Annotated in this window: 34 protein-coding genes; 18 read left to right on the top strand and 16 right to left on the bottom strand. The window is 71.5% G+C overall.

The genetic code is table 11. The features are described 5' to 3' along the window. Positions 1–181: 181 nt before the first annotated feature. The 5 genes from ACFXG1_RS22140 to ACFXG1_RS22120 are packed head-to-tail and all read right to left on the bottom strand — an operon-like array spanning position 182 to position 5,597. Positions 182–1,492, bottom strand: coding sequence for a DUF58 domain-containing protein (locus ACFXG1_RS22140; protein WP_384718393.1), 1,311 nt, complete (start codon positions 1,490–1,492; stop codon positions 182–184). Between the two features lie 11 nt (positions 1,493–1,503). Continuing rightward, entirely contained in the window at positions 1,504–2,487 is a 984-nt protein-coding gene (locus ACFXG1_RS22135) for an AAA family ATPase (RefSeq protein ID WP_384718391.1), read from the bottom strand. After that, positions 2,484–3,692 (bottom strand): DUF4350 domain-containing protein, encoded by a 1,209-nt coding sequence (locus tag ACFXG1_RS22130; protein ID WP_384718389.1) that lies wholly within the window; start codon positions 3,690–3,692, stop codon positions 2,484–2,486. Before ACFXG1_RS22130 ends, ACFXG1_RS22135 begins: the two co-directional genes overlap by 4 nt. Next, positions 3,689–4,366: a DUF4129 domain-containing protein gene (locus ACFXG1_RS22125; protein WP_384718387.1), complete on the bottom strand. Its 678-nt coding sequence runs from the start codon at positions 4,364–4,366 to the stop codon at positions 3,689–3,691. The genes ACFXG1_RS22130 and ACFXG1_RS22125 overlap by 4 nt, the downstream gene beginning before the upstream one ends. Position 4,367: 1 nt before the next feature. Next, complete coding sequence (locus ACFXG1_RS22120) at positions 4,368–5,597, bottom strand: glycerophosphoryl diester phosphodiesterase membrane domain-containing protein (RefSeq protein ID WP_384718385.1); 1,230 nt, start codon at positions 5,595–5,597, stop codon at positions 4,368–4,370. Positions 5,598–5,779: 182 nt separating this feature from the next. Between ACFXG1_RS22120 and mtnA the strand changes: the two genes are divergently transcribed. The 7 genes from mtnA to ACFXG1_RS22085 all read left to right on the top strand — a co-directional run bounded on the left by mtnA (position 5,780) and on the right by ACFXG1_RS22085 (position 14,444). After that, the gene (gene mtnA, locus ACFXG1_RS22115) at positions 5,780–6,886 is read left to right on the top strand and encodes an S-methyl-5-thioribose-1-phosphate isomerase (RefSeq protein ID WP_384718836.1); all 1,107 of its coding nucleotides are present in this window, start codon (positions 5,780–5,782) and stop codon (positions 6,884–6,886) included. A 118-nt stretch (positions 6,887–7,004) separates the two neighbouring features. Beyond that, positions 7,005–7,694 carry a two-component system response regulator MtrA gene (gene mtrA, locus ACFXG1_RS22110; protein WP_007448372.1) on the top strand — a complete coding sequence of 230 codons (690 nt, stop codon included), beginning with the start codon at positions 7,005–7,007 and terminating at the stop codon, positions 7,692–7,694. Position 7,695: 1 nt separating this feature from the next. After that, positions 7,696–9,753 carry an MtrAB system histidine kinase MtrB gene (gene mtrB, locus ACFXG1_RS22105; RefSeq protein WP_384718833.1) on the top strand — a complete coding sequence of 686 codons (2,058 nt, stop codon included), beginning with the start codon at positions 7,696–7,698 and terminating at the stop codon, positions 9,751–9,753. Next, positions 9,743–11,590 (top strand): LpqB family beta-propeller domain-containing protein, encoded by a 1,848-nt coding sequence (locus ACFXG1_RS22100; protein WP_384744225.1) that lies wholly within the window; start codon positions 9,743–9,745, stop codon positions 11,588–11,590. Before mtrB ends, ACFXG1_RS22100 begins: the two co-directional genes overlap by 11 nt. 114 nt (positions 11,591–11,704) lie before the next feature. Beyond that, the gene (locus tag ACFXG1_RS22095; protein ID WP_384720686.1) at positions 11,705–12,493 is read left to right on the top strand and encodes a ComF family protein; all 789 of its coding nucleotides are present in this window, start codon (positions 11,705–11,707) and stop codon (positions 12,491–12,493) included. Positions 12,494–12,803: 310 nt separating this feature from the next. Then, entirely contained in the window at positions 12,804–13,493 is a 690-nt protein-coding gene (gene hpf, locus ACFXG1_RS22090) for a ribosome hibernation-promoting factor, HPF/YfiA family (RefSeq protein WP_384720683.1), read from the top strand. A 204-nt stretch (positions 13,494–13,697) separates the two neighbouring features. Further along, positions 13,698–14,444, top strand: coding sequence for a response regulator (locus ACFXG1_RS22085; protein WP_384720680.1), 747 nt, complete (start codon positions 13,698–13,700; stop codon positions 14,442–14,444). 137 nt (positions 14,445–14,581) lie between these two features. Here ACFXG1_RS22085 and ACFXG1_RS22080 read toward each other — a convergent pair whose 3' ends face one another. Together ACFXG1_RS22080 and ACFXG1_RS22075 are read right to left on the bottom strand one after the other, a co-directional pair. Next, a complete protein-coding gene (locus ACFXG1_RS22080; RefSeq protein WP_384744222.1) occupies positions 14,582–15,745 on the bottom strand; it encodes a winged helix-turn-helix domain-containing protein in 1,164 nt (387 codons plus the stop codon). Positions 15,746–15,786: 41 nt separating this feature from the next. Then, complete coding sequence (locus tag ACFXG1_RS22075) at positions 15,787–16,398, bottom strand: GNAT family N-acetyltransferase (protein ID WP_384715037.1); 612 nt, start codon at positions 16,396–16,398, stop codon at positions 15,787–15,789. Between the two features lie 248 nt (positions 16,399–16,646). Here ACFXG1_RS22075 and secA point away from each other — a divergent pair, with 248 nt between their 5' ends. Continuing rightward, the gene (gene secA, locus ACFXG1_RS22070) at positions 16,647–19,466 is read left to right on the top strand and encodes a preprotein translocase subunit SecA (RefSeq protein ID WP_384715035.1); all 2,820 of its coding nucleotides are present in this window, start codon (positions 16,647–16,649) and stop codon (positions 19,464–19,466) included. A 117-nt stretch (positions 19,467–19,583) separates the two neighbouring features. Here secA and ACFXG1_RS22065 read toward each other — a convergent pair whose 3' ends face one another. After that, entirely contained in the window at positions 19,584–20,231 is a 648-nt protein-coding gene (locus ACFXG1_RS22065) for an Rv3235 family protein (protein ID WP_384744219.1), read from the bottom strand. Positions 20,232–20,524: 293 nt separating this feature from the next. On the opposite strand from ACFXG1_RS22065, the gene ACFXG1_RS22060 reads away from it, so the two are divergent. Further along, positions 20,525–21,049 (top strand): DUF6912 family protein, encoded by a 525-nt coding sequence (locus ACFXG1_RS22060; protein WP_384715029.1) that lies wholly within the window; start codon positions 20,525–20,527, stop codon positions 21,047–21,049. 67 nt (positions 21,050–21,116) lie between these two features. Then, positions 21,117–21,821 carry an HAD family hydrolase gene (locus tag ACFXG1_RS22055; protein ID WP_384715026.1) on the top strand — a complete coding sequence of 235 codons (705 nt, stop codon included), beginning with the start codon at positions 21,117–21,119 and terminating at the stop codon, positions 21,819–21,821. Between the two features lie 600 nt (positions 21,822–22,421). Here ACFXG1_RS22055 and ACFXG1_RS22050 read toward each other — a convergent pair. After that, positions 22,422–22,979, bottom strand: coding sequence for a DJ-1/PfpI family protein (locus ACFXG1_RS22050; RefSeq protein WP_384744217.1), 558 nt, complete (start codon positions 22,977–22,979; stop codon positions 22,422–22,424). A 439-nt stretch (positions 22,980–23,418) separates the two neighbouring features. On the opposite strand from ACFXG1_RS22050, the gene ACFXG1_RS22045 reads away from it, so the two are divergent. After that, positions 23,419–28,389, top strand: coding sequence for an NAD-glutamate dehydrogenase (locus ACFXG1_RS22045; protein WP_384744215.1), 4,971 nt, complete (start codon positions 23,419–23,421; stop codon positions 28,387–28,389). A gap of 140 nt (positions 28,390–28,529) precedes the next feature. Here ACFXG1_RS22045 and ACFXG1_RS22040 read toward each other — a convergent pair whose 3' ends face one another. From ACFXG1_RS22040 to ACFXG1_RS22030, 3 genes are all read right to left on the bottom strand, one after another. Next, positions 28,530–29,804: a glycosyltransferase 87 family protein gene (locus tag ACFXG1_RS22040; protein WP_384744213.1), complete on the bottom strand. Its 1,275-nt coding sequence runs from the start codon at positions 29,802–29,804 to the stop codon at positions 28,530–28,532. Between the two features lie 136 nt (positions 29,805–29,940). Continuing rightward, the gene (locus ACFXG1_RS22035; protein WP_384744230.1) at positions 29,941–30,753 is read right to left on the bottom strand and encodes an ABC transporter ATP-binding protein; all 813 of its coding nucleotides are present in this window, start codon (positions 30,751–30,753) and stop codon (positions 29,941–29,943) included. A gap of 25 nt (positions 30,754–30,778) precedes the next feature. Beyond that, positions 30,779–31,750: an ABC transporter permease gene (locus ACFXG1_RS22030; protein ID WP_384715914.1), complete on the bottom strand. Its 972-nt coding sequence runs from the start codon at positions 31,748–31,750 to the stop codon at positions 30,779–30,781. A 90-nt stretch (positions 31,751–31,840) separates the two neighbouring features. On the opposite strand from ACFXG1_RS22030, the gene ACFXG1_RS22025 reads away from it, so the two are divergent. Then, the gene (locus tag ACFXG1_RS22025; protein WP_384715917.1) at positions 31,841–32,464 is read left to right on the top strand and encodes a TetR/AcrR family transcriptional regulator; all 624 of its coding nucleotides are present in this window, start codon (positions 31,841–31,843) and stop codon (positions 32,462–32,464) included. A gap of 86 nt (positions 32,465–32,550) precedes the next feature. On the opposite strand, the gene ACFXG1_RS22020 is transcribed toward ACFXG1_RS22025, so the two are convergent. From ACFXG1_RS22020 to ACFXG1_RS22005, 4 genes are all read right to left on the bottom strand, one after another. Continuing rightward, positions 32,551–33,501, bottom strand: coding sequence for a carbohydrate ABC transporter permease (locus ACFXG1_RS22020; protein ID WP_384715920.1), 951 nt, complete (start codon positions 33,499–33,501; stop codon positions 32,551–32,553). Beyond that, a complete protein-coding gene (locus tag ACFXG1_RS22015; RefSeq protein WP_384744210.1) occupies positions 33,498–34,784 on the bottom strand; it encodes a carbohydrate ABC transporter permease in 1,287 nt (428 codons plus the stop codon). The genes ACFXG1_RS22020 and ACFXG1_RS22015 overlap by 4 nt, the downstream gene beginning before the upstream one ends. Before the next feature lie 76 nt (positions 34,785–34,860). Beyond that, entirely contained in the window at positions 34,861–36,231 is a 1,371-nt protein-coding gene (locus ACFXG1_RS22010; RefSeq protein WP_384722404.1) for an ABC transporter substrate-binding protein, read from the bottom strand. 235 nt (positions 36,232–36,466) lie between these two features. Next, the gene (locus ACFXG1_RS22005; RefSeq protein WP_384744207.1) at positions 36,467–39,886 is read right to left on the bottom strand and encodes an FHA domain-containing protein; all 3,420 of its coding nucleotides are present in this window, start codon (positions 39,884–39,886) and stop codon (positions 36,467–36,469) included. A gap of 559 nt (positions 39,887–40,445) precedes the next feature. On the opposite strand from ACFXG1_RS22005, the gene ACFXG1_RS22000 reads away from it, so the two are divergent. The 6 genes from ACFXG1_RS22000 (at position 40,446) to ACFXG1_RS21975 (ending at position 56,101) form a co-directional block, all read left to right on the top strand. Continuing rightward, positions 40,446–42,197: a protein kinase gene (locus ACFXG1_RS22000; RefSeq protein WP_384718901.1), complete on the top strand. Its 1,752-nt coding sequence runs from the start codon at positions 40,446–40,448 to the stop codon at positions 42,195–42,197. Between the two features lie 322 nt (positions 42,198–42,519). Then, the gene (locus ACFXG1_RS21995) at positions 42,520–43,779 is read left to right on the top strand and encodes a protein kinase (RefSeq protein WP_384718903.1); all 1,260 of its coding nucleotides are present in this window, start codon (positions 42,520–42,522) and stop codon (positions 43,777–43,779) included. A 181-nt stretch (positions 43,780–43,960) separates the two neighbouring features. Further along, a complete protein-coding gene (gene prfB / locus ACFXG1_RS21990) occupies positions 43,961–45,073 on the top strand; it encodes a peptide chain release factor 2 (RefSeq protein ID WP_384718905.1) in 1,113 nt (370 codons plus the stop codon). 311 nt (positions 45,074–45,384) lie between these two features. Then, positions 45,385–49,056, top strand: a complete 3,672-nt coding sequence (locus ACFXG1_RS21985) for a LamG domain-containing protein (protein ID WP_384710304.1) — start codon at positions 45,385–45,387, stop codon at positions 49,054–49,056. A gap of 341 nt (positions 49,057–49,397) precedes the next feature. After that, positions 49,398–55,727 carry an RHS repeat-associated core domain-containing protein gene (locus ACFXG1_RS21980; protein WP_384744204.1) on the top strand — a complete coding sequence of 2,110 codons (6,330 nt, stop codon included), beginning with the start codon at positions 49,398–49,400 and terminating at the stop codon, positions 55,725–55,727. Next, positions 55,724–56,101, top strand: coding sequence for a hypothetical protein (locus tag ACFXG1_RS21975; RefSeq protein WP_384710298.1), 378 nt, complete (start codon positions 55,724–55,726; stop codon positions 56,099–56,101). Before ACFXG1_RS21980 ends, ACFXG1_RS21975 begins: the two co-directional genes overlap by 4 nt. Positions 56,102–56,823 lie beyond the last annotated feature (722 nt).

The raw sequence follows: 56,823 nt of genomic DNA, 5'->3' as shown, positions 1-56,823 counted from the left end.
GTACTGCAGGGGGGACCCTGTGGGAGAGTAGGACGCCGCCGAACAATCATTAGAGAAGAGGGCTCTGGCCCCTTGAGACACAGTCTCGGGGCCAGAGCCCTTTTCGCATTTCCGGGCCGCCCAGGAAAGCCCGGGGAGGTTCTCGTTCCCACAGGCCTCCTGGGAGGGGGTTCGGAATTCCTCAGAGCCGTCCTGCGGCCTTCAGTGCGAGATACGCATCCGCCAGGGCCGGCGCCAAGACGTCGGGAGCCGCGTCCACGACAGTGACACCGGCACGCTGCAACTGTTCCGCCGTACGGTGCCGCTGAGCCTGGGTACGGGCACCCGCGGCGGCCTTGTAAACAGCCTCGACGCTGCCCCGGGCCTTGGTCATCTCCGTCACCGCGGGATCGGCGACGGACGCCAGCAGAACCGTGTGCCGCCGGGTGAGCTGCGGGAGTACCGGGAGCAGCCCCTCTTCGACAGGGGCGGCGTCCAGGCTCGTGAGGATGACGATCAAAGAGCGCCGCGGGGCGTTCTTGAGGGCGGCGGAGCTGAGGCCGCGGGCGTCGGTTTCGATCAGCTCCGGTTCGAGAAGAGCCATCGTGTCCACCATGGCCGGAAGCAACTCGCTCGCGGAGCGGTTCGTCACCCGGGCCCGGACCCGGCGGTCGTAGGCCAGCAGATCGACACGGTCACCGGCGCGTGAGGCCAGGGCCGTCAACAACAGAGCGGCGTCCATCGCCGCGTCGAGACGCGGAACATCGCCGACCCGGCCCGCGGATGTGCGGCCGGTATCGAGGACCACCAGGATGTGGCGGTCGCGCTCCGGACGCCAGGTGCGGACGGCGACGACGTTCCGCCGGGCCGTTGCCCGCCAGTCGATGGAACGGGTGTCGTCACCGGGGATGTACTCGCGCAGACTGTCGAACTCGGTGCCCTGACCGCGGACGAGGACGCTGGTGCGTCCGTCTAGCTCCCGCAACCGGGCCAGCCGGGACGGCAGATGCCTACGGCTGGTGAACGGCGGCAGGGCGCGTACGGTCCAGGGCACCCGATGGCTGCCCTGGCGGGCGGCGAGGCCCAGAGGCCCGTACGAGCGGACGGTGACGCGGTCGGCCCGGTGGTCGCCGCGGCGGGTGGGACGGAGGAACGTGGTCACCCGGCGACGCTCGCCCGGAGGTACGGAGACGGAGTGCCGGGAAGCCGCCTGCTCGATGCCGGCGGCCCGGGAACTGGGCGGCCAGGCGTCGCGGAGCTGGGCACGCAGACGCCGCTTCGACGGATTGCCGATGGTCAGCAGGGTCTCGGCCCTCTCGCCGAGTCGAACAGATGTGTCACCACTTCGAGTGAATCGGAGCGATCGCACTGGCGCGGCGAGGGCGTAGTCGCACAGGATTGCTAGTGACAGGGGAGCGTTCACGGCAAGCATTCCCGTCCAGCTCGGCGCGAGGACGCCTACGGGGAGTGAGCCGAGAGCGGCGAGGAGCGCGGTTCTTCCGGTGAGGGCCATGGGCTCGGACCTCAGCGGGGAACGGGGACGTGGCTGAGGATCGCGGTGATGACGGAGTCGGCGGTGACGCCCTCCATCTCCGCCTCCGGCCGGAGCTGGATCCGATGGCGCAGGGTCGGCAGTGCGAGGGCCTTCACATCGTCCGGAGTGACGTAGTCGCGACCGGTCAGCCAGGCCCACGCACGGGCCGTGGAGAGCAGTGCGGTGGCTCCGCGAGGTGAGACACCGAGAGTGAGTGAGGGGGATTCCCGGGTGGCACGGCAGATATCGACGACATAGCCGGCGATCTCGGCGGAGACGGTGACCGCGGCGACGGCGGTCCTGGCCGCTTCGAGTTCGTCGGGCCCGGCGACGGGGCTCACACCGGCGGCATCGAGATCCCGGGGGTTGAAGCCCTCGGCATGGCGGGTGAGCACATCGATCTCGTCCTGGCGGGACGGCAACGGGACCGTCAGCTTCAGGAGGAAGCGGTCCAGCTGGGCCTCGGGCAGGGGATAGGTGCCCTCGTACTCCACGGGGTTCTGGGTGGCGGCCACCAGGAACGGATCCGGGAGCGGACGGGGGGTTCCGTCCACGGTGACCTGACGCTCCTCCATGGCCTCCAGAAGAGCCGACTGGGTCTTCGGGGGCGTGCGGTTGATCTCGTCGGCGAGCAGGAGGTTGGTGAAGACGGGGCCCGGCTGGAAGGAGAACTCGGAGCTGCGGGCGTCGTAGACGAGGGAGCCGGTGATATCGCCCGGCATCAGATCGGGGGTGAACTGGACGCGCTTGGTGTCGAGCCGGAGGGAGGCGGCGAGAGCCCGGACGAGGAGGGTCTTGGCGACGCCGGGGACTCCTTCGAGGAGGACGTGCCCGCGGCACAGCAGGGCGACGACGAGTCCGGTGACGGCTGGGTCCTGGCCGACGACGGCCTTGGCGATCTCCGTGCGGAGTGCCTCCAGGGAGGCACGGGCGCCGTCCGAGGTCGTGAGGGTCTCGGGGGTGGGGGCGCTCATGAGGTGCGGACCTCTCTTTCGAGGGCGTCGAGTTGATCTGCCAGGTGGACGAGTGCCGTGTCGTCGGCGGGTGCCGGGCCGAAGAGGAGATGCGGAAGGTCCCGGTCGCCGGTGGTCGGACGGGAGGAGACCGCGGGGAGGAGAACGCCGGGGCTGTGGGCGTCGGAAGGAGACACACCGACGAGGGGGGCGATACGGGCGCGGGCGGCGGCGCGCAGGACGCCGGCCGTGTGGTCGCGGGCCTGTGCTCGGTGGTAGAGGCGGGCGCGGCCCTCGGTGGCCTCCGAGGCCCGGATGGCGACGGGAAGCCGTTCGGTGACGAGCGGGCCCAGGCGGTGAGCACGCCAGGCCGCGGCGAGTGCGGCGGCGAGGAAGAGCTGGAGCGTGCCCCATACCCAGCCCGAGGGGATCAGTTCGACGAAGGACTTCTCGCCCTGGTCGGGGGCGGAGGAGCCATCACTGACGGAGGGGAGGTACCAGACGAGATGAGGCCGGGAGCCGAGGAGTTGCAGGGCGAGGGACGCGTTGCCGTCCTGGGCCAGGTGCTCGTTGTACAGGATGCCGGGGGAGCCGAGCAGGACGGTGTCGCCGTCGCCCCCGCCGGTGTCCGTTCTGACGAGGGTCGGCAGGTCGCCGACGGGGTAGCAGGCGTCGGCCGCTTGGTCTCCCGCTCCGTCTCCGGCCCGCAGGGTGTAGCGCTCGCCGCCGAGCCGGGCGTCGCCCGCCCGGTTTGCTGCGGGCAGGTCGCATTCCGGGGTGACGGTCTCGACCGGGGTGGTGCCCGCCGAGTGGATGCCGGGGGCCAGGGTGTCGAGGGACGCGGGGCCGGGAGAGACGAGGACGGTACGGCCGCCGGAGGATTCCATCGCCGAGCGCAGAGCGTGCTGTTGCCCCGCTGTCAGAAGATCCGGAGTGGAGACGAGGAGGGTGGTGTCGGGGCCGGTCGCGGCGGTGGCGTCGGCGAGGGTGGTGACGACCCGGGTGGGGATGCCGTGGCCGCCGAGGAGTTCGGCGACGGCCCGGCTGCCGAAGCGGTCGGCGGAGCGGGGGTCGAGAGCACCGTGCCGGTCTCCGGAGCGGAGCGCGGCGATGGCCGTCCCGGCGACCACGAGGACGGTGAGCGCGAGGAGCAGTCCCCGGACGCGGCGCCAGACCTGATGACCGGTGGGGGACATGGAGGTGGTGGGCGGGGCGGCCTCCGTCATACGGGGGCTCCCCACTCGGTGCCGACCGTTTGCGGACGGGTGCGCGCCATGTCGAGGTCGAGATCGCGCAGGCGCTGGTACGCCCGCTGGTCGGCGGTGCGCCCGCCGTATGTGACCTCGTCGAAGTCCCGTGCCGCGGCCCGTAGTCCCGGACCGTGGGCGGGCAGGGAGCGGGCTCCTTCGGTGGCCGCCTCGTCGGCGGTGCGGCCGGGGCGGGGATCGAGGAGGGCGCGTTCCTCCAGGGAGCGGACGAGGGCCCGCATCCGTTCCTGGACGGCTTCGTTCCAGCGGAGGGCGGTGGCGTGGTCCTCGGCGGCGGCACGGTGTTCGGCCGCGCTGCGAGGAGCGTCGTCGAAGAGGGGCGCGTGCGACGAGGGCAGGCGGCGGGGGGTGCCGAGGCGCCACCACAGGGCGCCGATGAGTGCCACGGCGAGGAGGGTGACGACCACGAGCCCGAGCACGCCGCCCGGGGCGAACCCGGCCGCCGACGCCAGGACGTCGGAAACCCACTCCCAGAAGCTTTCGGAGGCCCGTTGGAGGAGGTTCGGGTCGTTCTCGTGGTATCTCGGCTCGGTGAGCTCCCGCTCCGCCGCCTCGCGTGCGGCTTCGCGGGAGATGTCCACCGGTATGTCACCGTCGGCGTGTGCCTGCGGTGTTCCCCCCGTCACCGGCACCTCATCCGTTCCCGGGGGCGTCGGTGGGAGGGGTGCCGCCGTAGCCGGGGAGACCCGCGGCGCGGCCCAGTTCGATGTCGAGGCCCTCGCGGCGGATCCGCTGGTCGACGTAGAGGAGGGCGTTGACCCCGGCGGAGATCGGGAAGGTGATCGCCGAGGCGATCACGGCACCGATACCGGTGACGATCAGGTACGGCCAGCTGAAATCGGGGAGTTCATTGGAGAGGAGCCCGTTGAATCCATTGCCGTCGACGGCAATGGCGGCGAAGGCGAACGGTATCTGGAGGATCATCTGGACGATCGTCGTCAGAAGGGCCGTCAGCACGATGACGCCGAAGACACGCCACCAGGAGCCCGTGACGAGCTTCGCGGAGCGGCGCATGGCCTCGACGACGCCCTGGCGCTCCAGCATCAGCGCCGGGGGCGCGAGGGCGAACCGGATCATCAGCCAGACCGCGACGGGTGTGGCCGCGACGGCCCCCACGAGGGCCAGGGCCAAGCCCGCACCGCCGCCGATCAGGAGGCCGGGCACGATCGCCGCGCCGATGATGCCCGCGAAGATCAGGGGCACCAGGAAGGTCAGCCCCAGCAGTTGGGGCAGGCGGGGGCGGGCCTCGCGCCAAGCCTCGGCGAGCGATACGGAATCGCCGAGCACCGAACGGCTGATGACGACCGTCAGCAGCGCCGTGGTGAACAACGTGACGAGCAGCGCGATCAGGAACATCGGGACCAGGGACGCCATCGTCGTCTGCAACGCGTCGACGCTCTGCCTCAGAGCCTCGTCGGGGTCGGCGTTCGGATCGATCTCCACCGCGTCCGACAGCACATAGCGCGTGATGAGGATGTTGCCGATCTCCGCGACGACGGAGACGCCGATCGTGATGGCCAGCACGGTGCGCCAGTGGGCGCGCAGCGTCGACACCGCACCGTCGAGGATCTCGCCGATGCTCAACGGGCGCAGCGGGATCACTCCGGGCTTGGCGGCCTGGGGCCTGCCCCAGCCGGAGAACTGCGGGCCGCCCCAGCCGGGGCCGGGGGGCGGCGGCACCTGGCCGCCGCCGTACGGACCGGGGGCGGACGGCGCGGACCACTGACCGGCGGGGGGCTGCTGGCTGGACCACTTCGAGGCGGAGCCTGCCTGGTCGGCGGGCTCTGTGGGGCGGGGCACCTGGGCGTCCTGTCCCTCGGGGGAAGCGGATCCGGGCGAGACCCAGCCCGGAGTGTCGTTCACGGTCGTCCACCTCGTGAGTCGGTTGTGGCACCGGCTCTCCGAGCCGGCGCCTGCTGGAAGCCCGGGCCGTCGGGAGAACGGCAGGCCGTCAGCCATCGTGTCACGCACATCCCGTCCGCGGACGGGGGGCCGGGCCTCCGCCGTACCTTCTTTCCCGGCCGGGGAGGCGGCAGACTGTGCGGATGGCTGATCAGTACGCGCGACAGCACGGCGGTGACGGGCCGCGACTCCCGGTCCTGCGGTGGGACGAGTCGGCGGAAGGGCCCCGGTTGGTCCTCCTCGACCAGACCCGGCTGCCGGGTGAGGAGACCGAGGCCGTCTGTGCCGATGTCCCGGCCGTGGTGGCGGCCATCCGGAGCCTGGCCGTGCGCGGGGCGCCGCTGCTGGGGATCGCCGGGGCCTACGGGGTGGCACTCGCCGCCGCGCGGGGGGACGACGTGGAGGAGGCCGCGGCCGTCCTGGCGGGGGCGCGGCCCACCGCGGTGAACCTGGGGTACGGGGCGCGGCTGGCGCTGGAGGCGTACCGGGCGGGTACGGCGCGGGGCGGGGAGCGGGCGGCCCGGGCCGCGCTGGAGGCGGCCCGGGAGCTGCACCGCCGGGACGCCGAGGCCAGTGACGGGATGGCCGCCCATGGGCTGGCGCTCCTCGACGAGCTGGTGCCCGGTGACTGGTACCGGATCCTCACCCACTGCAATACGGGGGCGCTGGTGTCGGGCGGGGAGGGCACCGCGTTCGCCGTTGCCCTCGCCGCGCACCGGGCGGGGCGGCTGCGGCGGTTGTGGGTGGACGAGACCCGTCCCCTGCTTCAGGGCGCCCGGCTCACGGCGTGGGAGGCCGCCCGGTCGGGGATGCCGTACACCCTGCTGACCGACAACGCGGCGGGATCCCTCTTCGCGGCGGGGAAGGTGGACGCCGTCCTCATCGGCGCCGACCGGATCGCCGCGAACGGCGCGGTGGCCAACAAGGTGGGCAGCTATCCCCTGGCCGTACTGGCGCGCTACCACCATGTGCCGTTCGTCGTCGTCGCCCCCACCACCACGGTCGATCCGGACACCGCCGACGGGGCGGCGATCGAGGTGGAGCAGCGGAGCGCCGACGAGGTCACCCGTGGGACGGGGGGCGGGCGGCCGGTGGCGCCGGAGGGGACGGAGGCGTACAACCCCGCGTTCGATGTGACACCGCCGGAGCTGGTCACCGCGATCGTCACCGAGCGGGGGGCGCTGTCACCGGTCACCGGGGGCGGTATGGCGGAGCTGTGGGGCGGATCCCGGCCGCCGGGCGCGGGCTGACGCTCTGTGCGGCGGACCCGGACCCGCTGTGACCAGGGGAGTCGTCGCGGCGCGGTGGCGTGTGTCACAGGTCAGTGACCTATCTCACCGGGGCGTATGCGAGCCGTGGGGTAATGGGATGATGTCGATTATGAAGGGACGAGTCCTGGTCGTCGACGACGACACCGCACTGGCCGAGATGCTCGGGATTGTGCTGCGTGGTGAGGGTTTCGAACCGTCGTTCGTGGCGGATGGCGACAAGGCGCTCGCGGCGTTCAGGGAGGCCAAGCCGGATCTGGTGCTGCTGGACCTGATGCTGCCCGGAAGGGATGGAATCGAGGTATGCCGGCTGATCCGGGCCGAGTCCGGTGTGCCGATCGTGATGCTCACGGCGAAGAGCGACACCGTGGACGTCGTCGTCGGACTGGAGTCCGGGGCCGACGACTACATCGTGAAGCCGTTCAAGCCGAAGGAACTGGTCGCGCGTATCCGGGCCCGGCTGCGGCGCTCCGAGGAGCCCGCGCCCGAGCAGCTCACCATCGGCGATCTGGTGATCGACGTGGCCGGGCATTCGGTGAAGCGTGAAGGGCAGTCGATCGCGCTGACGCCGCTGGAGTTCGATCTCCTGGTGGCGCTGGCCCGGAAGCCGTGGCAGGTGTTCACCCGGGAGGTGCTGCTGGAACAGGTGTGGGGGTACCGGCACGCCGCGGACACCAGGCTGGTCAATGTGCATGTCCAGCGGCTCCGTTCCAAGGTCGAGAAGGACCCTGAGCGGCCCGAGATCGTAGTGACCGTCCGCGGCGTCGGTTACAAGGCGGGACCGAGCTGACATGCCCGGCGGCAGTGCTGCTCCGCAGCCCGGGAAGCCGGGGGGCCGTGGGGGGCGGGCTGTCGTGCCCGGACAGGGGCCGGTCCGGCCCCGTTGGCTGGGACGTCTGCTGCGCGGCGGACGGTCCGGCGGTGTCGGGGAGCCCAGCAGGCTCCTTCTGAGAATCGTGATGCGCTGGGTGCGCCGTCCGCTGCTGCCCGCGGTCCGGCTCTACCGGCGCAATATCCAGCTGCGGATCGTCGTCACCACCCTGCTGATGTCCGTCGGTGTCGTCGTCCTCCTGGGCTTCGTCGTCATCGGCCAGGTCCGCAACGGGCTTCTCGACGCCAAGGGCAGGGCGGCTGAGAGCCAGGCCGCCGGTGGCTTCCAGGTGGCGCGCGAGGCCGTCAGCGCGCCGCTGACACCCGGTGTCCCCGAGGGCGCGGGGCAGGACGGCCCGACGGCCACCAGCTCCTGGCGTACCGACCTGGTCGAACGGCTGGCCAGCGGCGGACAGGGCGCCTTCCACGTCGTCGCGCTCAGCTCCGACGACGCCGGCGCGGGCTCCCGTGCGCCCCGGAGCTCCGGCGAGGTCGACCCCGCGTCCATCCCGGAGAAGCTCCGCAACGCCGTCCAGCAGGACACCCGTACCAAACGGGCCTTCATGTCGATCGGCTACAGCAACGACGCCCGGTCCGCCGAACCCGGGCTCGCCGTCGGCATCCAGCTGAACGACGCGGACGACGAACCGTACGAGCTGTACTACGTGTTCCCCCTCGCCCAGGAGGAGCAGTCGCTGAACCTGGTCCGCGGCACCCTGGCCACCGCCGGACTGTTCCTGGTCGTCCTGCTCGGCGCGATCGCCTGGCTGGTGGTCCGGCAGATCGTCACCCCCGTCCGGATGGCCGCCGGAATCGCCGAACGGCTCTCCGCGGGCCGTCTGCAGGAACGGATGAAGGTCACCGGCGAGGACGACATCGCCCGGCTCGGCGAAGCCTTCAACAAGATGGCGCAGAACCTCCAGCTCAAGATCCAGCAGCTGGAGGAGCTGTCGCGGATGCAGCGGCGCTTCGTCTCCGACGTCTCGCACGAACTGCGCACCCCGCTGACCACCGTCCGGATGGCCGCCGACGTCATCCACGAGGCCCGTATCGACTTCGATCCCGTGACCGCCCGCTCCGCCGAACTCCTCGGGGACCAGCTGGACCGGTTCGAGTCGCTCCTCTCCGACCTGTTGGAGATCAGCCGGTTCGACGCGGGCGCGGCCGCCCTGGAGGCCGAACCGATAGACCTGCGGGAAGTCGTCCGGCGGGTCATCGGCGGCGCCGAACCGCTCGCCGAGCGCAAGGGCAGCCGGATACGTGTCCTGGGCGACGACCAGCCCGTCGTGGCCGAGGCCGACGCCCGTCGCGTCGAGCGCGTCCTGCGCAACCTCGTCGTCAACGCCGTCGAGCACGGCGAGGGCCGGGACGTCGTCGTACGCCTCGCGGCCGCCGGCGGTGCCGTGGCCGTCGCCGTACGGGACTACGGCGTCGGCCTCAAGCCCGGCGAGGCCACCCGCGTCTTCAACCGCTTCTGGCGCGCCGACCCGGCCCGGGCCCGCACCACCGGGGGCACCGGCCTCGGGCTCTCCATCGCCGTCGAGGACGCCCGGCTGCACGGCGGCTGGCTCCAGGCGTGGGGCGAGCCCGGCGGGGGCTCCCAGTTCCGGCTCACCCTGCCCCGGACCGCCGACGAGCCCCTGCGCGGGTCCCCGATACCCCTCGAACCCGAGGACTCCCGGCAGAACCGCGAACGCGACGGGGCCCGGCGGCCCGATCCGGGCCAGGGCGCCGCTGCCGCGCGGCGGCCTGCCTCCGTACCCGTACAGCATCCGCAGGGGAGCCGGGTGCCGCTGCCGGTGTCGCCGCGGCCGTCCGCCGCGCCCGTCGCAGCCCCGCGCGGCGTGGACCCGGCGGCGCTCCCCGGCAGCGGTGCGCGGGTGGTGGCCAGGGCTCCCGGAGAACGGCCGGACGATTCCCCGGCGGCGGGGCCCGCCCCCGTCACCCCGGACCAGGAGGACACGACTCGTGGGCGCTGATCCCCGTGGGGCCCGCCGTAGCGGTGCCCGCCGTCTGGGCGCCCTGCTGGGCGGGAGCGGGATACTGCTGGCCGGGTGCGCCGCGATGCCCGACAGCGGCGACGTACAGGCCGTGAAGGCGTCGCCGCGGGCCGACGCCCAGGTACGGGTCCACCCCGTGGCCCCGCGCAAGGGCGCCGGGCCGCAGGAGATCATCAACGGCTTTCTGGAAGCCATGACCAGCGACGACGCCGACTACGCGACGGCGCGCGCCTATCTGTCGCCCAAGACGTCGCGCGACTGGCGGCCGCAGGACCGTACGACCGTGCTCGCCGTCGCCCCCACCCCCCGGCCGCAGCCGCAGCGCGACACCTGGGACCGGCAGGGCGTGGACTTCCCGATGACCGGGACCCGGATCGCGGAGGTCGACGAGGAGCAGGCCTATCAGGCGCTCACGCCCGACGACTACCAGTTCACCGTCCATGTGTCGCGGCACGACGGCGACGGTGAATGGCGGATCGACGCCCTGCCGCACGGACTGGTCCTCGGCCAGTCCGACTTCCAGCGGAACTACCGTTCCGTGAACAAGTACTACTTCGCCAGCGGACAGAACCGGGTCGTCGCCGACCCGGTCTTCATCCGGCAGCGGATGGATCCGGTCACCAAGATGGACCCGGTCACCCAGTCCGTGAAGGCGGTCCTGGACGGGCCGACGAACTGGCTGGCGCCGGTCGTCGAGTCCCGTTTCCCCACCGGTACGGCCCTGGCGAAGGGCGTCACGTCCCTCACCACCGACGACCGGGACGTGCTGGAGGTGCCGCTCAACGAGAAGGCATCCAACGTCGGGCAGGCCCAGTGCCGCAAGATGGCCGCCCAGATCATGTTCACCCTGAAGGACCTGTCGGTGGTCCGGGTCGAGCAGATCGAGCTCCAGCGGTCGGACGGCTCGAAGCTCTGCGGGCTCTCCAGCGGCCAGGAGAAGGAGTACGCCTCCGATCAGGGGGCCGCGGGCCGCCCGGCCCGGCAGTACTTCCTCAACGAGAAGAAGCAGCTCGCGGCCCTCACCGGAGACGGCAAGGACGCCGTGGCCGAACCGGTGCCCGGGCCGCTGGGCACCGGACAGATACCGATGGGCACGGTCGCCGTCTCCCGGGACGAGCGGCAGGCCGCCGCGGTCTCCGCCGACGGCGGCCGGCTGTACATCGCGTCGATCGTCGGCAGCGGCGACCCCGTTCCGCCGATCCTCGTCAGCCAGGGCAAGACCCCGCGCGACCGGCTCACGGCGCCCAGCTGGGACGGTCGCGACGATCTGTGGATCGCCGACCGGGATCCGGCGAAGCCCGCCCTGCTGCGGCTGGCGGAGGGCGAGGAGAAGCCGCAGGTGGTGCCGATCGCGCCCGATCTCGACGGGGCGCGGATCGAGTCCGTGAAGGTGTCGGCGGACGGGACGCGGATCGCGTTGCTGCTGGAGAGGGACGGCAAAACGGCCCTGCACATCGGGCGGATCGAACGCACCGGGCCCCAGGACGACCCCCAGGTGTCCGTCACCGGGCTGCGGCCCACGGCCCCCCAGATGGAGGCGGTCACCGCGGTCTCCTGGGCCGGGCCCAGCAGGCTCGTCGTCGTCGGCCGCGAGTCCGGCGGGGTGCAGCAGCTGCGGTACATCCACACGGACGGCTTCACCTCGGCCGCGAGTGTGCTGCCGGGTCTCAACCAGGTGCGGTCCATCTCCGCCTCCAACGCCGAGGGCCATCCGCTGGTGGCGCACGCCAAGGAGGAGGGCATCGTGCAGTTGCCCGCGGGGGCGACCTGGCAGACGGTGGTACCGAAGGGTTCCTCACCGGTCTACCCCGGCTGACCCCGGCCCCGTCCCCGACTCCGTCCCCTTGCGGCCGGAGCGGCGATCGTCGGCGTTATCGGGGTTATCCACAGGCGGTGGCGGGCTTTCCCGCGCCCCGGCACAGTGATGGCCATGCGGGGATGGTGGCGCGAGATCTCCGGCCTGGTGCTGCCGGCCGCATGCGGAGGCTGCGGCGTTCCCCGGACGCCGCTGTGCGAGGAGTGCGCGGCGGAGCTGTACGGGGCCCCGGCGCGCCGGGTAAGCCCGGATCCCCGGCCCCCGGGGCTTCCGGTGGTGTACGCGGCCGCGCCGTACGCCGACGCCGTACGGGCGGTGCTGCTCGCCCACAAGGAGCGGGGTGACCTGGGGCTGGCCCGGCCCCTGGGGATCGCGCTCGCGGGGGCCGTGCGGACGGCCGCAGCGTCGTTGACGTTGACGGCGGCGGCGGACGGCCCGGCGAGGGCGCGGGGCGGGCCGCTGCTGCTGGTGCCGGTGCCCTCGGCCCGGACGGCGGTACGGGCCAGGGGCCACGACGCCGCGCGGCGGATCGCCCTGGCGGCCGCCGGTGAGCTGCGCCGTACGGGCACGGACGCGACCGTCCTGCCCGTGCTGCGGCAGCGGCGCCCGGTGGCCGACCAGGCGGGCCTCACGGCGCGTGAGCGGGCGGCCAACCTGACCGGGGCGCTCCGGGTGGCCGGGGGCGCCGGACGGCTGCCGACGGGCGGCACGGTGGTGGCGGTGGACGACCTGATGACGACGGGGGCGTCCCTGGCGGAGGCGGCGAGGGCCCTGCGGGAGGCGGGCGCGCGGGACGGAGTTCCCGGGGGCGCTCCGGTCGTCGCCGCGGTGGTGGCGGCCCCGGTGATCTCCTTTCCGACGGAAGAGGAACCTGTTGTGTGGGGTAAACGTTGCACTCAGTGAGAACCAAAACCACCGAACGGAGGTACGCGCTGGTAGCGGGTGCCGAGACCGGTGTTCTGGGGCTATGTTCGGTGGTGTGGATGTGAGGAATGACGAACCTCACCCCTGGCGAATGCGTGGCCGTGGCATACGGCCGGGGATCCGGGGCAGCAAATACCTCGGAAGGCGATGGGTGGGGACGTTGTCGACTGGGGAGGAGGAGGTGAAAGTCGCCTAGTCCGGGACTCCGGTTCATCACCGGGGTCTGGTGCAAGAGGGAGACGCTCCGCGGCCGAAGAGGGAGCGGGGCAATCCGGGAACGGAGTTCTGCGTGGACATCGTCGTCAAGGGCCGCAAGACCGAGGTGCCCGAGCGGTTCCGCAAGCACGTGGCCGACAAGCTGAAGCTGGACAAGATCCAGAAGCTCGACGCCAAGGTGATCAGCCTGGACGTCGAGGTGTCCAAGGAGCACAACCCGCGGCTGGCGGACCAGTCCGACCGCGTGGAGATCACGCTCCACTCCCGAGGCCCGGTGATCCGGGCGGAGGCATCGGCCAACGACCCGTACGCGGCGCTCGATCTGGCTACCGGGAAATTGGAAGCGCGGCTGCGGAAGCAGCACGACAAGCGCAGCACCCGACGTGGTAACGGCCGCCTGTCGGCGGCGGAAGTGGCGGACGTCGTCCCCGGCGTCGCCGAATTGAACGCCAATGGACATATCGTCGTCGACGACACACCGCAATCCATTCCCACCACGAAAATCGGGTCGCTGGAAGTACAGGGCGAAGGGCCGCTGGTGGTCCGCGAGAAGGTCCACACGGCCGCCCCGATGACCCTCGACCAGGCGCTCTATGAAATGGAGCTGGTCGGACACGACTTCTATCTCTTCGTCGACTCCGAGACGAAGCAGCCCAGTGTCGTCTACCGGCGCCACGCCTACGACTACGGCGTCATCCATCTGGAGACGGACCCCCTGGCCGGTTCCGGCGCGGGTGGCGCGGGCGGTGCGCTCGGCGGCTGATCCCGCCGCCCCGCAGGAGTCGTACGGCTGACCGACAGTGCCCCCGAAGCGCCCTGTGCGCCCTCGGGGGCACCACCGTGCGCCCGGAGGATCACCGCGGAGGCTGCCGGACGTGAAAGCATGGCGTCACACCAACAGGTGCCCCCGGCACCGGTGTTGGTGGAACGTATATGCCCTTCGGACCCTGTCTCAGGGGGAGGAACGATGGCGGACAGCTTCGGACCGGTTCATCAGGACACCGCCGACGCCCGGGACACGGCTGACGTGGCCGTGACGGGCGGCCCCCGCGCCGAGCCGATCCGGGTCCTGGTCGTGGACGACCACGCCCTCTTCCGCAGAGGGCTGGAGATCGTTCTCGCCCATGAGGAGGACATCCAGGTCGTCGGCGAGGCCGGGGACGGCGCGGAGGCCGTCGACAAGGCCGCCGACCTGCTGCCCGACATCGTGCTGATGGATGTGCGGATGCCGCGTCGGGGCGGGATCGAGGCCTGTACCTCCATCAAGGAGGTGGCGCCCAGCGCGAAGATCATCATGCTGACGATCAGCGACGAGGAGGCCGATCTCTACGACGCGATCAAGGCGGGGGCCACGGGCTATCTCCTCAAGGAGATCTCCACCGACGAGGTCGCCACCGCGATCCGCGCGGTGGCCGACGGCCAGTCGCAGATCAGCCCGTCGATGGCGTCCAAGCTGCTGACCGAGTTCAAGTCCATGATCCAGCGGACCGACGAGCGACGGCTGGTGCCCGCGCCCCGGCTCACCGACCGCGAGCTGGAGGTCCTCAAGCTGGTCGCCACCGGGATGAACAACCGGGATATCGCCAAGGAGTTGTTCATCTCGGAGAACACCGTGAAGAACCATGTCCGCAACATCCTGGAGAAGCTCCAGCTCCACTCCCGGATGGAGGCCGTGGTCTACGCGATGCGGGAGAAGATCCTGGAGATCCGCTGATCCGGACGGCCCGCCGGGTACCGTCCGGCGGACGGTACCCGGGCGCGCGTGAGGGCTCCGCGTACGGAGAGTCCGCGAACCCCGGCAGGATCCCGTAAGAGGCCCCGGGCCCCGGCGGCCGGGCGGGGCCGCCCGGGTCAGCCGAGGGCCGCCACCAGGGGCGCGGCGAGCCCGGGGCTGTCGACGCGCTCCACCCGGACCGAGTCGCAGCCGACCCACTCGGCGGCCTCGCGCAGCGCCCGTGCCATCGGCTCGACGGCCTTCGCCGACTCCAGCGACACCTGCTTGGCCACCAGGGTCCGTCCCTCGCGCGCCGGGTCGACGCGCCCCAGGAGCCGTCCGCCCGACAGCAGCGGCATCGCGAAATAGCCGTGGACCCGCTTCGGCTTGGGGACGTACGCCTCCAGCCGGTGGGTGAAGCCGAAGATCCGTTCGGTACGGGCCCGCTCCCAGATCAGGGAGTCGAACGGGGAGAGCAGTGTCGTACGGTGCCGGCCGCGGGGCACGGTCGCCAGCGCCGCGGGATCGGCCCAGGCGGGCTTGGACCAGCCCTCGACGCTCACGGGCACGAGCCCGGAGTCCGCTATCACCGAGTCGAAGTGCTCGCCCTTGAGCCGGTGATAGTCGGTGATATCCGCCCGGGTGCCGACGCCCAGCGCCTGCCCCGCGAGACCGACCAGCCGCCGCAGACACTCGGCGTCGTCCGGCTCGGCCGCCAGCAGCTCGGCCGGGATCGCGCGCTCCGCGAGGTCGTACACCCGCTTCCAGCCGCGCCGCTCGACGCAGACCACCTCGCCGTGCATCAGCGCCCGCTCGACGGCGATCTTGGAGGCGGACCAGTCCCACCACTCCCCGCCGTTCTTCGCGCCGCCCAGCTCGGTCGCCGTCAGCGGGCCCTCGGCGCGCAGCTGGGCGATCACCTTGTCGTAGGCGTCGTCGGGGAGGTCGTGGTGCCACTGGGGGCGGGCGCGGTAGGCCCGGCGGCGGAACGCGAAGTGCGGCCACTCCTCGACGGGCAGCACACACGCGGCGTGCGACCAGTACTCGAAGCTGTGGCCCTCCGTCCAGTACGCCGAGTCGACCGCGGGGCGGCCGACGGCGCCCAGGCGGGCGTACGGCACCAGTTCGTGGGAGCGGGCGAGCACCGAGATCGTGTCGAGCTGGACGGCTCCGAGGTGCCGCAGCACTCCCCGCACCCCGGCCCGCCGGTCCGGCGCGCCCAGGAACCCCTGGGCGCGCAGGGCTATGCGGCGGGCCTCGTCCGCGGAGAGTTCGGCGACGGGCGGTGGCTGCGTGGTCATGTACCGCACGATAGACGGCGCCACTGACAGCGCCGCCCCCGTCACGGGTGTCCCGGCCCGCCGGTCCCGGAGGAGGTGTCGGGGCGCGCCGGGAGATAGGCGTACGTCCCGGACAGCCCCAGGTCCGACGGGAGCAGGGAGCCGACCCAGGCGTCCCGGAGCGTGCCGTTGTTGTTGATCGCGGCCCTCAGGGTCCCCTCCGGGGTGAAGCCCGCCCGCAGGGCGACCGCGCGGGAGGCCGTGTTGCCGACCTCGGCCCGCCACTCCAGCCGGGTCGCGCCGAGCCGGCCGAAGGACCAGTGGGCGATCTCCGTGACCGCCTCCGTCATCAGGCCCCGGCCCCGGTACTCGGCGCCGAGCCAGTAGCCGACCTCCCAGGTGCCGGAGAGGGTGCGGAGCGTGACCGATACGGAGCCCATGAGCGGGCCGCCGTCCGGCGGGACCAGGGCGAAGGTCGGGGTCGTGGAGGTCCGCCAGCCCTCCGGGACGGTCTCCCCGGTGAATTCCCGCGCGTGCCGGCGCTCGTACGGCGAGGGCACGCAGGTCCACCGCTGGACCTGCGGATCCTGGCAGAGCCGGAAGACCTCGTCGGTGTCGTCCTCGGTGAAGGCGCGCAGCAGCAGACGGCCGGTGGTGAGTGTGATCGGCTCCATGTCCGGATTCTGAACGGGCGGGAAAGCGGATGCGAGCACTTTTCCCTCCGCACCGGCACCTTCCGCGTGTCCTGTGCGTTGACAGGACGGGTATCAGGCGGCCGGGCCCGGGGACAGGCGTAGTGCGGACCTCCCGACCGACGGGTGTCCTCGCTTACGATGGCCGTTGCGGTGGGGCCCACCTGCCGTGCCCGCGCCAGAGTCCATACGACCCAGCCAGGCCCGAATCGGCAAGGAGACCTCCCCCAGTGTCCGTCTTCAACAAGCTCATGCGTGCAGGCGAAGGCAAGATCCTGCGCAAACTGCACCGCATCGCGGACCAGGTCAAATCCATCGAAGAGGACTTCGTCGACCTCTCCGACGCCGAGTTGCGGGCGCTCACGGAAGAGTACAAGCAGCGCTACGAGAGCGGTGAGAACACGCTCGACGACCTGCTGCCCGAGGCCTTCGCCACCGTGCGCGAGGCAGCCAAGCGCGTGCTCGGCCAGCGGCACTACGACGTCCAGATGATGGGTGGCGCGGCGCTGCACCTCGGGTATGTGGCGGAGATGAAGACCGGTGAGGGCAAGACCCTCGTCGGTACCCTCCCCGCGTATCTGAACGCGCTCTCCGGCAAGGGCGTCCACCTGATCACGGTCAACGACTACCTGGCCGAGCGCGACTCCGAGATGATGGGCCGCGTCCACAAGTTCCTGGGGCTGAGCGTCGGCTGCATCCTGGCCAATATGACGCCCGCGCAGCGCCGTGAGCAGTACGCCTGCGACATCACCTACGGGACGAACAACGAGTTCGGCTTCGACTATCTGCGCGACAACATGGCCTGGTCGCAGGACGAGCTGGTCCAGCGCGGCCACAACTTCGCCATCGTGGACGAGGTCGACTCCATCCTCGTCGACGAGGCCCGTACGCCGCTGATCATCTCCGGCCCCGCCGACCAGGCCACGAAGTGGTACGGCGACTTCGCCAAGCTGGTCACGCGGCTCACCCGCGGCGAGCCCGGCAACCACCTCAAGGGTCTCGCGGAGACCGGCGACTACGAGGTCGACGAGAAGAAGCGCACCGTCGGTATCCATGAGGCGGGTGTGGCGAAGGTCGAGGACTGGCTCGGCATCGACAACCTCTACGAGTCCGTGAACACCCCCCTGGTCGGCTATCTCAACAACGCGATCAAGGCCAAGGAGCTGTTCAAGAAGGACAAGGACTACGTCGTCATCGACGGCGAGGTCATGATCGTCGACGAGCACACCGGCCGTATCCTGGCCGGCCGCCGCTACAACGAGGGCATGCACCAGGCGATCGAGGCGAAGGAAGGGGTGGACATCAAGGACGAGAACCAGACGCTCGCCACGATCACCCTCCAGAACTTCTTCCGTCTCTACGGCAAGCTCTCCGGCATGACCGGTACGGCGATGACCGAGGCCGCCGAGTTCCACCAGATCTACAAGCTCGGCGTGGTCCCCATCCCGACCAACAAGCCGATGGTCCGCATGGACCAGTCGGACCTGATCTACCGCACCGAGGTCGCCAAGTTCGACGCCGTCGTCGACGACATCGCGGAGAAGCACGAGAAGGGCCAGCCGATCCTCGTCGGCACCACCTCGGTCGAGAAGTCCGAGTATCTGTCGCAGCAGCTCAGCAAGCGCGGAGTGCAGCACGAGGTGCTCAACGCCAAGCAGCACGACCGGGAGGCGACGATCGTCGCCCAGGCCGGCCGCAGGGGCGCGGTGACCGTCGCGACGAACATGGCGGGCCGCGGTACCGACATCAAGCTCGGCGGCAACCCCGACGACCTCGCGGAGGCGGAGCTGCGCCAGCGCGGCCTCGACCCCGTCGAGCACGTCGAGGAGTGGGCGGCGGCGCTGCCCGCCGCGCTGCAGTCGGCGGAGGCGGCGGTTCGGGCCGAGTTCGAGGAGGTCCGGGAGCTGGGCGGGCTGTACGTCCTGGGCACCGAGCGCCACGAGTCGCGCCGTATCGACAACCAGCTCCGCGGTCGCTCCGGCCGTCAGGGCGACCCGGGCGAGTCCCGTTTCTACCTCTCCCTCGGCGACGATCTGATGCGGCTCTTCAAGGCGCAGATGGTCGAGCGGGTCATGGCGATGGCCAATGTGCCCGACGACGTACCGATCGAGAACAAGATGGTCACCCGGGCCATCGCCTCCGCGCAGTCGCAGGTCGAGCAGCAGAACTTCACCACCCGTAAGGAAGTGCTGAAGTACGACGAGGTGCTCAGCCGCCAGCGCGAGGTGATCTACGGCGAGCGCCGCCGGGTGCTGGAGGGCGAGGACCTGCAGGAGCAGATCGCGCACTTCATGGACGACACCATCGACGCCTACATCCGGGCGGAGACGGTCGAGGGCTTCGCCGAGGAGTGGGACCTCGACCGGCTGTGGGGCGCGTTCAAGCAGCTCTACCCGGTGAAGGTGACCATCGAGGAGCTGGAGGAGGCCGCGGGCGACCGGGTCGGTATTACCGCGGACTTCATCGCCGAGTCCGTCAAGGACGACATCCACGAGCAGTACGGCGCGCGGGAGAAGCAGCTCGGCTCGGAGATCATGCGCGAGCTGGAGCGCCGGGTGGTGCTCTCGGTGCTCGACCGCAAGTGGCGTGAGCACCTCTACGAGATGGACTACCTCCAGGACGGCATCGGGCTGCGCGCGATGGCCCAGAAGGACCCCCTGGTCGAGTACCAGCGCGAGGGCTTCGACATGTTCACCGCCATGATGGACAGCATCAAGGAGGAGTCCGTCGGCTATCTGTTCAACCTGGAGGTCCAGGTCGAGCAGCAGGTCGAGGAGGTCCCGGTGGCGGACGGCGCCGGCCCGTCCCTGGAGAAGCGGGACGCGGTGCCCGCGGCGCGCCCCGAGATCCGGGCGAAGGGCCTGGAGGCTCCGCAGCGCCCGGACCGGCTGCACTTCTCCGCGCCGACGGTGGACGGTGAGGGCGGCATCGTCGAGGGCGACTTCGAGACGGGCGGCAACCGTGAGACGGCCGCCGCGGCCGGTGACGGGACGACCCGCGCCGAGCGGCGCAAGGCGCAGAAGGGCGGCGGACGCCGCCGTAAGAAGTAGCCGTAGGACGACGACGGCGAAGGCCCCGTGAGGGCCGCCGGGTCGGTCCCCTTCGCGGGGGACCGGCCCGGTTTCGTGTTTCCGTACCCACGCGTCGCCCGGTGAGCCGTCGTCCGGTCAGCAGTCGCCCCTGGGGTCCGCTCCGTCGCCGAGGTCCACGGCCGAGCAGCGCCAGCGGCGGTCGTCGCGGCCCTGTTCGAGGCGGAAGGCCATGGCCCGGAGCCGGTCGCCCGTGGCGATCCGGGCGAACGCCTCGATGACTCCGGGGCGGGGCCGGAACTCCCCGCATTCCTGTACGACCGGTGTCACCCTGCTCTCCGCGCGCAAGGGTGCGTCGTCGGCGAGCCGGACCAGCCGGTCGTAGGCGTCGCCGACGGTATGGCCGAGCATCCAGTGCACCGGGCGGCGGCCGCTGAGGACGGCGAGCAGCCGTTCGGCGAACCAGAACGGCGGCTGATCCCGGCGCCGGGCCGCCAGGACGGCGGGCGCCGGGGCTCCGACCGCCGGTGCCGGTGCCGGTGCCGGTGCCGGTGCCGGTGCCGGAGCCCCGGTCCCGGCCCGTACCGTCGTCCGGGTCGGGCCGCGGGAGTCCCGGCGGCCCCCGGGGCGTGCCCCCGGCCGGCCCTTCGGGCGCGCGGCCCGTGGCGGGGCGGCCGGGGGACGGGGTGGTGTCCGCCCCGGTGCCCGGGTGGTGGCGTCCCGTTTCTCCGTCCGTGCCCCGTCGATCCGCGGCTGTGTCCCGCTGCCGGTCTGCGTACCGTCCATCCGTACCGCCCCCGTCGGTCGGGCCCGGCTCCTTCTGTACCGGGCGGTAACACCGTTGGGGGTTCTTCTACGGGGCGGCGCGCGCCGGTCGCAACGGGTGGGGCGGCCGGGCGCCGAACCGCCCCGGATTCACCTATCCGGGTGAGACCGGGGGTCTCGGCCGCTCGACCGCCGGGACACCGGGTGTCCGGAATGGACGCTTCCGACGGGCCGCCCGGCGGCCCGAAGGGGGACCTCGGCGGACCGGCACACGTATTCTGAGGTGCGTCTTCCGACTACGAAAGCGGCCTGCCATGCGCGTGTACGTCCCCCTGACCCTCGCCGGACTCGCGGAGGCGCACACGGCGGGCGAGCTGGGGCCCGGACCCCTGACCGCGTACGGCGTCACCCCGTCGCTGCGCGAGTGGTACGTCTCGGACGACATCGAGGAGCTGGAGTACGCGGCCCTCAGCCGGGCCGCCGCCGGATCGCTCCGGCTGATCGCCGGGGACCCGGGCGCGGCCCGCCGCCGGGTCGTCGTCGCCGTCGACGTCCCCGACCGCGAGGTGGCCGTCGACCCGGATCCGGCGCTGGACGGGACGTCCCTCGGTGAGCTGCGTATCGGGTCGCCGGTGCCGCTGCGGCTGGCCGCGGCCGTGCATGTGGACTCCGACGACGCCCTCGACGACGTCGCGGCGGCGGCCGGCGCGCTGGGCGCGGCCGACCACGGTGACGACGACGCCCGGTTCACCGTGGACGGGGCGGAGGATCACGAGCTGCTCTGGTATGGCGTCCAGGAGATTCCGGCGATCGTCGGCCGGGAAGGTTCCGGAGCGTAGCGGGGAATACGCGGTGCGCGACGTCGGCCGGGGGTCGTTGTCAGAGGGGGCGAGTACGGTTTTCGGCATGGGGACGAGCAAGGGGAACGGAGTGGCCGGGCAGGCGCGACGGGCGGGACATCTCGTCTGGGACTGGAACGGCACGCTTCTCGACGACATGACGGCGGTCGTCGGGGCGACGAACGCCGCGCTGGGGGTCGTCGGGTTCGATCCGATCACCGTCGAGCAGTACCGCTCCTGGTACTGCGTGCCGATACCCCGCTTCTACGAGCGGATGCTCGGCCGGGTGCCGTCGGACGCGGAGTGGGACGCGATGGACATCGCCTTCAACGCCGAGTATCTGGCCCAGCAGGCCGAGTGCGGGCTCACCCGGGGCGCGGCGGAGCTGCTGGCCGGGTGGGGGGTCGGAGGGCGCAGCCAGTCGCTGCTGAGCATGCACGGCCACGAGGAACTGCTCCCGGCGGTGCGCGTCCGGGGCATCGAGGCGCACTTCGTCCGGGTCGACGGCCGCCGGGGTCCTTCGGGCGTCTCCAAGGCCGAGTCCATGGTGCGCCATCTCGCGGCCCTGTCACTGGACGTGTCGCCCGAGCGCACCGTGGTGATCGGCGACGCCGCGGACGACGGGGTGGCGGCGGCGCATGTGGGCGCGCACGCGGTGCTCTACACCGGGGGCTCCCATACCCGGGCCAACCTCGAACGCGTGGGGGTGCCGGTGGTGGACTCCCTGGAGGAGGCGGTCGACCTGGCCACCCGCCTGGTCGGCTCCGCCTAGGTTTTTCGGCCGGTGAGGCCGCTCCGGGCCCGCCCGGGGCCGGCCGCCCCGGAGAGTCCCGTCGCCTCACGGTCACGGCTGCCCGGGGCCGGCCCATGGGTGGCCCGGGGCCGCGGGGACTCGGGGCCCGTAGTCGTACACCCTGCCGGGCGTCGTCACGGGGGTCCGGTGCCGTACGCCGGTGCCGTACGGCCACCCGCACGGCGCGTCGACCCAGGCGTTCCCGTGGCGCGTCCGCGCCATGCGTTCGTACGCCCCGCGGTGGCGGCGGAGGGGTGTCGGGTGCCGTAAGGCCACCGCGAGGTCGGGAAAGACCGCGGCAGCGCGAGTGCCCCCGTCGTATGCCAGGGCCGGGCCAGGCGCCCACGGCACCGCACGGGGGCCGGGCGAGCCCCCCCCCGTGCGGCCTGCCACGGGCCGCCCGCGCGTGCCGCCTGTACCGCCCGTACCGCTGGGCCCCACAGCGCCGGCCCGGGCCGGCCCGCCCCGTGTACGGCACGGGCAGACCCCGTGGGGCCCGCGCGGCCCCGGGGCGCGGGCGTCGCCTCCGGTCCCGTACAACCGCGCGGCTCCGGGGCGCGGGGCCGCGGCGGCGGCGGGTCAGGCCCTTGTGCGGAGGATCTTGAGGAATTCGCGCATCCAGGCCGGGTGGTCGGGCCAGGCGCGGGAGGAGACGAGGGTGCCGTCGACCACCGCCTCCGTGTCCTGGAACGTGGCGCCCGCCGTCTGCATGTCCGGTTCGAGGGCCGGGTACGCGGTGACCCGGCGGCCCGTGAGGCCGCCGACGGCCGCCGTCACGAGCGGGCCGTGGCAGATCTGGGCGACCGGCTTGTCGGCGTCGAAGAAGGATTTAAGGATCTTGCGGAGTTCCGGGTCGTTGCGCAGATACTCCGGGGCCCGGCCGCCGGGGACGACCACCGCCGCGTACTGGCCCGGGTCGACCTCGGAGAAGGCGAGGTCCGCCTCCCAGGTGTACCCCGGCTTCTCGGTGTAGGTGTCGTAGCCCGGTTCGAAGTCGTGGACGACGAACCGGAGCTTCTTACGGGCGGGCGCCGCGATATGGACCTCGTACCCCTCCTCCAGCAGCCGCTGATAGGGGTAGAGGACTTCCAGGGACTCCGCGGCGTCGCCCGTGACGATCAGGACCTTCGTCGTCATCTCTGCTGCTCCCGTCGTGGGGCGGGGGAGGCACCGGGCCCGGGGCCTCCCGGAGGGTCGTACCCATCGTGTGGGCGCCTGTGCCTGCCCTCTGTGCAGACTGTCAAACTTCCGGCCCCGGTTTTGTACACATACGGTCCATGACGGCGACGGGGGGAGGGGCGATAGCCTGGAGCCGTGATCAGTGCGATAGGCCCTGGGGGCAGAGCAGCCCCCGGTACTCGCCCGGAGCGCCACCGCGCCCGGGCGATCGCTGGTCCCCGCGTAACGGCCCGGCCGTCGACGGCGACAACGCCGAATTCTCTCGGATTTAACCGATCGGCGCCCGGAGGCCTCCCATCGCGACATAACGTCGACCCCGACCGGACACCCCGGCCGTGGCGTTGCGTCGCTTCTTCCCCCTACGTCACGCAACGGCGCGCGACAGGAGCCAGAGGACATGCAGACCAAGCTGGATGAAGCCAAGGCAGAACTGCTCGCACGGGCTGCCCGGGTAGCCGAGAACGGTCCGGGCGGTGGTCATCAGACGGCCGGGCCCGAGCAGGGCGGGCGTCCGGACCAGGACAACCTGCTCGCCTACCTCCAGCGCTACTACCTGCACACCGCGCCCGAGGACCTCGCCGACCGGGACCCGGTCGACGTCTTCGGTGCCGCGCTCTCCCACTACCGGCTGGCCGAGAACCGCCCGCAGGGCACGGCCAGTGTCCGGGTGCACACCCCGACGGTCGAGGAGAACGGCTGGACGTGCAGCCACTCCGTCGTCGAGGTCGTCACCGACGACATGCCCTTCCTCGTCGACTCGGTCACCAATGAGCTGTCCCGGCAGGGTCGCGGCATCCATGTCGTGATCCATCCGCAGGTCACCGTCCGCCGCGATGTCACAGGACGGCTCCTGGAGGTCCTCTCCACCGCCCCCCGCGGCGCCAAGGACCTCCCGCACGACGCCCTCGTCGAGTCGTGGATCCATGTCGAGATCGACCGCGAGACCGACCGCGCCGACCTCAAGCAGATCTCCGTCGACATGCTGCGCGTCCTGTCCGACGCCCGTGAGGCCGTCGAGGACTGGGAGAAGATGCGCGACGCGGCGCTCCGGATCGCCGAGGATCTGCCCGGTGAGCCGATCGCCGGGGACATCGCGGGCCAGGAAGTCGACGAGGCCCGCGAGTTGCTGCGCTGGCTCGCCGCCGACCACTTCACCTTCCTCGGCTACCGGGAGTACGAGCTCACCGGCACCGACGCGCTGACCGCCGTGCCCGGCACCGGCCTCGGGATCCTCCGCTCCGACCCGCGGCACGCCGAGGACGAGGCGCACCCCGTGAGCCCGTCCTTCAGCCGGCTCCCCGCCGACGCCCGCGCCAAGGCCCGGGAGCACAAGCTCCTCGTCCTCACCAAGGCGAACAGCCGCTCCACCGTCCACCGGCCCAGCTATCTCGACTACGTCGGGGTGAAGCGGTTCGACAAGGACGGCAATGTGATCGGGGAGCGCCGCTTCCTGGGCCTGTTCTCCTCGGCCGCGTACACCGAGTCCGTCCGCCGGGTCCCGGTGATCCGCCGCAAGGTCGCCGAGGTCCTCGACGGCGCCGGGTTCACGCCCAACAGCCACGACGGCCGCGATCTGCTCCAGATCCTGGAGACCTACCCGCGCGACGAGCTGTTCCAGACCCCGGTCGACCAGCTCCGCGCCATCGTCACCAGCGTCCTGTATCTGCAGGAGCGCCGCCGGCTCCGGCTCTATCTGCGCCAGGACGAGTACGGGCGCTACTACTCCGCCCTCGTCTATCTGCCCCGCGACCGCTACACCACCGGCGTCCGGCTGCGGCTGATCGACATCCTGAAGGAGGAGCTGGGCGGCACCAGCGTCGACTTCACCGCCTGGAACACCGAATCGATCCTCTCCCGGATCCACTTCGTCGTCCGCGTCCCCCCGGGCACCGAGCTGCCGCACCTCACCGACGCCGACACCGAGCGGATCGAGGCCCGTCTGGTGGAGGCCGCCCGCTCCTGGGCCGACGGCTTCGCCGAGGCCCTCACCGCCGAGCTGGGCGAGGAGCGCGCCGCGGAACTGCTCCGCAGCTACGGCTCCGCCTTCCCCGAGGGCTACAAGGCCGACCACTCGCCGCGTTCCGCCGTCGCCGACCTGGTCCACCTCGACGATCTGGCCCATGCGGGACGCGACTTCGCGCTCTCCCTCTACGAGCCCGTCGGCGCCGGACCCGGCGAGCGCCGCTTCAAGATCTACCGCACCGGGGAGCAGGTCTCCCTCTCCGCCGTACTGCCCGTGTTGCAGCGGCTGGGCTGCGAGGTCGTCGACGAGCGGCCGTACGAACTGCGCGGCACCGGCCGGACGACGGCGTGGATCTACGACTTCGGGCTGCGGATGCCCGTCGTCGGCGCCAACGGCAACGGCGGCGGCTATCTCGCCGACGACGCCAGGGAGCGGTTCCAGGAGGCCTTCGCGGCCGTCTGGACCGGCGAGGCCGAGAACGACGGCTTCAACGCCCTCGTCCTGGGCGCCGGGCTCAGCTGGCGGCAGGCGATGGTCCTGCGGGCCTACGCCAAGTATCTGCGGCAGGCCGGCGCCACGTTCTCCCAGGAGTACATGGAGGACACCCTCCGCACCAATGTCCACACCACCCGGCTGCTGATCTCCCTCTTCGAGGCGCGGATGTCGCCGGGCCGTCAGAACGCCGGCACCGAGCTGACCGACGGGCTGCTGGAGGAACTGGACGGCGCCCTCGACCAGGTCGCCAGCCTCGACGAGGACCGCATCCTGCGCTCCTTCCTCACCGTCATCAAGGCCACCCTGCGGACGAACTTCTTCCAGAAGGCCGGCGGCGGGGGCGGCGGACACCACGGCTATGTGTCGATGAAGTTCGACCCGCAGGCCATCCCCGACCTCCCGGCGCCGCGCCCGGCGTTCGAGATCTGGGTCTACTCGCCCCGTGTCGAGGGCGTCCATCTGCGGTTCGGCAAGGTCGCCCGGGGCGGGCTGCGCTGGTCCGACCGGCGGGAGGACTTCCGTACCGAGATCCTCGGACTGGTCAAGGCGCAGATGGTGAAGAACACCGTCATCGTGCCCGTCGGCGCCAAGGGCGGCTTCGTCGCCAAGCAGCTCCCGGACCCGGCAGCGGACCGCGACGCCTGGCTCGCCGAGGGCATCGCCAGCTACCGGACCTTCATCTCGGCCCTCCTCGACATCACCGACAACCTGGTCACGGGCGAGGTCGTCCCGCCCGCCGACGTGGTCCGGCACGACGAGGACGACACCTATCTCGTCGTCGCCGCCGACAAGGGCACCGCGTCCTTCTCCGACATCGCCAACGAGGTCGCCGTCGCCTACGACTTCTGGCTCGGCGACGCCTTCGCCTCCGGCGGTTCGGCGGGCTACGACCACAAGGGCATGGGCATCACCGCCCGCGGCGCCTGGGAGTCGGTGAAGCGGCACTTCCGCGAGCTGGGCCACGACACCCAGACGCAGGACTTCACCGTCGTCGGCGTCGGCGACATGTCCGGCGACGTCTTCGGCAACGGCATGCTGCTGAGCGAGCACATCCGGCTGGTCGCCGCCTTCGACCACCGGCATATCTTCATCGACCCCGACCCGGACGCGGCCGTCTCCTACGCCGAACGCCGCCGGCTCTTCGAGCTGCCCCGTTCCAGCTGGGCCGATTACGACACGAAGCTGCTCTCCGCGGGCGGCGGCATCCACCCCCGTACCGCCAAGTCCATCCCCGTCAACGCCCATGTCCGGTCGGCGCTCGGCATCGCCGACGGCATCACCAAGATGACCCCCGCCGAGCTGATGCGGGCCGTCCTCAAGGCGCAGGTCGACCTGTTGTGGAACGGCGGCATCGGGACCTATGTCAAGGCGTCCGCCGAGTCCGACGCGGACGTCGGCGACAAGGCCAACGACACCATCCGGGTCAACGGCGACGAACTGCGGGTCAAGGTCGTCGGCGAGGGCGGCAACCTCGGCCTCACCCAGCTCGGCCGGATCGAGTTCGCCCGCTCCGGCGGCCCCGAGGGCACCGGCGGCCGGATCAACACCGACGCCATCGACAACAGCGCCGGAGTGGACACCTCCGACCACGAGGTCAATATCAAGATCCTGCTCAACGGCCTGGTCGCCGACGGCGACCTCACCGTCAAGCAGCGCAACGCCCTGCTGGCGAAGATGACCGACGAGGTCGGCGTGCTGGTGCTGCGGAACAACTACGCGCAGAACGTGGCCCTGGCCAACGCGGTCGTCCAGGCGCCGTCGCTGCTCCAGGCCCATCAGCGGGTGATGCGCAGGCTCGGCCGGGAGGGCGCGCTCGACCGCGCGCTGGAGTTCCTCCCGCCGGACCGGCAGATCCGTGAGCTGCTGAACTCGGGCCGCGGCTTGAGCCAGCCCGAACTGGCGGTCCTGCTCGCCTACACCAAGATCACGGTGGCGGAGGAGCTGATCGGTACGGAGCTGCCGGACGACCCGTATCTCGCCAAGCTGCTGCACGCCTACTTCCCGCAGCCGCTGCGGAAGAAGTTCCGCGACGCGGTCGACGGACACGCGCTGCGCCGGGAGATCATCACCACCGTCCTGGTCAACGACACCGTCAACACCGGCGGCTCGACCTTCCTGCACCGGCTGCGGGAGGAGACCGGCGCCTCCACGGAGGAGGTCGTCCGCGCCCAGACGGCGGCCCGGGAGATCTTCGGCCTCAGCACCGTATGGGACGCCGTCGAGGCGCTGGACAACGAGGTCTCCGCCGATGTGCAGACCCGGATCCGGCTGCACTCGCGGCGGCTGGTGGAGCGCGGCACCCGCTGGCTGCTGGGGAACCGTCCGCAGCCGCTCCAGCTCGCGGAGACCGTGGAGTTCTTCGCCGAGCGGGTCGCCGAGGTCCGCGGCGAGCTGCCGAGCCTGCTGCGCGGCGCCGATCTGGAGTGGTACCAGGGCATCCTGGACGAGCTGGTGGACCAGGGTGTGCCGGAGGAGCTGGCGATGTGGGTGGCCGGGTTCTCCTCGGCGTTCCCGACGCTGGACGTGGTCGCGATCGCGGACCGTACGGGCCAGGCACCGCTGGAGGTCGCCGAGGTCTACTACGACCTCGCGGACCGGCTGCGGATCACCCAGCTGATGGACCGGATCATCGAACTGCCGCGGGCCGACCGCTGGCAGTCGATGGCGCGGGCGTCGATCCGGGAGGACCTGTACGCGGCGCACGCCATGCTCACGGCGGACGTCCTGTCGGTCGGCGACGGCGGGTCCACGCCCGAGGAGCGGTTCAAGGCGTGGGAGATGAAGAACGCCTCGATCCTGGGCCGGGCCCGGGCGACGCTCGACGAGATCCAGGGGTCGGACGCGTTCGACCTGGCGAATCTGTCGGTGGCGATGCGGACGATGCGTCAACTGCTCCGTACCCACAGCTGATCGCCGCCCTCTGGGAGAGGGCACAGATACGGCCGGGGGCCGCGTCCGGGAGTTCCGGGCGCGGCCCCTCGCCGTATCGCGGGCCGCCCCTCGTCCAGAGGGTGGCCCGTTCCTCGTTCAGACGGTGGCCCGTCCCTCGTTCAGACGGTGGCCCGCCACAGCCGGCGGCAGGCGAGGACCGCCGCGGTGAGCAGCAGGGCGTTGCGTACGACCATCAGCGCGCAGCCCAGCGGGGTCGCGGCGATCACGTCGTCGTAGTGCAGCGGATAGGCGAGCGCGCTGAGCGCCGCGGCGGGCACCATCAGCAGGGCCGCGGGCCGCAGGACGGTCTCCCGGGAGGTCAGGCAGACCGCGGCGAGTCCGATCAGCCACACCAGGTACTGGGGGCTGATGACCCGGCTGACGACCGTGAACAGCAGCACCGCGGCGAAGGCCGCGTCGAAGGGCGTCGCCGCGTTCCACCGCCGGGCCCGGACCCGCCAGAGCAGCAGCCAGCAGAACGCGGCGGCGGTCAGGGCCAGCGCGAGCCGGGCCACGGAGGAGACATAGGGGCCGGTGAACTCCATGGCCCCGTACTGGTAGACGACCCGGCCGTCCCAGCCGGCCCGCCGCGCGAGCTGGAGTACGGTCCCGCCGAGCGATTCGATCTGTACGCCGCGGGCGCCCTGCTGGCGGAGGAAGCCGAGGGTGTTGTCGAAGAGGACGACGAGGACGGCGAGCAGCCCGGTGGCGGCGGCGAGGGCCGCGGTCCACGCCTCTTTGGTGGTACGGCCCCGGGGCGTCCCCAGCAGGGTCAGTACCGGCCACACCTTGATCATCGCGCCGAGCCCGGCGAGGGCGCCGCCGGTCAGGGGCCGGTGGCGCAGGGCCAGGAGCGCGAGGACGGCGACGGCGGTGACGAGGACGTCGTACCGCGCGAGCGGCAGGTTCAGCAGCAGCGGCAGGGCGGCGACCCAGAGCCAGGCGCCCGCGGCGGAGCCCGTACCACCGCTTCCGGCGGCGGCCCCGCGGCCCGCCCGGGCCAGCGCCACAGTGATCACGGCGTCGGCGGCGAGGACGAGGGCCACGAAGGCGTGGAAGTACGACAGGAACGGCAGCGCGCCGGGGGAGAGCAGGACGAGCCCGGCGCCCGGCGGGTACTGCCAGGTGACATCGTCCGCCGGGAAGGCGCCCCGGGCCAGCCACTGCTCGTACCAGCCCCGGTAGAGCCCGTCGACCTCGCCGGCGACGCCCGTGTCGCCGAGGTGGTCGACGGCGAGCAGGACGAGCATCAGGGCCCGGGTGAGCACCCAGGCCGCGGCCAGTGCCGTCCCGGGCCGCCGCGGGCCGCCGGTCCGGCGGCCCGCGGTGCCCGCGGGCCCGGGGATCCGGACGCGGACGGGCGGCAGCGACGGGGTGATCCTGTGAGGGCTCATCGTCGGGTACGGTAACGCGCCGTACGGTGACCGTACGGTTACGCCTCGCGGTCGGGGTGTGCGCCGGGGAACGCGTCGGCCCCCGCCGCTGACGACGGGGGCCGACGGGGCCGGCGGTTGCCGGAGGGCGTGCGGGCTACTTCTTGGTGAACGCCTCGTACGCGGCGACGACCTCCTTGGCGGGGCCGTCCATCCGCAGGACGCCCGCCTCCAGCCACAGGGCCCGCTCGCAGGTCTCCAGGATCGTGCTGTTGCTGTGGCTGACCAGGAAGACCGTGCCGGCCTCCTTGCGCAGCTCGTTGATCCGGTCCTGGCTGCGGCGGCGGAACCTCGCGTCACCGGTGGCCAGGGCCTCGTCGATCAGCAGCACGTCATGGCTCTTCGCCGCCGCGATGGCGAACCGCAGCCGGGCGCCCATGCCCGAGGAGTACGTCCGCATCGGCAGGCTGATGAAGTCGCCCTTCTCGTTGATGCCGGAGAAGTCGACGATGTCGTTGTACGCCGCCTGGATCTCGGCCCGGGTCATCCCCATGGCGAGACCGCCGAGGATGACGTTCCGCTCCCCGGTCAGATCGCTCATCAGGGCCGCGTTCACCCCGAGGAGCGACGGCTGACCCTCGGTGAAGACCTTGCCGTCGGCGGTCGGCAGCAGCCCGGCGATCGCCTTCAGAAGGGTGGACTTGCCGGAGCCGTTCGACCCGATCAGGCCGATGGCCTCCCCCTTGTACGCGGTGAACGTGACGCCCTTCACCGCGTGGACCTCGCGGATGCCCGGCGCGGGCTTGCCCGACTTGCGGGCCTTGCGCTCCTTGCGGGAGATGAGCCGGCTCAGTGCGGCCGTGGCGCTGCCCTTCCCGCTGCGCCCGGCGTTCACCCGGTACTTGATGTGCACGCCGTCCGCGATGACCGTCGGCACCCGCTCCGGGACCGAACCGGCAGGCGCCGTCATTCGGTCCGCTGTTGTCATCAGATTCTCAGCCACGGCCGTACCGCTCCTCCGCCTTCCAGAAGTACATGAAACCGCCCACCCCCAAGAGCACGGCCCAGCCGAGGGCGACCGCCCAGACGTGCGGCGGCAGCTGGGACGCGGTGTAGCTGTCGATCAGTGCGAAGCGCACCAGGTCGATATAGACCGCCACCGGGTTGTACTGCAGCCCAAGCATGACCCACTGAGGCAGGTCGTGGTTCCTCAGGACGGTCGAGATGCTCCACATCACACCCGACGCGTACATCCAGGTACGGAGCACGAACGGCAGCAGCTGGGTGATGTCCGGGGTGCGCGCGGCGATCCGGGCCATCGTCATGGCCGCCCCCGTGTTGAACACGGTCTGCAGGGCCAGCGCCGGGATCGCCAACAGCCAGGACGGGCCCGGGACCTGGCCGAAGCCCAGCAGGATCACCGTCAGCGCGGCCATCGAGAAGAGCATCTGCTGGAACTGCTGGAGCGCCAGGGCGATCGGGAGGGACGCGCGGGGGAAATGGAGCGCGCGGACCAGCCCGATGTTGCCGGTGACGGACCGGGCCCCCGCCATGATCGAGTCCGAGGTGAAGGTCCAGATGAAGAGCCCGGTGATCAGGAAGAGGACGAAGTCGGGGACGCCGTTGCTGGTGCCCAGCAGTATGCCGAAGATCACGTAGTAGACCGCCGCGTTCAGCAGCGGGGTGGCCGGCTGCCAGATCCGGCCGAGCTGTGCCTGGCTGTACTGGGCGGCCGTCCGCGCGGTGGCGAACGCGGTGATGAAGTGGCGCCGCGCCCACAGCTGCCGGACATAGGCGGGCAGGGTGGGGCGCTCGCCGCTGACGGTGAGCCCGTGGCGCCGTGCCAGCTCGTACGGGGGCTCGTACGGGGGCCCGGTCCGGGCCCATGAGGGGTCCACCGGGCCCGTCGGTGCCGAGGGGGAGAGGGTCGGGCTGGTCACGCTGGTCGCTTTCGCCGGGGGGCGCATCCTGTGCGACGACGGGACGGACCCGTTTCGTCGCTACGGCGAGGGTAGGGCGTCGGTGCGTCGGGACGCAACCGTTTCGTCGTCACGGGTATGCTCCTCGCCATGAGCACCGACCCGGACCCGCGACCGCCTCGACGCGCGCCCGCGGGCGCCGCCGTGCTCCGTGAGGAGGTCACGGAGGCGATCCGCGCCGCGGTCTTCGAGGAGCTGGCCACGGTCGGCTTCGCCCGGATGTCGATCGAGGGCATCGCCCGCCGCGCCGGGGTCGGCAAGACCGCGGTCTACCGCCGCTGGAAGTCCAAGCTGTCCCTGGTCGTGGACCTGCTGTCGGCCTTCGCGGGACAGGGCCTGCCCGCACCCGCCACGGGGTCCCTGTACGGCGACGTACGGGCGCTGCTGGAAGTCGCGTCGCACGCCCTGCGCCACCCCGTGGCCTCGCAGATCATCCCGGACCTGATCGTGGAGTCCGCCCGCAGCCCGGAGATCGCGGACGCGATCAAGGCCGCGCTGGTGGACAGCCAGCGGGGCATGGCGTCGTCGATCGTGCGCGACGCGGTCGAGCGGGGCGAGCTGCCGCCGGGCACGGACGCGTACCGGCTGCTGGACGCGGCGGTCGGGCCGCTGTACTGGCGGGTCGTGGTGGTGCGCGAGAAGCTCCCCAAGGGGTACCTGGACGACTTGGCGCGCGGCGCGGTGGCGGCGCTCAAGGTCTGACCCCTCCGGGCGGCGCCTGACCGCGGGTGGAGTTCCCGGGGACTCCGCGTCCCCGGGCCTCCGTCCGGGAGGGGCCGTACCCCTCCTTACTTCACCGCACCCGCCATCACCCCCGAGACGAACTGGCGCTGGAAGGCGAAGAAGACCGCCAGCGGGATGACCATCGACAGGAACGCGCCCGACGCGAGGATGTCGACGTTGTTGCCGAACTGGCGGACCTGGCGTTGCAGCGCCACCGTGATCGGGGCGCTGTCGGTGTCGGCGAAGATCAGCGCGATCAGCATGTCGTTCCACACCCACAGGAACTGGAAGATCGCCAGCGACGCGACCGCCGGACCGGCCAGCGGGAGGACGACCCGGGCGAAGAGCCGCAGTTCGCCGGCCCCGTCCAGCCGGGCCGCCTCCAGCAGTTCGCGTGGGATCTCGGCGAAGAAGTTCCGTAGCAGGAAGATCGCGAACGGCAGGCCGAAAGCGACGTGGAAGAGCACCACGCCGAGGGTCGTCTCGAAGATCCCGATGGCGCCGAAGAGCTTGGAGACCGGGACCAGGGCGACCTGGACGGGCACCACCAGCAAGCCGACGACCAGCATGAACCACCAGTCGCGGCCGGGGAAGTCCATCCAGGCGAAGGCGTAGCCCGCCAGCGCCCCGATCATGACGACCAGCACGGTCGACGGGACGGTGATCATGACACTGCTGACGAGCGAGTCGGTGATCGCCTCGTTCGCCAGCAGCCGCTCGTAGTTCTCCGTGGTGAGCTGCGCCGGGGCGCTGAACACCTCCCACCAGCCGCTCGCGGCGATGTCCGACGGGCCGCGCAGCGACGACACCAGCAGCCCCACGGCGGGCATCAGCCAGAACAGGGCCACGAGGACGAGGACGGCCTGGACGGCGCCCGAGCCCGCCCGGGCCGCGATCCGGGACACCAGTGGTCGGCGGCCCGTACCACCGGGGGACGTTTCCGCCGGGTCGGTCTTCGCGGCGGTCGCGTCCGCCCGGGTCCTCCCCGACGGAACCGTTCGGTGTGCCGGTGTCATCGGCGGACCTCCCCTCGTATCCGCCGGATGTTGACCACCATCACCGGGATCACCAGCAACAGCAGCAGAACCGCGATCGCGCTGCCGATCCCCAGGTCGGCCGCGGGGCCGAAGGACGACTGGTAGAGCTGGAGCGCCAGGACGTTGGCGTCGTCCTGGGCCGAGCCCGGCGCGATGATGTACACCAGGTCGAAGATCTTCAGTACGTTGATCATCAGGGTGACCAGCACCACCACCAGGACCGGTGCGAGCAGCGGAACGGTGATCCGGCGGAAGACCTGCCATTCGCTCGCGCCGTCGACCCGGGCGGCCTCCAGCAGTTCCCGCGGCACGCTCGCCAGACCGGCCGCGATCAGCACCATCGCGAACCCCGCCCACATCCAGACATAGCTGCCGATGATCGCCGGGGTGACCAGGGACGGGCCGAGCCAGCTCACCCCGTTGTACGGTTCGCGGAAGTTGTCGGCGGGCAGCCGCAGTACGGCGCCGTCGGCGGCGGCGGGCAGGGTGAACGTACCGTCCGCCCCGGCCCGGACCGACGCCACCACCTTCCCGTCCCTGACCGCCTCGATCGCAATGCCCTTGAGGCCGAGCTCCCGGGGGTCGGTGACATTGGGCTTCCCGCCGCCGCCCCGGGTGAAGTCCAGCCAGGCCGTGCCGGCGATCCGCCCGTCCTCGGTGGCCGTCGGCGTCCCGGCGGGCTTCGCGTCCGACGGCATGCTCGCCGGGGGCACCCCGACCAGCGGCAGCAGGACCGGCACCCGGGCGGAGACCGGCTCCCGGGTGACGAACGACCCGCCGCCGCCCGGCTTCAGCGGATGGACCGGCAGCGGCCTGGCCCGGGGGAAGGCCGACGACTCGTTGAAGGTGTCGTGGACCCCGACCCAGACCGCGTTGGCCAGGCCGCGGTCCGGATCCTGTTCGTACACCAGCCGGAAGATGATGCCGGCGGCCAGCATGGAGATCGCCATCGGCATGAAGACGATCAGCTTGAACGCGGTGCCCCAGCGGATCCGTTCGGTGAGCACGGCGAAGATCAGACCGAGGGCGGTGGCGACGGTGGGGGCGAGCACCACCCAGATCGCGTTGTTCTTCACCGCGGTGAAGATCGCGTCGTCGGTGAAGATCTCCGTGTAGTTGTCGAGCCCGGCGAAGCCGGTGCCCGCCTGGTCGAAGAAGGAACGGTAGACCGAGTACCCGATCGGGTAGACCACGAGCGCGCCCAGCAGCACCAGCGCCGGCAGCAGAAAGCCGGCGACGAGGAGGGTACGGGTGCCGGTCACGCTCTTGCGCGGACCCGCGGGGGGCGACGGCCGCCGGGCCGGGCCCCCCGCCTGCGTCACGGAGGACACCGCGCCGTCAGTCCTTGTACGCCTTCGCGGCGTCCGCTTCCAGCTTCGTCTGGGTGCCCGCGATGTCCTTCGGGTTCTTCAGGAAGTCCTGGAGGAGCTTCCAGAAGCCCCGGCCCGGGGTCCCGCCGAACGCCTGCGGCATCTGGTCGGACATATCGAAGCGGACGTCGTCGCCCGCGGCGATCAGCGCCTTCGCGATGTCCCGCTGGACGTCATTGGGGTACGCCGCCGGGTCCAGCGCCTTGTTCGGCGACACGAAGCCGCCCGCGGCGGCCTGGATCCGGGCCGCGTCCGGGGAGGCGAGGAAGGTGAGCAGCGCCTGGGCGCCCTTGCTGTCCTTCAGGGCCACCGCCGCGTCGCCACCGGTCACCACCGGCGCCTCGGCGCCCACGGCCGGGAAGGGGAACACCTTGGCGTCCGTGCCGAGCTTCGCCTCGGTCTCACCGATGTTGACGCCGACGAAGTCGCCCTCGAAGACCATCGCGGCCTTGGGGGTGGTGCCGCCGGTGAAGGTCTGGGTCACCGACTGCGGGAACGGGGTCTGGAGCGCGCCGTCCGCGCCGCCCGCGATCAGCTCGGGCTTGCCGAACAGTTCGGCGAGGGTCGTCAGGGCCCGGGTGACCGAAGGGTCGGTCCACGGTATGGAGTGCTGGGCGAGCTGGTCGTACTTCTCCGGTCCCGCCTGGGAGAGATAGATGTTCTCGAACCAGTCGGTGAGGGTCCAGCCGTCGGCGCCCGCCACGGAGACCGGGGTGACCCCGGAGGCCGAGATGGTCTCCGCGGTCGTGAGGAACTCCTTCCAGGTCTTGGGCTCCTGGGCGCCCGCCCCCTCGAACGCGGCCGCGTTGTACCAGACCAGGGACTTGTTGGCGGCCTTGTAGTAGACGCCGTACTGCTCGCCTTCGACCTGGCCGATCCGCTGCCAGCCCGGGGAGTAGTTCTTGGTGAGCTGGGCCTTGGCGTCCGGGCCGACGGGCTTGGCCCACTTCCGCTGGACGGCCTGCCGGATCGCGCCCGGCTGCGGCAGCAGCGCCACATCGGGCGGGCTGCCGCCCGCGATCTTGGTGCCGAGGAAGTTGACGATCGGGTCCTGTGCCGGGACGAAGGTGACCTTCGCGCCGGTCCGCTTCTCGAACTCGTCGAGGACCTTGACGAAGTTCTCCTGTTCCTTGCCGCTCCACACCGCGGCGACCTGCACGGTCTGCCCGTCGAGCCTCGGCAGCTGCACGGTGGCCGTGCCCTTGTCGTTCTTCTTCCCGCCGTCGCCGGAGTCGTCGTCGTTGCCCTTGTCGCCGCAGCCGGCGACCGTGAACGCACTGACGACGGCCCAGACCACCGCCGCCTTCGCGACCTTGCTCGTGCGAAGAGTTGTCCGCATTTCTGCCCCGTTCTCTCCCTTGGCGCTGACGCGTTGCGTGTCAGGTCTATGCCTGGGCCGTGGGGCCCGCAATCCGCCGGGGGCGCGGGGGGCTCTTTCGTGATCCCTCTGTGACGTGACGTCCCGTCAAACAGTCGAAGTGTGGTGGGAGTTGGTTGTTCCGGGGTGTGCGATGGGGAACGAGGGGCAGGAGAGGAGGGCGCGTCGGCCCCGGGGAAGCGCGGAGCCTCGGGAGTCAGGAGACCGGGGAGAGCGGCGGCAGCGGGGTGGCGTCCACCGAGCCCGCGGCCCGTTCCAGCGCGCTCGCCAGGAGCGCCAGATCGGTGGGCCCGTTCCCCAGCTCCCGTACCGGCCGCCGGGTCGGCGGATCGCCCATCCGCTCCCATTCCAGCGGTACGACGGTGGGGCGCAGCGTCGCCGTACGGGGGATCCGGCCGGTGACCCGGCCGCCCTGGAAGGCGGTGACCCGGCCGTCGGGGTGGCCGAGGGCGCCCCGGCCGGGCAGGGGATCGTCCTGGCCCGGGGCGGCGGGCGGCGCGTCGAGGACGGCCCGCAGCCGGGACACCCGCGCCAGATCGGTGTCCGCCGTGCGGTCCGGACGGGCGGATGTGGCGACGAGATGGATCCCGAGCCGTCCGCCGTCCCGGGCGACGGCCTCCAGGGCGCGGACGACGGACCCGGCCGCCGGGCGGCCCGTACTGCCGAGGGCCGGGGCGACGAGGGCGTCGAAGTCGTCGACGAGGACCACCAGCCGGGGCAGCGGGCCGGGGGCGGGCGCGGGTCTGGTCCGGCCGCCGGGGCGCAGCCGCATGGTGCTGCTGGGCGGGGAGTCGAGATCGCCCCGGCCGCCGCCGGGGACACGGGGGTCGGGCCCGGCCGGGTCGGGATGCCCGGGGCGGACCGGCCGGGACGCTGTATTGGTGGGCTCGCCACGGGCGGCGCGGGCGGCGGCGGAGACCCGGCGCGACCCCACGCCCGCGGCGTAGCCGCCGTCCTGCTCCCCGGCCATGGGCGCGCGGGGGCCGACGACCCGTCCGGCCGACGAACCGCGACCGCTGTCCGCGCCGGCGGTGCCACCGGTGGCGTATGGGCCGCCGGACGGACCGGACGGACCGGACGGACCCGACGGACTGTAAGTACCGGACGGATGCCCGGTCTGTCCCGTCTGGTGTCCCGCCGTACGGTGCGCGGACGCGGCCTGTCCCGGGGCGCGCTGCCCGGAGTCGCCGTGCCGGGCGTGCCAGGCGGTGAAGTCCGTCCCGTCGAGCAGCTCGGCCCGGCGCTTCAGCTCCGCGCCCAGGGCCTGGGCGAAGGTCCGCATCCGTATCGGATCGGTGGCTGTCAGATGGTCGGTGACATGCGGCAGCTCCGTACAGACGGCGAGTCCGGCGCCGCGCTCCCCGCCGCCCGCGCCGTCGACCAGCAGCAGCCCGAGCCGGTCGGGGCGGCCCGCGGCCGACAGGGAAGCGGCGATCGAGCGCAACAGCTCCGTACGACCGCTGCCCGGCGGGCCCTCGATCAGCAGATGCGGGCCCTCCGCCGTCAGATCCACGGACAGCGGCCCCCGGGGACCGGTGCCCAGCACGGCGACCGGCGCGGGCAGGTCACCGGCCTCCGCCCAGCGGGCCATCAGGGACGCGGGGGTGGCCCGGGCGAGTCCCAGCTCGTCCAGCAGCCGCGATGAGCGGGGCAGCGCCGCCGCCCGTCCCCCGGGGCCGTCGCCGATCGCCGCGCCTTCGGTACGCAGCGGTGCCAGCGCCCGCCCGAACCGCTCGGCCCAGGCCGCCGACACCGCGTCCACCACGGCCGGGGCGCCCTGCCCCGCGGGCAGGCCGCCGACCGTCCGCAGCACCCGCAACGCGGTCGCCACATCGCCGCTGAGCATGCCGACGGCCCCGCACTCCCGGAACGGGAGGGACGCCGCGCAGGCCGTCTCGTACACCGCGGCGACCGGGGAGAGCGGGGACGCGGCGGGCGTCTCGGCCAGCACGATCAGATGGATCCCGGCGGACCAGCCGGCGCCCGCGAGCCGGGCCGCGGTCTCCCGCAGGGCCGCGGATCCGGGGTCGCCGTCGAGGACGACGACCGTCCGGGGACCCTCGTACCGCCCGGCGGCATCCATGAGGGCCGTCCGGTCGGCGCTCGGCCAGCCGGGGCCGAGGGGCCCGTCGTCCAGCCGCCGGGCCAGCTCGGCGGTCCGGGCGGAGGCCTGGTCGCGGTCGTACGCGAGCAGCAGTCGGCAGTCCTGGCCGTGCGCGGGCCGCAGATGGGGCAGCCAGCCCAGCCACGCCCACTCGGCGCGGCGCTCCTCGACGGCCCGGGTCCGGTCCGCGGAGATCAGCACGATCTCCAGATCGGCGGGGGAGTGGAGGGCGGCGAGCTGGGCGACGGCCCAGCGGGCGGCCCCGGCGAGCCGGGCCCGGGGACCGGCTATCCCCAGGGATCCGGCCTCCCGCAGCCCGATCGTCACGGGCACGGCCGCCGCGCCGTCCCGGTCGGCCGTGCCAAGACGCAGCACCAGGGACTCGGGGTGACCGGGATCCCGCTCCCACAGCCGGTCACCGGGGCCCACGGCGGTCAGCAGCACGGCCGCGGGGTCCGGCCGGCTCTCCGGCAGCGGGCGGGCGGGCGGCGCGGGCGCCGGTCCGCCGCCGGGCGGCTCCGGGAACGGTTCGGCGCCGTCCGGCTCGCGGTCCGCCTTGAAGCGGCGGGCGGCCCAGGCCCCTATACCGCCCTTGCGGCGCGCCCCGGTGCGGGGTTCGTCGGCGCGGGCGTGCTCGGGGCTCCCGGTACTACCGGTGCCGGTACTGCCGGGGTTCCGGGCGGGGCTCGTCCCTTCGCCGCCGTACGTCCCGAAGGTCTCCGTCACGGCTTCGGCGGGCCCGGCCCCGGGCCACGGCTCCCGTCCCGTCTCCCGTCCCGTCCCCGGTCCCGTCCCCGGTTCTGTCTCCGGGCCGGGAGCTTCGCCCTCGTGGTCGTACGACCCCGGGGTCCTGGCCGGGACCCTGAGATAGCCCTCGCCGTCCGGGGTGGCCCGCAACGGCTCCGTACCCTCCCCGCCGGGGACGAGCCGGAGGGTGGACTCGCCGAGCCGCAGCAGGGCGCCCGGCGGCAGGGGAACCGGGCGGGAGCCGACGGGGCGGCCGTCGAGCGCCGTGCCGTTGGTCGAGCCGAGGTCCGCGACGGTGACCCGGCCGTCGTCCGCGACGACGACCTCGCAGTGGACCCGGGACACATCGGGGTCGTCGAGGGGGACGTCCGCATCCGCGGAGCGCCCGATTCCGACCCGGCCACCGTGCAGCAGATGGACCCCGCCCGCGTCGGGACCCGCCACGACACGCAGCTGAGGTGCGGTGTCGGCGCCGGAGGGCCCGGCGTCGCCCGGGAACTGGAGGGAGAGGACCGCGCCGTCCACCAGAGGGGGCTCGCCCAGGGTGCGCCGCTGGGCGTCCAGCCGCTCGCCGCCCGCGAACAGCACGGCGGGCCCGGACGCGTCGGGGCCGGCCACGGCCGCCGCCAGACCCGAGGCCACGGCGGCGAGCGCCGTGCCCGTGGGCGCGGTGACCAGCACATCGCAGGCGCGCGGGCCGGGCGCCTGCGGCCCGGCCGCGGCCTGTCCGCCGCGCGGCGCGAGAACGGTCAGCCGGATCTGCATCGCCGTCTGCAATCCCTTCTGGCACGGGTACCGGCAGGGGAACCGCCTCGTCGCCCCCACCCGGCTGGTCGGCACGGCCCCGGGCTCCCCACCCGCGAGCGTGTGCTGGGGGAATCCTCGCACCTGCCACTGACAACACGCCCGGGTATCGCCAAGAAGTGATCATGATTGGTCCCCTCCGGCCGGAATGTGCGGGATCGCCGTGGGAAATGCGACCTCCGGGGGGCCGGTCCGCCGCCCCGGACCGGGGCGGCGGACCGTGACATACGCCGCCTTGCGGTGGTGCCGGCAACCACCGGGGAACCTGTGGCGTCTCCCTCTCGAACGGTATGCAGAGGTGTGCAGAGGTGTTCGGCGTCGTACGGCACCATCCGGCGCTGTCCGGCAGCGGTGCCGTACGGCCGGGGCCGGGGGATCCGTCCCCCTCCGTCCCGATGGGGCCTGTGGACAACCGAACGTCATACCGCTCGACCCCACTAAAGTGGTGCGGAGCGCCGACCGTCGGCGCCCCGCGCCTGGCGGGGATGGTCCGGACCACGATCAGCAGGGAGCGCAAGACGTGCGGCCTGTAGGCAGCAAGTACCTCCTGGAGCAGCCGCTCGGGCGCGGAGCCACGGGCACCGTCTGGCGTGCCCGGCAGCGGGAGACCGCCGGGGCCGAGGCCGCCGTGCCCGGCCAGCCCGGCGAAACCGTGGCGATCAAGGTCCTCAAGGAGGAGCTGGCGAACGACGCGGACGTCGTGATGCGGTTCCTGCGCGAGCGGTCCGTCCTGCTGCGCCTGACCCACCCGAACATCGTCAGGACCCGCGACCTCGTCGTCGAGGGCGACCTCCTCGCCCTGGTGATGGATCTGATCGACGGCCCCGACCTCCACCGCCAGCTGCGGGAGAACGGCCCCTTCACCCCGGTCGCCGCCGCCCTGCTGACCGCCCAGATCGCCGACGCGCTCGCCTCCAGCCACGCCGACGGCGTGGTCCACCGCGACCTCAAGCCCGCGAACGTCCTGCTGAGGACCGAGCCCGACGGCCGGCTCCACCCGATGCTGACCGACTTCGGCATCGCCCGTCTCGCGGACTCGCCCGGTCTCACCCGCACCCACGAGTTCGTCGGGACGCCCGCCTATGTGGCCCCCGAGTCCGCCGAGGGCCGCCCGCAGACCTCCGCCGTCGACATCTACGGCGCGGGCATCCTGCTGTACGAGCTGGTGACCGGCCGCCCGCCGTTCGCCGGCGGCTCGGCGCTGGAAGTCCTGCACCGCCATCTGAGCGAGGAGCCCCGGCGGCCCACCACCGTGCCCGAGCCGCTGTGGACGGTCATCGAGCGGTGCCTGCGCAAGGAGCCCGGCGAGCGCCCGAGCGCCGAGAACCTCGCCCGCGGGCTGCGGGTCGTCGCCGCCGGGATCGGGGTGCACTCGTCGGCCGCCGAGGTCGACGCGGCCCTCGGCGTCGGCGCGCTCCTCGCGCCCGACCCGGCGCCCGCGCCCGTCCCGGAGACCCCCGGCGGGTACGACCCGGGCGCGGCCACCAGCGTCCTGCCGCACACCCCGGGCCCCGCGGGCGCGGGCGACGCGACCAGCGTGCTGCCCCACACCTCGGGACCCGCCGGTGCCGCCGACCCGACGAGCGTGCTGCCGCACACCTCTCACGCCGGGGCTCCCGACCCGACGGCCGTCATGCCGCCGGTGCCGCCGCGCCCCGACGGGCAGCCCGGCGCGCCCGGCCCCGACGACCCGCACCCCTGGCAGTCCCAGCTCCGTGCCGCCCGCGACCGGAACGAGCAGACCCAGGTCCAGTACCTCGACCCCGGCCAGGACCCGCTGCGCCGTGCGCCCCAGCGCCGGCCGCAGCACCCGCAGCACCCCCCGCACCAGGGCCCCCCGCAGGGTCCGCCGCCGGGGCATCAGCAGCAGTACGCCCCTCAGCAGTACCAGCAGCGGCCTCCCCAGCCGCCGCAGCGGCAGCAGTACGCGCCCCCGCCCCAGCAGGTCCAGCCGTACACGCCGCCCCAGCAGCCGCAGCAGCCCCAGGCCCCGCAGCAGCCCGCGCCGCGGCCGGAGCGGGAGCCGCGGCAGCCGCGCCGGCGCAGCGCCAACCCGATGCGCATCCCGGGCCTGGGCTGCCTCAAGGGCTGTCTGTTCTCCGTGGTGATGCTGGTCGTCGCGGGCTGGCTGGTCTGGGAGCTGACCCCGCTCCAGGGCTGGGTCGCCGAGGGCAAGGGCTACTGGGACGCGATCGGCGACGGCATCTCGACCGTGACCGGATGGCTCGCCGACCTGGGCAACGCGGTCTCCGGCTCCGGCTCCGGCGGATAAGCGGACCACCGGACGCCGGGCCCCGGGCCCCGGACCACCGGACCCGGACCATCGGGTCGCCGGACTCCACGACCGGGGCGGGACAGCGTGCCCACGCGATCCCGCCCGGGTCGGCTCCGCCCTGCCCGAGAATGAACCGCAGGAACCGGGCGGTCGCTTTATCGACTTCCTCAAGGGTGAAAACAGCCGAGCTTTCCCCTGATATGTCCGGTGATGTCCATGGAATTCGCCCGACGCGTGTGGCCCTTGCCGCCATCCGGGGCACATGTCTCCCCGACAGCCGCGTACGTTATGGGCAACGCCAGCCGCTGAGGGAGCAGTCTTGGCACGGAATATCGGCAGCCGGTACACGGCCCATCAGATTCTCGGACGGGGCAGCGCGGGCACGGTGTGGGCCGGGGAGGGCCCCGAAGGGCCCGTCGCCATCAAGCTGTTGCGCGAGGACCTCGCCGCCGACCAGGAGCTGGTCGGGCGCTTCGTCCAGGAACGGACCGCCCTGCTCGGGCTCGACCACCCGCGGATCGTCGCCGTCCACGACCTCGTGGTCGACGGCACCGATCTCGCCCTGGTCATGGATCTCGTCCGCGGCACCGATCTGCGGACCCGCCTCGACCGGGAGCGCCGGCTCGCGCCCGAGGCGGCCGTCGCGATCGTCGCCGACGTCGCCGACGGGCTGGCCGCCGCCCATCGCGCGGGGATCGTCCACCGCGATGTGAAGCCGGAGAACATCCTCCTCGACATGCAGGGCCCCCTCGGCCCCGCGGGCTCCCACCCGGCGCTGCTGACCGACTTCGGCGTCGCCAAGCTGATCGACACCGCGCGGCGCACCAAGTCCACGAAGATCATCGGCACTCCGGACTATCTGGCGCCCGAGATCGTCGAGGGCCTGCCGCCGCGCGCCGCCGTCGACATCTACGCCCTCGCCACCGTGCTGTACGAGCTGCTCGCCGGGTTCACCCCGTTCGGCGGCGGCCACCCCGGCGCCGTACTGCGCCGCCATGTCACCGAGACCGTGGTCCCCCTCCCGGGCATCCCGGACGACCTGTGGCAGCTGATCGTCCAGTGTCTGGCCAAGGCCCCCGCCTCCCGGCTGCGCGCCTCCGAACTGGGTACCCGGCTCCGCGAGGCCCTGCCGGGGCTCGCGGGCCTCCCGCCGCTGGACGTACGCGACGTCGACGGACCGGCGGAGGGCGACGACGACTCCACGCCGACGGAGCGCTATACGCGAGCCTCCGCGGACCCGTCCGCCGGCGAGGCGGATGCCGCGCCCCGCCGCCGGGGCGCGGTCCCCCTGGTCCCCGGTGCCGCTCCGGCGGACGCCAACCGCGACACCCACACCTCCATGCGCGTCCCGGCCCCCGACGAGCTGGCCGGAGGAGCGCACGGCACCGCCCGCGCCCCCCGCAGCCCCGGCCAGCGCCGCCCCGGCTCCGCCCGGCACAAGGGCAGCCGCCGTTCGGTCCGGATCCGCCGGGGTGTGGCGGCGCTCCTGGTGGCGGTGGTCGTCGGGATCGGCGGCTGGCTCGCCACCGCGGACGCCGACGCCCACCCCGCGCCCCCGGCGCCCGCCGCGGAGCGCTGATCCGGCGGGCGCGAGCCGTGACGTACGGCGTACGCACCGTTCCGTGCGGCCCGGAGCGGCCCGCCTTCCGACCCGGCCGCCGGGGTGCCGTACCGGTGTTCGCCCCGGTGGGGCCGCCCGCGGGGGCGGGGCCGCCACCTGGAGGGCGGGGTCGGGCCGGGCAGCCGTTACGCTTGGACGCGTGGCAGTCGTCGATGTATCCGAAGAGCTGAAGTCCCTCTCCGCGACCATGGGGTCGATCGAGTCCGTTCTGGACCTCGACAGGATGAGGGCAGACATCGCCGTGCTCGAGGAGCAGGCGGCCGCCCCTTCCCTGTGGGACGACCCGGACGCGGCACAGAAGATCACCAGCCGCCTCTCCCATCTCCAGGCCGAACTGCGCAAGGCCGAGCACCTCCGGGGCCGGATCGACGACCTCGCGGTCCTCTTCGAGCTGGCCGAGGCCGAGGACGACGCCGACACCCGGACCGAGGCCGAGGCCGAGCTGACGGACGTCCGCCGCGCGGTCGACGAGATGGAGGTCCGTACCCTCCTCTCCGGCGAGTACGACGAGCGCGAGGCGCTCGTCAACATCCGCGCCGAGGCGGGCGGCGTCGACGCCTCCGACTTCGCCGAGCGGCTCCAGCGGATGTATCTGCGCTGGGCGGAGCGCCACGGCTACGGCACCGAGATCTACGAGACCTCCTTCGCCGAAGAGGCCGGGATCAAGTCCACCACCTTCGTCGTGAAGGCCCCCTACGCCTACGGCACCCTCTCCGTCGAGCAGGGCACCCACCGGCTGGTCCGTATCTCCCCCTTCGACAACCAGGGCCGCCGCCAGACGTCCTTCGCGGGTGTCGAGGTGCTGCCCGTGGTCGAGCAGTCCGACCATGTGGAGATCGACGAGTCCGAGCTCCGTATCGACGTCTACCGCGCCTCCGGCCCCGGCGGCCAGGGCGTCAACACGACCGACTCCGCGGTCCGGATCACCCACATCCCCACCGGCATCGTCGTCTCCTGCCAGAACGAGCGCTCCCAGATCCAGAACAAGGCGAGCGCCATGAACGTCCTCCAGGCGAAGCTCCTCGAACGCCGCCGCCAGGAGGAGCAGGCCAAGATGGACGCCCTCAAGGGCGACGGCGGCAACTCCTGGGGCAACCAGATGCGTTCGTACGTCCTCCACCCGTACCAGATGGTCAAGGACCTCCGGACGGAGTTCGAGGTCGGCAACCCCCAGTCCGTCCTCGACGGCGAGATCGACGGCTTCCTGGAGGCGGGCATCCGCTGGCGCAAGCGCCAGGACCAGGAGAAGTAGCCTCCGGGGCACGACCCCGTCCCTACGGCGAGAGCGCCGGCCCTTCGGGGCCGGCGCTCTTCCGCGTTCCGTGCCGCGCTCACCGCGTCACAGTCCCTGCACGGAGTGTGCACTCCTTGGTCACATCTCAGCCAATCCCGCGATGGTGCGGAGGGTGCACAAGCCCGGTACCTGGGCGTTTCCGGGGTCGGGAATCGGTCAGTCCGCCGAACGCTCCTCCTGCGTCGACGCATCAATTCGTTGACGTGGCCATGTAGTCGCCGTGAGTATGCGCGCACGCAGTGACATGAGTGACTCACGGGGGGTGGGCGATGTCTGTGTACGGCAGGGTGCTCTGGCGCCGGAGAGCCGTCACGGTGGCGCTGAGCGGAGTTCTGGTCGCGACCGGGGTTCCCGTTCTCGCCGAGGCGGAGCCCGTACGCGACGCGGTCTCCGCCGCCGGGAACGGCACGGGGGAGTCTCAAGCGGCGCTCCGGAAGGCCGAGGCGACGGGTCAACGGGTCGAGGTGGCCGGGGCCCGTACCGAGTTCGAGACCACGTACGCCAATCCCGACGGTTCCTCCTTCCGGCTGGAACAGTCCGCCGTCCCGGTCCGGGTCAGGGGACGGGACGGTTCGTGGACCAAGCCCGACCCCACCCTGGAGAAGCGCTCCGACGGGACCCTGCGGCCCCGGGCCGCCGCGGTAGACGTCGTCCTCTCCGGTGGCGGTGACGGGGCCGGCCTCGTCAGGGTCGGCCGCGAGGGCCGGACCCTGGCCCTCGGCTGGCCCGGCACCCTGCCGGAGCCCGTCGTCGACGGGGCCAGTGCCGTGTACCCGGAGGTCCGGCCCGGCGTCGACCTCCGGATGACCGCGACGGTGGACGGTTTCCGCGAGGTGCTCGTGGTCAAGACGCCGAAAGCGGCGGCCGATCCGGCGCTGAAGAAGATCACCTTCTCCACCGAGGTGAACCGTCTCAAGATCATATCCACCGAGGGCGGCGGTATGGCCGCCGTCGACGCGAACGCGACGGAGGTCTTCACCGTCCCGCCCGCCAAGATGTGGGACTCCTCGGGCGACGACCTCCGTGCCGCACCCGGTGCCGGAGGCCGTGCCGGGACAGCGGCCCGGGCGCTCGGCTCCGACAGCGCGCCCGAATCCGGCCCGCGTCCCGGGGACGACCTGGCCGATCTGCCGATCACCGTCGCGAAGGACAGCATCAGCATCGTCCCCGACACGGCCCTGATGAAGCAGACCGACCCCGCCGCTTTCCCGCTCTACATCGACCCGGTCGTCTCCTGGGGCGAGGCCGAGCGGACCCTGCTGCGCTCCGACGGCCACAGCGACTACGGCTGGGACAACCACAGCGACGACCGCGGCAAGGGCGCGGGCAAGTGCGGCACATGGAACGGCTACTACTGCGGTCCGGGCTATGTGCAGCGGCTCTACTTCGAGTTCTCACCCTCGTCACTCGCGGGGAAGCACATCCTCGACGCCACGTTCCGTATCACCGAGCCCTGGGCTTTCCAGTGCGACCCCCGCTGGGTCGACCTGGTCCGTACGAACAACATCTCCTCGGCCACGACGTGGGCGGGCCGTCCCGCCGACCTCGACCTGATGGGGGACCGGCTGGTATCCGCGGGCCGTGGCTCCCTGTGCGATCCGAATTCCCCGGACGCGCCGATCGAGTTCAACGACAATCCGGAGGAGACGAACGAGAACCTGACGGCGACGGTACGCAGCTTCGCCGCGGGGAAGTTCTCCCGGCTCACCCTGATGATCCGGGCGCAGGACGAGACCGACACCAGCGCCTGGAAGCGGTTCAAGAACGATGCGACACTGGCCGTCGACTATGTCGGAGTCCCGTACCACCCGACGTCGGTCGGCTTTGTGACCGGCTCCGGCGTGGTGTGCTCGACCGACCCCGCCGATCCTTCCACGATCAGTGACCCCACCCCGCAGGTGGCCGCCACCGTTCGCACCGTCACCGGCGGATCGCCCGAGGCACGGTTGAGGGCCCAGTTCCAGCTGGAGAAGCAGTCCCTGGGCCTGTGGGGGCAGCTCGGGACGCCCTTTGTCTCGCCGACGTCCGGACACTTGGCCCATGGACAGGCCGCCAAACCGTCCGTTCCGCAGACGCTGGTCGAGGGCACGTCCTACCGGCTCCGGGCGAAGACGATCTCGTACTACAACAACTACGCGAGCAGCCTGACGTCCGGCGGCAGCGCCTTCTGCTACTTCCGGGTCGACCCGACGGCGCCGAAGGCTCCGACCGTGACACCGGGCAATGTCTACACGCTTTGCACTACCACCGCGTGCGCCCCGGCGGGCGGGCCGGGGGTCAAGGACCTCTTCACCTTCGCACCGGCCCCCGGCGACGGGGCTGTGACCGCCTATCAGTACAAGCGGTCCGGTATGTCGGGATGGTCGTCCGAGATCCAGGCTGCGGCATCGCTCGCCCGGCTCAACATCGCGCCGCCGGAGTCCGGTACCTACCAGCTGGAGGTGCGGGCGAAGGACGCCGTCGGCCGGTGGGGCGCTTCGCAGGTCGTCAGCTTCCTGGTCAAGGAGGGTGACGGGCCGGTCGGCCGTTGGCGCTTCGACGAGGCGACCGGGGTGGCGATCGACACCTCCACCGCGAACCCGGCCCAGCAGGACAACGCGGCACTGGGCGCGGGGGCCGTGCGCGACGACCGGGGGCGGCGCGGCGAGATCTGGTACGACCAGCAAGGACAGCCGCTGGCGCAGCCGCGCAACGACCGGGGGCTGAAGACGGACGGCTCGGCGGGAGGATACGCGGCGACCTCGGGGCCGGTGCTGGAGACACGGGCGGCGTACACGGTGGCGGCGTGGGTGCGACTGGACGGTGATCCCACCATGGGAAGGACGATCCTGTCTCAGGACGGCGCGGTGCACAGCCCGTTCCGTCTGGGCTATGCCCCGGCGGTACGCAAGTGGTACTTCGGTGTGAAGGAAACGGACACCAACGACGGGAAGCTCTTCTGGGGCCCGGTCTCCAAAGAACCAGCTGTGTTCGGGGTATGGACGCACGTCGCGGCCACTCATGATCCGGTGACCAGGCGGCAGGACCTCTACGTCAACGGCCGTCTCCAGGAAACCACCACCAATCCCAGTTCCTGGTCGGCGCAGGGCCCCTTGCAGTTCGGGCGCGGGAAATGGGCAGGGGCCCACGAATGGCCCATGAACGGCTCCATAGACGAAGCCGCCGTCTGGCAGCGGGTCCTCACCCCGGAGGAGGTCGCCCGCGAGGCCCGGACCCTCTCCACCCGCAACGGCTTCACCGATGTCGAACTCGTCGCCGACTGGCAGGCGACGGGTGCCGCCGGTACCACGGTCGCCGACAGCACCTCCGGCTACGGGCGGAGCCTGACTCTTGCCGGAGGCGCCGGCCTCGACGGCGAGGCGATGACCTTCAACGGGCTCGACGGGGCGGCCACCACGCCGGGCCCCGTGATCGACGAGACCGGCGCCTTCACCGTCACGGCCGTCGCCGAACTCGACCGTGCCAAAGTCCTCACCAAGCAGATCGGCCATACCGCCCAGGTCGTCGGACAGCGCTCGGCCGGCGGCTCCTCCTGGGGGCTCTGGTTCGAACTGACCGGCAAGGAGACCCGGCTCGACGACACCGGCGCCGAGACGACCCACCCCGTCGGCCTGTGGCGCTTCGGAAGGATCAACGCGGACGGGACCAAGTCCTGGGTCAGCTCCGACACCGAGGCCGACCTCGACACACCCGTCCGTCTGACCGGTGTCTACGATCCCGTCGCCGACGGCGGCCCGGTCATCCGTCTCCATGTGGGCCACACCCAGAACGACCTCGACGCGGCGTACACCGCGCGCCCCGGCACCGGGGAGCTCGCAGTCGGCAAGGCCGTCACCGCCACCACCTGGGGCCACTTCCTTCCCGCGAAGGTACGAGAAGTCCGCCTGTGGGCCGGGGCCATGGCGACCGAGGAACAGATCAGCACCGTCATCGGCGACTGACCGAGCGGTCCCGGAGGGCGGGTAGCCGCCGTCTCCGTGCCCCAAGGGCATGGTGGCGGCGGCCCCGGCCGACGCAGCGCATACCCATTCTCCGACGGCCGGGGCGAGACTCATCGCGCCGCCGCCGTGTACGCGACATCGTGGGGGGTTCGATCATGTTCAGGGGCACACGCGGAAGGCTTGCGGTACGACCGCGACAAAGACCACGGGCCTGGGGGATTCCCCTGCTCGCGGCGGTCCTCGCCGTACCCGTCGGGCTGACACCGCTCGCACCGTCGGCACAGGCCGCGGGACCCGGCCGCCCCGACGTCCCCGATCAGCGCGTCAGCAAGGTCAGGGCCATGGACACGGCAGGAGCGCGCGAGGCCCGGAACCGGGTCGGGAAGAATCGGGCTGCCGACGCGTCCGATGCCGCACTCGCCGTACGACAGCAGAACGCGGCCCGCTGGCCCGCCGCCGGCACCGTCACCGTACCGCTGTCCCCCACGGCCCGTGCGGCCACGGCGGGTGGCCTCGCCCTCACCGTGAAACCCACCGGTCAGCGGCGCGAGTCGGCCACCGGGAAAAGTGCCAGGATCACCGTCCTCGACCGGCGTGCCACCGGTGCGGTCGGCGTCGACGGCGTCGTACTGACGGCCCGTACCGACCGGCCGACCACCACCGATCTCACCGTCGACTACGCCTCCTTCGCCTCGGCCATCGGCGGCGGCTGGGCGTCGCGACTACGTCTGTGGCAGCTGCCCGCCTGCGCCGTGACCAGCCCGGAACGCCCCGGCTGCCGTGACCTGACCCCTCTCGAGACCCGTAACGACATCCGTGCGCAACGGCTGACCGCGAAGGTCTCGATGGCGGAGAACACCGTCTTCGCGGTCGCCGCCACCGGCCCGGGACAGTCGCCCTCCGGGGCCGGCGACTACTCCGCCACCCCGCTGTCCGCCTCCTCCAACTGGGCGTCCGGAGGTTCGTCCGGCTCCTTCACCTGGTCGTACGACATGGGCGTGCCCCCACTGGCCGCCGGTCCCGTGCCCACCCTGGGTCTCTCCTACGACTCCGGCGGCGTCGACGGTCGTACCGCGTCCACCAACAACCAGGGCACCGAGGTCGGCGAGGGCTTCGAACTGACGGCCGTGTCCTATGTGGAGCGCAAGTACGACTCCTGCCACAAGGACGGACACGACAAGAAGTACGACCTCTGCTGGAAGTACGAGAACGCGTCCCTCGTTCTGAACGGCAAATCCACCGAACTCGTCAAGGACGACACCACCGGTGTGTGGCGGCTCAAGAACGACGACGCGTCGACCGTCACCCGCAGCACCGGGGGCGACAACAGCGACGACAACGGCGAACGGTGGACCGTCACCACGGGCGACGGCACGAAGTACCACTTCGGCCTCGACAAGCTGCCCGGCGCTGGAACCGAACGCACCAACTCGGTCTGGACCGTTCCCGTCTTCGGTGACGACGCGGGCGAACCGGGTCACTCGGCGGGCACCGCCTTCGCCGACCGCGCCCTGGAGCAGGCGTGGCGCTGGAACCTCGATCTCGTCGAGGACGTCCACGGCAACGCCATGACCTACTGGTACACGGCGGAGACCAACCACTACCGCAAGAACAAGGCGTCGACCGCCAATACGAAGTACACCACCAGCGGCTATCTGAACCGCATCCTCTACGGTCAGCGGGCCGACCGGCTCTTCGCCGACACCGCCCCCGGCCGGGTCGCCCTCACCCACGCCGACCGCTGCACGGCCGCCGACTGCGCACCGCTGACCGAGACCACCTCGAAGAAGTGGCCCGACGTCCCCTTCGACGCCATCTGCACGGCCGGCGAGAACGACACCGACTGCATCGCGGAGAGCCCGGCATTCTTCTCCCTCAAGCGTCTGACCAAGGTCGAGGTCTCGGTGCTCAACGGTGCCGCGTACACCCCCGTCGACTCCTGGGATCTCACCAACCGGTTCGTGGACAACGGCGACCTCGCCGACTCCTCGGACCAGACCCTCGTCCTGGAGGGCGTACGGCGCACCGGCCACACCGGTACCCCCATCACCCTCGACCCCGTCTCGTTCACCTACCACCGCCGCCCCAACCGGGTCGCCGGTGGGACCCAGCCCGGCGGCGGCAACATCCTGCCCCTGACCCGCCCTCGCGTCAGCTCGGTCACGACCGAGACCGGAGCCGTCACCACCGTCTCCTACAACGATCCGGAGTGCGTCCGAGGCAGCACCATGCCGAACGCCGAGGACAACAACTCCACCAGCTGCTACCCCCAGTACTGGAACGTCAACGGCTCCACCGACGCGTCCCTCGACTGGTTCCACAAGTACCGGGTAGTCGCCGTCACGGTGTCGGACCCGACCGGCCACGGCGAGCCCGTCGAATACGCGTACACGTACGAGGACCCGGCCTGGCGCCACAACGACAGCCCGTTCGTCCCGGCGGGCGAACGCACCTGGTCCCTGTGGCGGGGGTACGGAAAGGTGACCGCCCGGACCGGTGCGACCACCGGCACCCGGACCAGAACCGTCACCAGCTATCTGCAGGGAATGCACGGCGACAGGATCAAGGCGGGCGGCACCCGGACGGTGACCGCCCCCGGTATCGATCTGCCGGGCCTGAACGTGCCAGCCGTCACCGACTTCGAGCAGTACAGCGGCTTCCAGCGCCAGCAGATCACTTACGACGGATCCACCTCGGTCTCCGTCACGGTCGCCGACCCCTGGTCGGCCCGGACCGCCACCCAGTACAAGTCGCACGCGGACACCGAGGCCCACTACGTCCGCACCCGCGCCACCCATCAGCACACGTATCTGCCGCTGAGGCAGACATGGCGTACCACCTCGTCCACCACCGAACACGACACGTACGGCATGCCGGTGAAGGTGGCCTTCGCCGGTGACACCGCGAAGACCGGGGATGAAACCTGCACCCGTACCTGGTACGCCCGTAACCCCGCCGCGGGGCTGACCAGCCTGGTCTCCCGTACGCGTACGGTCGGCAGCGCCTGCGTCACCGCCGAGACGGCGCTGGAACTACCCGCGTCTACCGCCACCCGCGGCGATGTCATCACCGACACGGCGACCGTCTACGACGTCGCCCCCACTGCCACTACCACCTGGACCGCGGACCAGAGCCCCACCAAGGGACTACCGACCTGGACGGGCCGGGCGTCCGCCTATCCCTCAGGAGCGACCGGCGGTGAACGGCACCCTTCGGGCTGGCAGCGGCTGACCACCACGACCTACGACCCCCTGAGCAGGATGCTGTCGGTGACGGACGCGGCGGGCCGCCGGACGAGCACGGCCCACACACCTGCCGGGGCGGGCGTACCCACGAAGACCGTCGTCACCAACCCCAAGAACCACAACGTCACCACCTTCCTCGACGGCCTCCGCGGTCTCCCGCTGCGTACCTATGACGCCAACGCCAAGAAGACCGAGCAGACGTACGACGCGCTCGGCCGCGCCACCGGCGTCTGGCTGCCCAACCGCAGCAAGGACGCGGGCCAGAGCGCCAGTACGAGCTTCGCCTACACGGTGAAGCGCGGCGCGGCGCCGTCCGTCGCCACCTCCACCATCAAGTCGTCCACCACGGTGACGACGTCGTACGAGATCTTCGACTCGTTGCTGCGCCCGCTGCAGAAGCAGGTACCGACCCCGCTCGGCGGCCGACTGCTCACGGATACGCGATACGACTCACGGGGGCAGGCGTACGAGACCTACGCCGGGATCTACGACACGACGAAGGCACCGAACGGCACGTACACGCGGGCCGAGTTCGGTCAGGCGCCCAAGCAGCTCCACACCGTGTTCGACGGCGCGGGTCGCGCCACCACCAGCAGTTTTCTCGTCTTCGGCACGAAGAGGTGGGAGACGGCGACGACCTACACGGGGGACTCGACGGCGACGACCGCACCCACCGGCGGCCAGGCCGTGCGTGTGGTGACGGACGCACAGGGGCAGACCGTCCAGCGACGTGAGTACGCGGGTACCAGTCCTGCCGACGCCGACTTCGGGGGCGGTCTCGGCAGCGGGTACACCACCACCGGGTTCACCTATACCCGGGACGGAAAGCAGGCCACCGTCACCGGGCCCGACGGTGGTCAGTGGCACTACGGCTACGACCTCTTCGGGCGGCGCACCTCCGAGTCGGACCCGGACAAGGGCACGACCCGTTCCGGGTACACCCCGCTCGACCAGGCCGACTGGACCAAGAACGCCGAGAACGGGCAGATTCTGTTCGGCTACGACGAACTGGGCCGCAAGTCCGGTCTGTGGTCGGGTGCCGAGCGTACAGACGCGACCAAGGTCGCCGCCTGGACCTATGACACCCTCGCCAAGGGGCAGCCCGACGGGTCCGTCCGCTACGACGGCGGGGTCGCGGGCAAGGCGTACGGCAAGAAGATCGTCTCCTACGACACCCTTTACCGCCCCCTGCAGACCCAGCTGACCGTCGACGCGACGGATCCCTTGGTCGTCGCGGGCGCGGCGGCTGCGAGCTACTCCTTCTCCACCTCGTACAACCTCGACGGAACCATTGGTTCCGCCACCGAGCCCGCCGCGGGCGGCCTGGCCTCGGAGATCGTCTCCTATCGCTACACCCAGACGGGGCAGCCCATCGGGGTCTCCGGCACCTCCGACTACCTGCTGGACGTCTCCTACAGTGCCCAGGGGCAGCCGCAGCAGCTGATCTTCGGGGTCTCCGGGGCGACGGAGGCGAAGAAGACGTATATCGACAACCGGTACGAGCAGGGGACCGACCGGCTGATCCGGTCCTTCGTCACCACGCCCCAGACCGCGCCGTACAAACCGCAGGACCTGAGCTACAGCTACGACGACGCGGGAAACGTCACCAAGATCGCCGACACTCCGAACGCGTCCCCGACCCTGAAGACCGACGTCCAGTGCTTCAGCTACGACGGTCGTCGCAGGCTCACCGAGGCGTGGACCCCGGCGACGGACGACTGCGGAAGCCGCGTTCTGGGCGGGGCGGCGCCCTACCGCACCTCCTTCACTTACAACGGCGCCGGTCAGCGGGCCACCGAGACTCGAACTCCGGTCACTGGGGCGCCGGCGACCACGACCTACTGCTATCAGGACCCGGAGCGTCGTCACGCGCTGACCCGCACGACGACGGCGGCGGAGTGCGGCGCCCCCACGGGCGAGGCCATGTACGCGTACGACAAGACCGGCAACACGGTCAAAAGGCCGGCACCCGACTCGGGCACCCAGGAGCTGACCTGGAACACCGAGGGCAAACTGAGCCAACTTGCCCAGGGCACCCGGAAGTCCGGCTACCTCTACGACGCTGACGGCACCCTGCTGATCCGGCGCGCGGTGACGGGTGACGGGACGAGCGTCCTGTACGTCGGAGCCACGGAGATCCACCACAAGGTCTCGGGAACGACGAAGACCACTTGGGCGACGCGCTCCTACTCGGTGGGCGGTACGAGCATCGCCCTGCGCTCGACCGAGTCCGGCACCTCTGGCGTCTCCTTCCTGGCGGGCGATCGGCACGGCACCGCCGGCCTGGCTCTCGATGCCACCACCCAGGCGGTCTCCAAGCGCTTCACCACACCGTTCGGCTCCCCACGTGGCACGGCCGTCGGCACCTGGCCCGACGACAAACGCTTCCTGGGCAAGGCGGTGGACACGGCAACCGGCCTGACCCATGTGGGGGCGCGCCAGTACGATCCGGCTATCGGCCAGTTCATCAGCGTCGACCCGCTGATGGAGCTGGACAAGCATCAGACGCTGAACGGCTACAGCTACGGAGCACAGAACCCGGCGACGTTCGCCGACCCTTCGGGACTGGGCCTGGCGTGCGGAAACGGCCCGAACGACTCGGCCTGTCCCACCCAGACGAAGCCGAACGGCAAGAAGGTGCCAGGTAACGGGCGCCCGAATGAGGGCGTGAACAAATCGAAGTCACGGTCCAGTAGCAGCAGTTCCAGTGGAACCCACACTGACACATCTAGCGACGGCCAACCCGTAGTTGGTGGTGTGCGGGTGCCCGAGTTTAAAGAGATGTCGGTGTACGCGGCTGCTTACGCGGATCTGGACACGTACGGCTATCGCATGGAGAAGTGGGCCAAGAATATCTGCCATGGCACTGGCGGCGGAGGCTCCGGATATGCCGACTTTTGTTCTATCGCTAAGAGTTCGGGATTGCTGGAGGTTCCTGATGACCCGCTAGGTGTTGCACAGGTAGGGAGATGCGTCCTCAAGGGCAAAAATTGTGGCGAGGCAGCCGTTGTCGCCGCTCTCTACCTGGTGGGTGCTGGGTGGGAATGGTCTACGGCTCGGCTTGCGGCAGGTCGGACTGTCAAGGGTTGTGGATGTGCCGGGGCTCATGAGGGGATAAAGGTAGGAGAATATTTTCTCTACAAGGCGGCTAGTTCAGTATTCACGCCGAGCGGGCGGCTCACTCAGGAGGCACTCGATAGCTCCTCTATGATCCAGCCTGGCAGTAAGATGGACAACCATGTCGTCCAGGATGCCTTCGCAGTTCGGGGTGGGGCTGAGCAATGGGGGAAATACAAGACGCCGAGTTATCAAAGTCCATATGGTAACTTCAGCGTGCACTTCTACAAGAACTCGACGACTGATGAAGTTCTTTATGACCTGGACTATAAAGTGGTCATGAATGACAGAGGGAAGAAGAAGGATTGAAAGTCAAATTTCGTGGAGTTGAAGGTCTCGATCGACGCGTGCGGCAAGGTGCTGCGATGCTAAGGGGCGGGATCGAATACATCGTCCTTGAGATTTTTTGTCAAGCGGATGGTGTGAATTACTTCCGGGTCGAGTTCTCGGATGAGGAGATTCCCCCGCTGTTCGACTCTCGACTCTTCGATCTGGTCGATGCCGATCACCCGGCTTGCTGGGGCCTTCAGTTGGAGCCGGACGGTTCGCTTACGTGGGGACCACCTGCCTGGAACGCGCCGGGATTCTGGGACGCGTTGATGGAGCATGAGGACGTGGCCCGGCGGATCTATCGCGAGGAGCGTTCGCGGATCATGGCGTCCCCTGGGCATGGCTCTGGCTGACGCTGCCCGTTTCGCGAGATCTGTCAGAAAGCGCCAATTCTCATTGTCGACAAGGCGGCAATGAGATGGTCGAGCCATGCATGGTTGCCCCGGGGGTCACGGTTGCGTCGCCTCCGGTCCGGCAACAACCCCCTATATCGGGCATCATTCGCGCAACCGGCTTGACGCCTCGTCGAATACTGGACAGGCTGGCGCGCGGCATGCGTGTTTCCAGGGCGTGGGCGAGCGGAGTGAGGACAGGAACCCTCCTCCGAGTAGCCGCCCGGAGACCCGGCTCCGATGACGAACAGCTACTGGGGGTAGCAGGTAAATGACAAAGAAGACGCGGATCCGCGTGGCACGAATCGCCGCTGGCGCGGTGATCGCTGCCGGCGCGTCGCTGACGGTGGCCGGCGCCGCCTCGGCGTTCACGGGAGAGACGTCCGCCGACGTCAGTTTGGGTGTGCAGGCCGACGACCCCATCGGCGGCGTTGACGGTGGCAACGACGTCGGCGGGGGTAACGGGAACGGGACCCCCGGTGGCGGTAACGGGAACGGGACCCCCGGTGGGGGTAACGGGAACGGGACTCCCGGTGGGGGTAACGGCAACGGAACCCCGGGCGGTGGCAACGGGAACGGCACGCCTGGTGGCGGTAACGGGAACGGGACCCCCGGTGGCGGTGAGGTCGGTGGCGGTAACGGGAACGGGACCCCTGGTGGCGGTAACGGGAACGGGACCCCTG

Origin of the sequence: Streptomyces sp. NPDC059248 (assembly GCF_042753905.1) — a bacterium.
Classification (GTDB): Bacteria; Actinomycetota; Actinomycetes; order Streptomycetales; family Streptomycetaceae; genus Streptomyces.
Note: the sequence above shows the minus strand (reverse complement) of the source record. Positions and strands in the feature narration are given on the sequence as shown.

Bases quoted from the DNA above. Each gene is read 5' to 3' on its own strand.
- ACFXG1_RS22140 (WP_384718393.1), bottom strand. From the start codon at position 1,492: ATGGCCCTCACCGGAAGAACCGCGCTCCTCGCCGCTCTCGGCTCACTC.
- ACFXG1_RS22135 (WP_384718391.1), bottom strand. From the start codon at position 2,487: ATGAGCGCCCCCACCCCCGAGACCCTCACGACCTCGGACGGCGCCCGT.
- ACFXG1_RS22130 (WP_384718389.1), bottom strand. From the start codon at position 3,692: ATGACGGAGGCCGCCCCGCCCACCACCTCCATGTCCCCCACCGGTCAT.
- mtnA (WP_384718836.1), top strand. From the start codon at position 5,780: ATGGCTGATCAGTACGCGCGACAGCACGGCGGTGACGGGCCGCGACTC.
- mtrA (WP_007448372.1), top strand. From the start codon at position 7,005: ATGATGTCGATTATGAAGGGACGAGTCCTGGTCGTCGACGACGACACC.
- mtrB (WP_384718833.1), top strand. From the start codon at position 7,696: ATGCCCGGCGGCAGTGCTGCTCCGCAGCCCGGGAAGCCGGGGGGCCGT.
- ACFXG1_RS22095 (WP_384720686.1), top strand. From the start codon at position 11,705: ATGCGGGGATGGTGGCGCGAGATCTCCGGCCTGGTGCTGCCGGCCGCA.
- ACFXG1_RS22085 (WP_384720680.1), top strand. From the start codon at position 13,698: ATGGCGGACAGCTTCGGACCGGTTCATCAGGACACCGCCGACGCCCGG.
- ACFXG1_RS22080 (WP_384744222.1), bottom strand. From the start codon at position 15,745: ATGACCACGCAGCCACCGCCCGTCGCCGAACTCTCCGCGGACGAGGCC.
- ACFXG1_RS22075 (WP_384715037.1), bottom strand. From the start codon at position 16,398: ATGGAGCCGATCACACTCACCACCGGCCGTCTGCTGCTGCGCGCCTTC.
- ACFXG1_RS22065 (WP_384744219.1), bottom strand. From the start codon at position 20,231: ATGGACGGTACGCAGACCGGCAGCGGGACACAGCCGCGGATCGACGGG.
- ACFXG1_RS22060 (WP_384715029.1), top strand. From the start codon at position 20,525: ATGCGCGTGTACGTCCCCCTGACCCTCGCCGGACTCGCGGAGGCGCAC.
- ACFXG1_RS22055 (WP_384715026.1), top strand. From the start codon at position 21,117: ATGGGGACGAGCAAGGGGAACGGAGTGGCCGGGCAGGCGCGACGGGCG.
- ACFXG1_RS22050 (WP_384744217.1), bottom strand. From the start codon at position 22,979: ATGACGACGAAGGTCCTGATCGTCACGGGCGACGCCGCGGAGTCCCTG.
- ACFXG1_RS22045 (WP_384744215.1), top strand. From the start codon at position 23,419: ATGCAGACCAAGCTGGATGAAGCCAAGGCAGAACTGCTCGCACGGGCT.
- ACFXG1_RS22040 (WP_384744213.1), bottom strand. From the start codon at position 29,804: ATGAGCCCTCACAGGATCACCCCGTCGCTGCCGCCCGTCCGCGTCCGG.
- ACFXG1_RS22035 (WP_384744230.1), bottom strand. From the start codon at position 30,753: ATGACGGCGCCTGCCGGTTCGGTCCCGGAGCGGGTGCCGACGGTCATC.
- ACFXG1_RS22030 (WP_384715914.1), bottom strand. From the start codon at position 31,750: ATGCGCCCCCCGGCGAAAGCGACCAGCGTGACCAGCCCGACCCTCTCC.
- ACFXG1_RS22025 (WP_384715917.1), top strand. From the start codon at position 31,841: ATGCTCCTCGCCATGAGCACCGACCCGGACCCGCGACCGCCTCGACGC.
- ACFXG1_RS22020 (WP_384715920.1), bottom strand. From the start codon at position 33,501: ATGACACCGGCACACCGAACGGTTCCGTCGGGGAGGACCCGGGCGGAC.
- ACFXG1_RS22010 (WP_384722404.1), bottom strand. From the start codon at position 36,231: ATGCGGACAACTCTTCGCACGAGCAAGGTCGCGAAGGCGGCGGTGGTC.
- ACFXG1_RS22005 (WP_384744207.1), bottom strand. From the start codon at position 39,886: ATGCAGATCCGGCTGACCGTTCTCGCGCCGCGCGGCGGACAGGCCGCG.
- ACFXG1_RS21985 (WP_384710304.1), top strand. From the start codon at position 45,385: ATGTCTGTGTACGGCAGGGTGCTCTGGCGCCGGAGAGCCGTCACGGTG.
- ACFXG1_RS21980 (WP_384744204.1), top strand. From the start codon at position 49,398: ATGGACACGGCAGGAGCGCGCGAGGCCCGGAACCGGGTCGGGAAGAAT.